Source organism: Psychrobacter sp. Ps7 (genome assembly GCF_022129225.1).
GTDB lineage: Bacteria > Pseudomonadota > Gammaproteobacteria > Pseudomonadales > Moraxellaceae > Psychrobacter > Psychrobacter immobilis_A.
Map to the genome: position 1 here is coordinate 1 of NZ_JADQAH010000009.1, position 57,671 is coordinate 57,671.

Sequence of the window (57,671 nt, forward strand, 5' to 3'; positions counted from 1 at the left end):
ATTCAAAGCCTGCCCTAGTCTCTTATAGTGCGGAAGTAAATGAGGCTGGCAATATCACCGCTAACAATCGCGAAGACTATCTGTTATTTGGTTCGATGGATGGCGCGCTACATATGGTTGACGCGGCAACAGGTGAGGAGAAGTGGGCACTAATCACGCAAGAGATGTTCCGGACACAGCCAGAAGCATTGGTCAAAGGTGCGGTGGGGGAGCTAAGCTTTGGTGTCGATGCGCCATGGCTGGTTAGTGCAAAGTATCGTTATCAAGCCACCGGTACAGGCGCTACCAAGACGCGTAAAGTCTCTCTATATCGTCCCGATAGTGATAATGTAAATGATGTCACCAATACCAGCAACTTCTTACCAATTGCTGCTTATGGTGGTTTCCGTATGGGTGCGGAAGGATTATATGGACTAGATTTGGAAGATAAGAATACACCTAAAGTACTGTTCAGTATTACCCCTGATACCAACAATGCTACGCCAGTACTGCATCAGAATAATAATGGTGCATTAAATACCTCCACTAATACTGACGATTACAAAAATGTAGGGCAAATTTGGAACACAGTGACGACCGCTCGTATAGGCGCTGGGTCTAGTACTGGCAAAGCCAAAGATGTCATTATCTTCGGTGGTGGTTATGACATAGAGTATGAAAATCCACAGTTCGTGCCGACGACTGCGGCTAGAGGTAGCTCGCTCTATATTACAGATGCGAAAACTGGTGCAAAACTATGGTCATGGGATAATCCACAAAAACATAGTATCGTTGCAGGTGTGACAGCCCTTGATCGTAATAATGACGGATTATTTGATCATCTTTACTTTGCAGATCTAGGTGGTAATGTATTCCGTACTGACTTTGTCAATAGTAAGACTGATTCATTCAGAAATGTGCGGGTAGTGCGTGTATTGAATGCTTCTAATGCACCAGCGAATACAGGTATCCTGCCTTATCGTTTTTATAACAGCCCAGTAGTGAGCTTTTATAAAGACCGTCAAAGCAAGATATTTGCCCTTGTTAATATCGCTTCAGGAGATCGCAGTTCGCCATTGTCAAAGCGCCGTGACACTAAGGCTAAAGCAAACCGTGTTTACGGTATTATTGATACAGATATCTCTCTGCCTGACCTTTTAGAAGTAGCTACGTCAACGCTTACCATCAAAGACTTGACTAGTACTAATCTCGTTGAGCTAGGCGGTGATAAGCTAACCGTCAATGCAAGCACCAATCTTGAAACAGCTAAAAATAACTTAACTCAGCAGATGATCAATCAAACCAAGCAAGGTTGGTTTTATCCGCTATCGAGATTTGCAGGATACGATAACGTTTCACACCTAAAATCAGTAGGCGATTATCGTGTCATAAATAACTTTTTATATATGTCAGTATATGATCCAAACTTCTCGTATGGAGGGGGTAATGTTTGCGAGGCCCAAACCCTCGGTGCTTCAGAGTCTCAGCTATATTGTTTACCTTATGGAGTCTGTGCAGAAGCAACCTCCCTTACAGGTACGGGTGGTTTTATACCGGCTGGGAAAGGTATCCAAGAGCTAACACTTGGTGCAGTAAATTCTCAGAATTTGGACACGACAGTATTGTTAGGCATTCGTACCCTGAGTGAACGTGCCGACGATCCTCTTTTGAGCTATGGTAATGATCCCAATAAAACGCCGCTTGAATATATTGGTGATTCCAATCCTTATACCGCTGCGACCAAAAACTATGGTGATGGGACGATGGCCAATCTTTTGTTCAAGCCTCGCTTCCAGTTAACACCAACTCAATGGTATGAGGGTAACTGATGCACAACACTGATATCAGTCGCCCTAGGTGTTATGTTAAGATCGAGTGTAAGGGTAACAGTCATGGTTTTACACTCATCGAGCTAATGGTGGTAATAGTGATTATTGCAATACTTGCCGCGATTGCTGTACCTAGCTATCGCCAGTATGCTATCAAAAATGCCGAAAATGATGTGCAAGCAAAGATGCTACAGCTAGAGCTACAGCTAGAGCGTTGGCGGGCGTCTGCATTGACCTATAAAGGTTTTCAACCGAAGATTGTCGGTAGTAATAATAGTGTGAGTCATGGTTACGATGTCAATAATAAGACTATTTATGTGCCGCAAGGTAGCGATGCGACCAATTATCGCTATCAAATCACCCTCGTGGATGGCACGACACCTAGCAAGTCGCTAATAAGCACAGGATTAGACAACAGTACGGGTCGAACGTGGAGGATGCTGGCTGTTCCCAATACCTCAGGTGTTGCTAAAAATGCGCGCAATATGCTATTGACTAGCTCAGGTATGCGCTGTCAAAACATCAATACGATCGCTATTGCTTCTGTCAATTGTGGTGCAGGTCAGGAGAATTGGTAATGATAGCCACATCGAATAATGAATCAAATAATATAGCGGGAGCGCAGCGAGGCTTTACGCTGATAGAGCTGATGATCGTCGTCGCTATTATCGGCATACTTGCTGCTATTGCTTTACCAAGCTATCAGCAATACGTTATCAAATCTAAACGTACGGATATGATGAGTGAGATGCACAATATCGCCTCCGAGATTCAAAGTCGCAAATTGGCGCAAGGTGCTTATAGCAATGCCCTTGTGACCGGACTGGGTGGCGACTATCCAAAACAAGGCAATGCAGTATATACTATTACTTTTACACCCAATCCACTATCTGCCAATTGGACAATCACCGCCACACCAAAGTCTGGACAGATGAACACTGATGGAATGCTGAGCCTTAACTACCAAAATTTAAAGTGCAGGAGCATTGGTACAGATAAAAAATGTGGCTCAGATAATAGTTGGAACGAGTAAAGAGAGCTTATAAGTTAGATCTAGCTGACAAAAATTGTCATCATTAGTTACGTATTACTGTCACAGAGTATGTGAATTGACAATTTTCAGTAGGCTAAGCGTAACATTTAGCGTCAGCTATTATAGGAATAGTAAGCTACTATGTAGAAATAATGCATCTACTGAGCTAATTAAAATGGAAATATACCATAAATACTGATTTTGGCACGCTATATGCAACAAATATAATAAGAGAAATATATTATTTTATTAAAGATGAAATGGGCTAGTTGCCAATATGTCTTTACATACTCCAAAAGGAATCCTTATGAACGCTACTATCCAGAAAGGTTTTACCCTAATCGAGCTAATGATCGTGATCGCGATTATCGGTATTCTAGCTGCTGTTGCTCTACCTGCGTATCAAGACTATACTGTTCGTGCAAAAGTTACTGAACCATTACTAGCTGCTTCTACTTGTCGTACGGCAGTAACTGAAGCATATCAGTCTGCAAGTACGTTCCCATTAGCAAATCAGTTTGGTTGTGAAGTTGGTAACGTAGCAAGTGGTACTGCTGGTGAAGCAGGTGCTGTTGCCGCATCTCCATCGACTAAATATACGGCTTTAGTACAAACTGATGAGAATGGTGTTATCACAGTAACTACTACTGCTGCTGCTGACTTAGGTAAAGCTGCTTCAAAAACTTTCCAATTAATACCAACTAACGCTGCTGGTACTGCGATGACGAAAGCTAACCTGAACACTACAGTAAGTACGTGGAAATGTGGTCCTGGTACAGGCGCTGATAAAATTGATGCAAAATACCTACCATCTTCTTGCCGCGGTTAATAGCTAACAGTAGATAAGATTAATATCTTAATATTTGAAACAAAGATAAAAAAGCCAAACACTATGTTTGGCTTTTTTATGGATAGAAAGACAGTCGTAATAATATTGTGTCTGTTATCATCGATATAAACGCATGAAGAAATACTAGAGTGAGATTGCTATGTATTCTAAATTAGACGTCTTTAATGATAAGCTAAAAGCATTTTTTGTACACCTTGCTATTAGCATAGCGCTAGTATCAGCTACGTACCTGTGTATACGCTTATTATTGTATCCCGCACCTTTAATTAAAGCGACGGATGTTAGCAAAATATTCATCATGATACTGCTAGTGGATTTGGTACTAGGTCCTCTATTAACGTTTATCGCTTATAAAAAGAATAAAAAAACGTTACGTATGGATTTGACGATTATCGTATTGATTCAGTTGAGCGCATTAGGCTATGGGTTATATTCAGTCTATCAGGCACGCCCAGTATTTATGGCGTATGTCGCTGATAGGTTTGAATTAGTAAGAGTCAACGATATTATCGAAGATGATGAGTATGAAGATGGCTTACCAAAATTTGGTCCCCAATATGTCTATGTTGACTTAGAGCGACAGGATGCTTCTGAGAAGTTAGACTCAATACTTAAAGAGACCGAGTATAATATCAGCCCTGCTCAAAGGCCTAAATTTTATAATAACTTTGATTTAGCTAAGCCTTTGATAGTAAAAAACAGTCAAGATGTTGCTTTGTTAAACAATTACAATGAGTCGATAGAGGTAACAACTATATTAAAGAAGTATCCATTGGCAGATAGTTTCTTACCTTTAAAAGCGAACGCAGTTGATATGACAGTACTTATAGATAGAGAGAATCAAGGACAAATTATAAAAATTGTCGATTTACGCCCTTGGTAGTGACACTATTTGTTCAATAATGATTTAATTTTCGTCATAAAATTAAATGCAATGTCTAATTGACGCTAGACTTGAGTAAAACGTAAGTCAAAAAATAGCCTTTTATCAAAATATATAAATTATAAGTTTGGCATATACTGTGCAACGCTAAGATATCATTCGTTAAGGGGTTTGTTGTTATAATGCTATCATCTAAATCCAATCGACATTTTGAAATTCAGTCGGGATTCACTCTAATAGAGTTGATGATAGTGATTGCTATTATTGGAATTCTTGCTGCAATCGCATTCCCTGCTTATCAAGATTATACAGTCAAAGCCAAATCATCAGAAATAATATTAGCAGCTTCTGCTTGTCGTACGTCAGTGGTAGCTGCAGTACAATCCTCCTCAGCAGCTGATGTGTCTAGCATTTTACCCAATGCTTGTGATGAATTCACTGCGACTCAGTACGTAAAAAGCGTCACAGTAAGTAGCAATGGGATTATTACTGTCTTGGCTGACGAGGCAAACTTGACTACAATAACTGGCACAACGAATGCTTTGACGCTTGCACCCATCCAAACTGGTAGCAATGCTTTAGTAGGTATCACGGATGGTGGCAAAACTATTGCAGGTTGGCGCTGCGGTTCAGTAGCAGATGGCACGACCATTCCTGCCAAGTATTTACCTGGCTCATGTCGAGGTGGCTACTAATTATTTTAAAATTAAAATATAGATAAAGTTAAGCGAGTTTTCAATTGCCCTATATGACTAGATAACGAAAAAGGCTGAGGTATCACTTCAGCCTTTTTCGTTAATCATAATTTATTGTAATTTAAATCTACTTCTCTAAATACTGTATCTTACCTTCCACGCCATCCCACTTTTCAGCTTCTGGTAACTGACCTTTCATCTCTGTGATGTTTGGCCATTTTTGCGCCAGCTCTTCGTTTAGCTGAGTGAACATCTCTTGCCCTTTTGGTACTTCATCTTCTGAGAAGATCGCATTGGCAGGGCATTCAGGCTCGCATAGCGCGCAGTCGATGCACTCGTCAGGGTCGATGACGAGGAAGTTCGGTCCTTCATAAAAGCAGTCCACAGGACAGACTTCCACACAGTCGGTGTATTTGCAAAGAATGCAGTTATCTGTAACGACAAAGGTCATAGTGAGGTCTACCTGTTATTGGATTGGCTGATATGGTTCATCCCTTTTAAAAGAGTTACTGTGCTCACCGTGCGAGAAGTATTATTGGTACATCTGCACTTGGTTGCCATGATTTTCTTTTAAATTGAATCAACGATAAGGGCTACATAGAATAGTTGGAAAATAAGGCACATTTTAACGTCTTTACGACTAATTGACAATTCCCTTTAATGACTAATGATTTTCTTCAAATGATACAGTAAATCATGCGCTTGCTTTGGCGTTAAGGTATCAGGATCAATCGCGCTTAGCTCATCCTGTAAGCTAAACAGCTGATTTTGTTGTGGAATGTTATTTATTATTTGAGATTGATTGGTACGGCTTACATCCGCTTTCTCTATTTCATGACCATTCATGTGATCGCATTTATCATTTACTGACTTAGCTAATTCATTTTTGTCATCAACGGTTCTTACGCTTTCTGCCTCAATAGGGTCTAATTTTAAGTTATCTGCTAAGTAGCGCTTGGCATCATCCAGTACTTGGGTAGGAATCCCTGCCATTTTTGCCACATGCAGACCAAAACTAGAGCTTGCTGCACCATCTTTGATTTGATGCAGTAGTAGCAGTTGACCATCGATTTCACTGGCAGCGACATGGACGTTGCGAATGCTTGCATGACGATTGTCATTGTTTTCTATATTGTTTTCCGCCAATTTTGTCAGCTCAAAGTAGTGGGTGGCAAATAACGTCAGGCAGCCAATCTCGACCAATCGATTAACGCAAGCATGAGCAATTGCCAAACCGTCAGTGGTTGCTGTGCCGCGTCCGACTTCATCCATCAGCACCAACGATTTATTGGTTGCTTGATTGAGAATATTAGCCGTCTCAATCATTTCAACCATAAAGGTCGATTTACCGCCCGCCAAATCATCAGCTGAGCCAATACGGGTAAAGATACGGTCGATATCGCCGATATGAGCACTCGCTGTTGGCACAAAGCTACCGCAATGAGCAAGTAGGACGATCAATGCCGTTTGGCGCATATAGGTTGATTTACCACCCATATTAGGACCAGTAATCATCAACAGTCTTTCAGGGTTTTCATCACTGCCTAGTGCACAATCATTAGCGACAAAATGGCTGCTATGCTTGGCAGGAGTATTGCTTTGAGTATGAATAGGGTTTAGTGCGGCTTCGACGACGACATGACGACCTGCTTTGATATCGATACTGGTTTGATTGCCAGTATTGGAGCTATCTGTATTCTCTGAATTATTATTCATGACTGGGCGCTGCCAGTTATAAATAGTTGCAAGCTGTGCCCAATTACTGAGCACATCTATTTGAGCAACCGCAGCGCTTAGTTGTTGCAGTTCGGCTAAATGGCTACTAAGTTCAGTTAAGAGTTCGTGATACAGCTGCTTTTCACGAGTCAATGCTAAGCTTTGCGCGCTTAGATATTCTGTCTCAACTTCTTTTAGCTCATCAGTGATAAATCGCTCGCTGCTTTTGAGCGTTTGCCGACGAATAAAATGCGTCGGTGCATTTTTTGCCTGCATTTTAGGCAGTTCAAAATAAAAGCCGCTCACCTTGTTAAAGCCTACTTTTAGACTGGGTAATTGGCTCTCTTGACGCGCGCGTTCTACCATCTCATCCAAAGTCACTTGAATATTGTCATGCAGATGAGTCAGTCGATCAAACTCAGCATCATAGCCCGCTGCTAGCATGCCACCATCACGAATATGGGCAGGTGGTTCTGCGATAATGGCTCGCTCAATCAGCTCAGCTACAGACTGTATGGCAGGTAACTGCGCAGGCAATTGCTGCATTAGCATTGGCAACAGTCCTGCCTGCTCATGGCGAATATCTGCATTCGTCAGTAGCGTCGTAAGCTGGGCGCTACTAGCAATACCCTCAGCAAGTTTACGCAGGTCACGCGGTTTAGCACTCATTAGCCCAATACGGCTACTAATACGTTCCATATCACCGATGGCGTTTAAGGTTTCGCGCAAGCTGGTAACTAATGAGATATTTCCCGAGCTTTGCTCAGACTGTTTATCAGTATTTAACAAACTGGTTATCGCATCTAAGCGCAAATTGATACGCGCATGCTGACGCAGTGGGCGTTTCATTTGCTGCACGAGTAAGCGTCTACCCATCGGTGTTTGACAATGATTAAGTACAGATATCAATGAGGTTCCATTACTGCTAACGGGGGTAAATAGCTCAAGATTTTGCTGACTATTGGCATCGATAATTAAATAGTCGTCACTGTACTCAACGATCAGCTGATTAAGTTGTGGCACATGACACTGCTGGGTTTGCCGCGCATAATGTATGAGCGCTGCACAGCTAGATTGGGCAAGAAGTGCGTCATTGATTCCTAGTCCATCAAGGCGCTGCACGTCAAACTGTTGGCAAAGGGTTGCGCTGGCATGCTCACGGTGGAAGTCATTTGCCGCCACTTCGATAATCGGACAGTCGAGATTTTGACGTAGCCACAGCATCCAATCTTCGTCAATACGGTCGTTAAGTGCTTCGCTAATGATACATTCACTGGGCGCAAAGCGTGCCAGCACCGTCAGCATTTGCGTTTGCAAATTTTTGACATCATCAGGGCTGTTATTATAGCTGGTACTAAGCGTTTGCGTCGTTAGTGTTCCAGCAGCTAAATCCATTTGGCTAATTGCAGCTTGCACAGATTGTTTGCTGTTCGATTTAGGTATCTCGATATCAATAGCGACCACAGTTGGCGTATGATTGGGCGCAATTAAAGCATCATCAGTAATCGTCCCTGCGGTCAACGTTTTAACCACTTCACGGCGCATAATACTGCCAGCAGCAGATTTGCTTTTATCTTTTTTATGCTTATCGCCCATCGTCGGAGCATTGGACGGGTTATTTGCATTGTCAGGGCCAGATTCGTCAATTTGCTCACACACAACGACGGTTTGCCCAGCAGCTATCAACCTTGCCATGTAGCTATCGGCCGCATGAAAAGGCACACCTGCCATGGCAATGGTATTGCCCGCTTTATCCGTACCACGGCGAGTCAAGGTGATGTCTAATATTTGTGCCGCGCGCTTGGCATCATCAAAAAATAACTCATAAAAATCACCCATGCGGTACAGCAGTAACGCTTGTGGATAGTTGGCTTTCATGGTTAGATATTGCACCATCATCGGCGTATGATCTGCCAAATGATAAACGGTATCGCCTACCATCAACTGATCGGAGGTCAAAGGTGTTGCGGTCTGTTGTTTTGATATTGCGTACTTCGACGGAGTAGGTTTTTCGGCGTTAAGGTTTTGAGCGGATGGCTTAGCGGTCATGCAGAGTCTCTTATAATGCTTCAATGGGTTTTTAGTCAGATGGCGTTAAATGTGCGATGGTATATACAGATCAGTGTAAAAAAATAGATGAGAAAAACACTCGCTTATGAGTGGTTAATTTGCAAGATTCTGGTTGATTTTTACCAAAATAGCTTTATTAAAGGGGCATCATAGCGCGCAAATTTAGCAGTCGAAAAACTAAGAAGTGTGAAAGTGTAATTACTATTTTAGCACGTCCTGCCGCGCTTTTACGTCGGCAAATATCTACTCGCTGCCCTTGTATCCATCGGCGTCATAACCATATATAATGACGTCACACTTAATTGGGCGATACTTCATTAGGCGACACTTCATTAGGCAGTACCTTATTAATCAGTGCTTTGTTAAGAGGTGCTTTGTTAAGAGGTGCTTTGTTAACAAAAGGTATTTAGTCAGGTGATGACTGTAATGACAAGGCGGCAGCGGGCGAAGCTTTGGCTAATGCGCACTAATTATCGAATATTTCCATAGGTCAAAAAATTATGTTATCAAAGATTATAGGCAGTGTGGTTGGCACTAAAAATGACCGCGAATTAAAGCGCATGCGCAAAGTGGTCAGCAAAATCAACGCACAAGAGGCTGCGGTACAAGCCCTGTCTGATGAGCAATTACAACAAAAAACTGAAGAGTTTAAAGCACGACACCAACAAGGTGAAAGCTTAGATGCATTACTACCAGAAGCGTTTGCCGTCTGCCGTGAAGCGTCATTACGCGTCAATGGTATGCGTCATTATGATGTGCAGCTGATCGGTGGTATCACCTTGCACGAAGGCAAAATCGCTGAGATGAAAACCGGTGAAGGTAAAACCCTAATGGGTACTTTGGCGATGTACCTCAATGCCATCAGTGGTAAAGGTGTCCATCTGGTTACGGTCAACGATTATTTGGCGGCACGTGATGCTGAATTGAACCGTCCATTATTTGGCTTTTTGGGCATGACCGTCGGTGTCATTTATTCGCAGCAGCCGCCGCAAGAAAAAATCGACGCCTATCAAGCGGATATCACTTACGGTACCAATAACGAATACGGCTTTGATTATCTGCGCGATAACATGGTCTTTAGTTTAAAAGAGAAAAAGCAGCGTCCATTAAACTTCTGTATTATCGATGAAATTGACTCTATTTTAATCGATGAGGCTCGTACGCCGCTGATTATCTCAGGTCAAGCCGAAGATTCATCACGTATGTACGCGCTGATTAATACCATTATCCCTGTGCTGATTCGCTCAAAAGATGAAGAAGCCAATAAGAATAATGAAGAAGAAGATTTTTGGATTGATGAAAAAAATCGTCAAATCGAAATCAGTGAAAAAGGCTATGAAAAAATTGAGCGCTTCTTAATCGAAGTCGGTGAGTTGGGTGAAAACGAAAGTTTATATAGCCCAAGCCGTTTGCCATTATTGGCTCACGTACAAGCTGCCATTCGCGCCCATCATGTATTTGTTAAAAACGTTCATTACATCGTCGATGACGGCGAAGTGGTCATCGTTGATGAAAACACGGGTCGTACCATGCCGGGCCGCCGTTGGTCAGAAGGTCTGCATCAAGCGGTAGAAGCCAAAGAAAACGTCGAAATTCAAGCAGAAAACCAAACGCTTGCGACCACGACGTTCCAGAACTACTTCCGTTTGTATGAAAAATTATCAGGCATGACAGGTACCGCTGATACCGAAGCAGCAGAATTTAAATCAACTTATGACTTAGATGTCATCGTGATTCCAACGCACGAGCCGATTGCTCGTATCGATATGGATGACCAGATTTTCTTAACCAAATTAGGAAAATACAAAGGTATCATTCGCGAAATCAAAGAGATTCAAGCCAAAGGTGCCCCAGTCTTGGTTGGTACGGCGACGATTGAAGCCAGTGAAGAGTTGTCTTACTTGCTCGATCAAGAAGGCGTCAAGCATAACGTCCTAAACGCCAAACAACACGAACGTGAAGCCGAAATCATCGCGCAGGCGGGTAGTCCAAAGGCTGTGACGATCGCGACCAACATGGCTGGTCGTGGTACCGATATTATCCTTGGTGGTAACTGGCAATCGTTTATTGAAGATATCGATTCGGTCAGTCCTGAAGAAATGGCACGCCTAAAAGCAGAATGGCAAGTCAAACATGACCAAGTGGTTGCGGCTGGCGGTTTGCATATCATTGGTTCTGAGCGCCATGAATCACGTCGTATCGATAACCAGTTACGTGGTCGTGCCGGTCGTCAAGGCGATCCTGGGATGTCGCGTTTCTTTTTATCGCTCGAAGATGACTTGATGCGTATCTTTGCTGGTGATCGCGTCGTAAATATGATGCGTGCCATGGGTCTTAAAGAAGATGAAGCCATTGAGCATAAGATGGTCTCAAAATCGATTGAAAATGCCCAAGGTAAAGTAGAAAGCCGTGATTTTGATGCGCGTAAAAATCTGTTGAAATATGATGACGTCGCCAATGAGCAGCGTAAAGTGATCTATGGTCAGCGTGATGACTTGCTAGCAGAGATGGACTTGCTTGAAGCCATTGAGATTATGCACGAAGAAGTTTATAACGCCATGATTAACCAGTTTATTCCACCAGGTTCTATCGATGACCAATGGAATATTGATGGCTTAGAAGACGAGCTTGAAAATGAATTTAAGATTGCGATGCCGATCAATGATTGGCTCGATGAAGATCGCCGCTTAGATGAAGAAGGGTTGCGTGCCAAAATCATCCAAACGGCTATCGATCGCTATCATAGCCGCCGTGAGCAGATGGGCGAAAAAGATGCTGCTCAGCTTGAGCGTCACTTTATGCTACAGAGCTTAGACAAGCATTGGAAAGAGCATTTGACCCAAATGGATCAGCTACGTAAAGGGATTCATCTGCGTGGTTATGCACAGAAAAACCCTGAGCAAGAATATAAGCGTGAATCATTTGAGCTGTTCCAAATGATGCTTGGCGCAATTAAATCTGAGACCGTTCAAGATTTATCACGTGTCCATATTCCGACCAAAGAAGAGCTAGAAGCGCTGGAAATACAGCAGCGTGAGAATGCTGCTCATATGCAAATGCAGTTCGAGCATAGTGATATTGATAATATGGATAGCGGGGCTGAAAAAGCCGCCGCGCAAAATCGCAATCTTGCTGGTAGTGCGGTCGCAGGTGCTATTGTGGGCAGTGGTAGTAATGCCAATGAGGCAGACCCATACGCTGGTATGAATATCAGTCGTAACGCCCCATGCCCTTGTGGTTCAGGTCTTAAGTATAAGCAATGTCATGGTAAAATATAGCATTCATAAGCGAATATTGATAATAAACAGCTAAGCATTGCTGCTTATATATCTTTAATATTCGTTAGTCTCAAAAGCCCTTATCTACTTTAGATAAGGGCTTTTCTGTATTTGCTCATATTCTTTGTCTCTACATTATCTTGAATCGGCTATATTATTTGTAGATAGTACAGCTGACTCTTCACAAACGTGTTGGCTATATTTTGTATTGATTACTTACAAATTCAACATAGGCGTGAATTTATGGACACGTTATAGTGTTTAACATATTCATTGGGGAAAGTGTTATGACTATAGAATTATTAAAAAAATTGCGTACTTCTGTGGCGCTGACTGGCCTACTTGCCGGCGTCCTGACGCTTGGTGCTTGTCAGCAACAGTCAGACACAGAAGCGGGTATAGATGATGGTGCTCATAGCGAAGAAACGGTGCCGATGTCCGCTGAACCTGCTGAGCCTAATGAGGTGGTCGTCGAGACAGCGGATGCATCGCTCAGTGAAGTACAGGATGATACCGTAGCTTCAGTAAATAGTGGCGTCAGTCAAATAGCCTATCTGTGCTCACCTGAGCTGAAAGTTAATGCAACTTATAAAGAAGATGCCAAACAAGTAGTCATCGCGACTGATACGGGTACAGTGATATTAAATAAAACCAATGATGCCAGTAATCCAGAAGTGTTTGAAGTAGCAACCGCTATTGATGGCAGTCAGGGCTTTACCCAGTGGCGTGTAGCACATGAAGCGCGTGAGACGGGTGTGATGCGTACAGCAGGTGCAGATGCGGCTAATGTCAGCACTTATGAATGTAAAAAAACCTCATAATAAGTAAGCAATCAAGAAAAAAGCAACGATAACGTTGCTTTTTTGATGTGTAGTTTTAATGAGTCAGCAAAATTATTTATGAGGAGTGGCACTAGACTCATGTGCCAAAAACCCTTCTTCCTTCACATCTAATTCTTCATGCTTAAGCACTACTTGGATACTATCTGTATGGGTATGAGTGGTTTTATTGATATCGATTTCTTGGATAGCATAAGTGTCTTTAGTAATGGTAGCCACTTGACGTGATAGGACAATTTCAATCGGTTCATCACCAATTTCGATCTGTTTGCCATTCACGGTAACGACCGCCTTGCTATCTAACGATGGCTCGATATGGCGCAATATATCCTTTTCATCATAATTGCCTGACAATAAGTCCTGACTTTTCGCATCGTGGTATTCAGTGCGAATAGTAATATATTCTTCTACCAACTCAATAGGCACGTCAATGGTCTTAGTACGAGCGTGCTTGGTCACCGTCACTTTACCGACATCTAAACGCTCTTTGTTGATGACAGGACGCTCTTCTAATAGCTCCAAGTGTCCAACATTATGATTGCTCTTATCTATGTCATTACTGCTTATATCATTACTTTCTATGTCATTAGCTACTGTGCCATTATGAGTATCAATTGGGGCAGTTATAGCGTTTGGTGTCACTTGCTTGTTATGTAAACCCTTTTGTAGAAAGCTATCGTTCTGGATGCTGTCTTCGTAATTGGTAGTCATCATAATGTCCTTATCTTTATGAAATAATCGTTATAAAATATTTTAGAGCCATTTTTGCAGATTTTGCAAGGTTAGCCTTATCAGATATCATTAAGTATTTTTAATTCCTAAGTATTTTTGAGTATAGTAAGCAAAAAAAGACCAGAGGCATGCTCTGGTCTTAATTCACTAAGTAAAAATACTTAGCTGCTTATTACGGTCATGTATTGCTCAGCGATCTTATTTCTTAATGACAGCCAAACAGTATGACGGTTTAGCGTATTACATACCACGAGCGCGGCGTACGTCTTCTGCAGTAATACCATCACGGTCGATTATGTTGCCTTCACGGTCTACTACGTTGCCATCGCGATCGATATCCAATTCTTCACGTTGGATAGTCTCAACGATAGTTTCAGTATGACGTTCAGTGGTTTTACCGACGTTCACTTCTTCAGATACATAAGTGTCTTTACCAACGCGGGCACGTTCAGCCTCTAGTTCAACCTCAATGGTTTGATTACCATCAATGTCACCGATACGGCGATCTGTTGGACGATCTACGTTAGTACGCTGGATATTAGCATGCTCTTCTTCTAGCTCAACATCGACATTACGCTCTTCGGTCACTATATGCTTACCAACTTTAACCAAACCTGCCACGATACGATTTTTATTGACGGTCAAGCGCTCTTCTAGTAGCTCTAGTGTGTTTGGTGCGTCATAGGCATGGTCTGCAATCTCCATACGCTCTGCAACTGGAACAGTATCAGCGACAAATGCTTGACGATCCTTTTGATACTGGTCTTTATAGCTATACTGATAATCATGGTCATATACTTCCATGGCATCAACTTGAGACTTGGTCAAGCTGTCAAAGAATACGTCATCACCAACAATACGTGCTAAACCTGCTGGGACTAATACTTCTTTTGAGCTGAACCAACCGCCTGCATCAACGATCAAATAACGAATGCGACCAGTGGTATCTTCTACTAATGCACCTTCAATTTTACCGATTTTTTCTTCATTGACGCCGTAAGCAGTTTTACCTGTCGGGTCATAATAATCATCACCGATTAAATCTTTATGAGTAGCTTGGATATCTTTTAAACGAATTAGTTGGCTCATTGTTGTCTTCCTTTTTTATGAGTTAATCATTATTAATTATTTTAAAAACAATCGTTGTTTTGGAAAAGTTAAATTTCTAGTAAAAATATTTTTATAATAAAAGGTGTAGCAAGCCATGTGAGTAGCCTCTACATCGACTTGTAAGAATCTTAACATCATGATTTTCGATGAGATATATGAGCAAGGTAGCAAAGTGTGCGCTTGAAGTAATTGCGTGTAATAGGCTGTAAGTGGCATAACATAGCTGGGGTCAAAGATTAACGTGTCTTTACACAGAGCAATATTTCTAGCTTATTTAAGAGTCATAGACACAAAAAAACCGCATAGCAAATAACGATGCGGTTCCTGATATGTTGAAAATTTTGTAATAAACGATAATGATAGAAGCTAATTTAACATAGCAATCGATTAATTAATCTACTTGAGTATCAAGCAAGTTCAATAGCAACAGCCACGGCTTCACCGCCACCAATACAAAGTGTTGCAACGCCTTTTTTGCCGCCAGTACGCTTGAGAGAGTTGATAAGCGTGATCAAGATACGAGCACCTGAACAGCCTACTGGATGACCGAGTGCACAAGCGCCGCCTTCAACGTTTACTTTGGCATGGTCGATTTTTAGCTCGTCCATCGCCGCCATGGTTACCATTGCAAACGCTTCGTTGATTTCCCATAGGTCAACATCAGCGACTGACCAACCAGCACTAGCCAATACTTTTTCAATTGCACCAATCGGAGCAATGGTAAATTCGCTTGGGTGACGAGAGTTTGATGCGGTTGCAACAATACGCGCTTGATAATCAAGGCCTTCAGCTTTTGCTTGCGATTCTTTCATGACCACAACCGCTGCCGCACCGTCTGAAATTGAGCTGGCGTTTGCTGCCGTGATGGTGCCGTCTTTAGCGAAGGCTGGACGTAGAGTAGGGATACGCTCAGCATTAGCAAGCGCAGGTTGCTCATCGGTATCGACGGTTTGCTCGCCTTTACGGGTTTTAAAAGTCACTGGCGTGATTTCATCTTTGAAGTGGTCGTCTTTGATAGCAGTGAGCGCACGATTTAGCGATTCGATAGCAAACGCATCCATTTGCTCACGGGTATAGCCCTTTTCATCGGCCATTTCCTGTGCGAACATACCCATCAGTTTGCCAGTTTCAGCATCTTCTAAACCATCTAAGAACATGTGATCTTTGACTTCTTTATGTCCCATACGGTAGCCACCACGTGACCCTGGCATAATGTATGGCGCATTAGTCATTGATTCCATGCCGCCAGCGACTGCCACATTGAAACTACCAGCTTTGATGCCGTCATGTGCTTGCATGACTGCTTTTAGCCCTGAACCACAAAGCTTGTTAATAGTGACAGCGCCAGTTGCATCAGATAAACCTGCATTACGCATCGCTTGACGCGCAGGGCCTTGACCCAAGCCTGCAGTCAAGATACAGCCCATAATGACTTCATCAATACTATCGACTGCCACACCTGAGCGTTCGACAGCGGCTTTAATGGCAGCACCACCAAGTTCCGTTGCGCTCATATCTTTTAGTGCGCCTTGGAAGCCGCCCATAGGAGTACGTGCGCCGTTTAAAATTACAATTGCATCATTTGACATCGTTATTATTCCTTTTTACGTATTTTAAATGAGTTTGTTTTAATTAAAACCAAACGCGGACTAGATAGCATCTTTTAGGCTCAATAACTGCAGGCTTTATGCTAGCTCATCTAAGCGAATGCGTACTACTTTATCAGTAATGGTCTCTAATTTTTCAATTTTTTCGATGGCTAGATTCATCTGACTTTCGACCACTGGCAGCGTCAAGATAATAACCGGAACTTGACCAACTTTGTGCGCAGGTTTTTGTAAAATCGCATCGATATTGATACCAGCATCACTTAGAATGCGAGTGATATCTGCCAACACCCCAGGGCTGTCATAAGCATGGACACGCAAATAATAACCGGTAATCATCTGCTCAGCGCGCAATATGGGCGTGTCTGATAGCTGCTCAGGGATAAATGCTAAATGCGGCACGTGGTGACCGTGGTTGTTTTGATTACCGTTGCTTTCATCGCTACGGTCTTTGCTACCTAGAACACGCACCAAGTCCATCACATCGGCCATCACCGCAGAAGCGGTTGCGCCAGCACCAGCACCATCACCGCAATATAACGTCTGTCCAAGCGGATGAGAGTTGACCAACACCGCATTTTTTACGCCATTGACGTTGGCGAGTAACGCATCCTGCGGAATTAGCGTTGGGTGCACGCGCAGCTCGATACCAGAAGCCTCATCATTACCTTGACCATCACGGCGTACGGCAAAGCCCAAATGCTTGATACGGTAGCCAAGCTCTTCCGCATAGTTGACGTCTTGTAAGGTGATACCAGTGATGCCTTCACAGTAGACCTTGTCAAATTGCAGCGGAATACCAAAGGCGATAGAGGCGAGTAATGCCAGTTTATGAGCCGCATCAATACCTTCGACATCAAAAGTCGGATCTGCTTCCGCATAACCCAATTCTTGCGCTTCGCTCAACACGTCGGCAAACGGGCGACCTTTGTCACGCATTTCGGTCATGATAAAGTTGCCAGTACCGTTGATGATACCTGCTAGCCAATCGATTTTATTGGCAGCGAGCGCTTCACGCATGACTTTGATAATGGGGATACCGCCTGCGACTGCTGCTTCATAAGCGACATGGACGTTATGCTCTTCAGCAAAGGCAAAGATTTCGTTGCCATGTTCTGCCAATAGCGCCTTATTTGCAGTCACCACATGCTTGCCGTTTTTAATGGCGTGCATAATTACGTCTTTGGCAAGGGTCGTACCGCCAATCACCTCGACGACGATATCGACATTGTCGCTTGCAGCAGTTGCCATCAAGTCACTGTTTTGCATAATATTGGGATCAATATCATCACGATGACGGCGCGTACCAACTTCGGTAATGATAATGTCGCGTCCGCTACGGCGTTTTAGCTCATTTAAGTTGTCATTGATTAGATTGATCACGCCCGTTCCGACGGTGCCCAGACCAAGTATCGCTAGTTTGATGGAATTACTCACAGTATCCTCAAGAGGTTAAATATAATGAACCAATGATAACGCTGTCACAGCGTCAAATGCGCATGCGCTACTAGCTGTAGTATTTGCGTGCATTTTGACAGTCGCAGCTTTATCGATTTTTCATTACAGTTGAATAAAAAATACTCAAATAAAAAGTATGCTGCTGATTTTTCATAGCGCTTTATCGTATCATACCGACAAGCAGTTGTGACGTCTACACAATGTCGCCATCGTCATAGGTATCACAAATACCTGAAACAATAACAGATTTTAGCTAGCACCGACAGCTTGAGCCAACTCCGCCGCAGGTAGATAGCCACCTACTTGCTGACCAGATTCTGTAAAGATAGCGGGAGTACCACGCACACCAAGTTTTGCACCCAGTGCCATGTGTTCTTGTACAGGGCTGGCACAGCTAGGCGCTTGTACATCAGCGCCCATTTTTCCTTGATTCATGGCCGCCTTACGATCTTGACTACACCAAATAGCTTCCATTTTTGGCACCGATTCCTGACTGCGCGGCCATGCCAAATAACGTACTTCGATACCACGTGCATTGATATCATCCATCTCTTCATGCAATTTACGACAATAACCACAGTCTGCATCGGTAAAGGCATAGACCACTGACTTCGTTTCGCCTATTGCTGGATAAATCACCATGTCTTTTTTATCGACGGCTTTTAGGGCTTCTTGTGCGGTACTAGCAACCAATGCCGCACTGATATCGACAGGCAGAGCCTCGCCAACAGAAATAATCTGACCTTGGATAATGTGTTTGCCAGACTTATCAGTAAAGAAAGAAGGCAGTCCTTCCGCTGTAACCCAATAAATACCATCCATATCTGTTGGTACGGCTGAAATGATATTTTCTTCAATACCGGACGTATTTAAATTCGCCTGCAACGCCTTTACCACGGTAGCATCGCTATCAGCAGATGCTTTACTTGTACTGGTTTTAGCATCGGTATTATTGACGATACTGGTGTTGCTGGTCGCATCTGCTGCATTGTTTGAGCAGCCCGCAGCAACCACAACAAGCAGTGCACTCATCATAAAGCGAGATAAATTATTTCGAGAAAAGCGGTTTTGAGCAAAGGTGTTTTTTGCAATCGGGGATGACATATATAGGTGTCCTGTAGGCATCGTGCCTAATCATGAAGTCGTTTTAAGAAAAATGATACTAAATTTCTATATAAAGCAATACGTATCGATATTGTCTTAAAGGTTTAAAATTAAAAGGTTTTTTTACAATTTAATAATTATAAAAGGTAAGTAATCATGTCGCCTATATTAACATATTTATGGTAAATAACAGCCACAGGCTATGAGGTGATATAGGGAGGTGAGGGTAGCAATAATAGTAGTAGGCATAAACGTCAATTCAAAAAAATAAGATACATTTGTACTATTTAATATCGACGCTTGCCCTTGTAGTCTACGGCTAATAACAGTGTTTTTATAAAAATTCATATAAAACTATTGGTATCAGTTATTTTTAACCCTTTATTTCAATAAATTTTTGCTAAGGAGCACACATGGCAGGTGCCAGTTTATTAACCCTACTTGATGATATCAGTGTGATATTGGATGATGTTTCCGTCATGACCAAAGTCGCTGCTAAAAAAACCGCTGGTGTATTGGGCGATGATTTGGCGCTCAACGCAGAACAGGTCACGGGTGTCAAAGCCAATCGTGAGCTACCAGTGGTCTGGGCGGTCGCCAAAGGCTCATTTATTAATAAACTTATTCTAGTACCAGCGGCACTCTTGATTAGTGCTGTTTATCCACCGCTGGTCACTTTTTTACTAATGTGTGGTGGTTTGTTTTTGGTTTATGAAGGCGCTGAAAAAGTCATTCATCGATTTTGGCCACATGCTTTGCCGCATGATGAGGAGCAAAATGCTCGTCGGCAAGCCAATGCTGATGAGACTATAGATTTGGTCGCTTTTGAAAAGGAAAAGATCAAAGGTGCAGTACGTACGGATTTTATTCTGTCAGCTGAGATTATCGTAATTGCCTTGGGATCAACGGCAAGCGCCACTTTGTTAGAACGAAGCTTGGTGCTGTCTATTTTAGCCATCGGTATTACGATTGGTATTTATGGCTTGGTTGCTGGTATCGTGAAGATAGACGATGCAGGTCTGCATTTAATGGAACAAGAAGGGGCGTTCAAGCAAAAATTGGGCAAGTTAATGTTTGCAGCGGCACCCAAACTGATGAAGTTTCTATCTATCGCTGGCACGTTGGCGATGTTTTTAGTAGGCGGTGGTATCTTAGTACACGGTATCGGCTTCTTACATCATGGAGTAGAGGATATCGCTGATTTAACGGGTATCTTTGAAAGCTTAACGACAACGATATTAAATGGCGTCATTGGTTTTGTTATTGGTGCTGCGGTTGTGGCTATCTTCACAGTTATTAGTAAAATTCGTGGAAAGGACGACACAGCGTCATCTACACACTAAGTCAGTTACCTGTGCTTTAGATTTATATTGATTGTAATTTGATTTCGTAAAAAAGCCCCAAAGTTGCTGACAACTTTGGGGCTTTTGCGTTGGACGTTATACGATTAGCTTTCGCTATCTGAGTCATCAGCCTCTAGCTTTTCAGCTTGCGTGGGCTTTTTATGCTCCGTTTTAGGCTTACGGCTACGTGCCTTTGGTACTTTTGGCGTGGTTAAATTAAACATGCCAGTTTGTGGCAGCAGTTGTTCAGCCACATTCTCAATCATGTTTTTATAACTGGCAATCGTCGTTTTAGATTTAGCTGCCTGACTGTCATCTTTGCCCGCTTCTTTGGTATTGATAGGTTGCTCTACCTTAGGCTCATCTGCTGGCTTAGTTTTTTCAACGTCAGCTTCTTGAGTATTAGCCTCTTCAATATCAGCAGCTTCGCTATCGTCATGTGCCCCATCAGTCTTTTCAGCTGCTACGCGCTCAGCAATAACAGTGCCTTCATTCGACGGCTCGTCAGTTGCTTCTGCTAGGGCTTGATCTGCTTCTAGGAGCTGTTCGCTATGAGCGCTGATATTATCAGCCTGAGCTTGATTGGCTAGAGCATTTGCCTCAACATCATGAGCATCCACATTGTTATCATCATGTTCAATAACCGCTTGCTCAGTATCAGCCGCTTGTTCGGTCGGTAGACTCAACACTGCGGGCTCCTGATAACTAGGATGTTGACCACGTGGATCGTTGCCAGCACGCTTACCAATGGCGCGTGGTTCGACGTCTGTTTTACCTTGCGTTGCCGCAAACTGACTGACCGCTTGTGTCATCGTTTCAAAGCGCGTCAGGTAATCTGCCGCCAATGGCTGATAGCCATAGTTGCTAAAGTCGAAATTGCTGTCCTCAACGTTAGTATCAGCAGTCGGTGTGACGCTCGTTCCAATGTTGGCTGATTTGTTAGCTGATTTTGCTTGCTGCGTATGTGCATCGATAGCAGCAATAAAGCAACTAATGACACCGTCATTTTTCAAACGACTTTCTGCATCTGTTAATGCTTTACGAACAAAATCACCAACGGTGCCACGAATAGTCGATGGGCTTACCACTACAGGCTCAGCTACTGATGGTTGTTGAGTTACTTGCGCTTGCTGACTACGAACCACACGTGGATCATTACTAGCCTGACCAAACTTCTCAGCAGTCACGTAGCGCTTGGCAAATAATGCTTCGTGCGTTAGTGCCAGTGCTGAGTTGTTCTTATCATTTGCGCTATGACCACTTGCGCTATGACTGTCATTGGCATTGCTAACATCGGCGTCACTGTCGGTAGCGTCAACAGTGTCACTATTCGCTTTTTCTGTCGATTCTGATTCGGGCTGTTTTGGCGTTATTGCTACGCTGTCCACGTTAGTATCCACAGATTTTGAATGGTCAGTTTGGTCTTTGGTAACGCTGTTAGATGTTGGTTGCTCATCTACAGCAGGTTTTTTGTCAGTAGTGTTACTGTCTGTTTTCGGGGCATTATTTTGTCCCTTGTCCTCAGTGGTGCTAACGTTAACATCATCAACATTAACATCATGTGTTGCTACAGTGCCTTCGTCGTTACCCTTCACAGCAGCTGTTTCAGGAGCAATTTTTTTGTCATTGCTCTGCTGATTATCACTTTGCTGTGTATTAGCTTCTTTTTTACTGCTTTCTTTATTAACATCATTCGCTGATTTTTGCTTTTCAGTAGATTGAGGTTTTGTCTGTGTAGACTTACTGTCATCTAGAGACAAGTGTACGACTTCTGGCGATTTCAGCTCAACAGGTGCTTCATTGACCTGTAGCACGACTTCATTAGGATCTTGATTTCGACGCGTGTTAGAGTGATTTTTTCGGCCGTTTGCACCTGTCGTCGCTTGCTGATTGGGTTGCTTAATATTTTCAGCTGTTAGTGTCTCGCCGCGCTCTAACTTGCCACGTGAGCCGCGTTGACTATGCGATTTACGCTTCGCACGAGTTTGCTCATCTGCCGTATTACTGTCTTTATCAGCATCATCATTGCGCTCGTTTGCATGGTGGCTACTGTCTTGACGACTGCTGTTTTGCTGATTATTGTCTTGACGATTGTTGCGGTTGCGCTCATTCGTGCGTCTGGTATCCTGTTGACGTTTGTTTTGATTGTCAGCCTGCTTGTCATCAGCGTTATTTGCCGCATTATTTGAGGTGTTGTTCTCGGTATCGCCGCTTACTTCATTGCTCGACTCTTCTGCCTGATCTTTTCTTTGACGAGGTTTAGAAGATCTAGATTTACGTGGCTTACGTCTTCTTCTATCTTCATTACTGCTATCATCATCGGTGTCGCTGTCTGAGCTACGACGCGCTTGTTGACGATTGGCATTGTTGTCGGATGGTTGTTCGTTATTTTTCTGACTGTTCTGCTGATTTGCTGGTACATTGCTCGATGCACCCGTTGATGTATTACTCAGGGCACTGCTATCAACTTGTCCAAATGAGCCTAAGCTTTGTGCGCCATTATTTACTAGTGCTTCAATGGCTTCCGCTGCATCACGACTACTGACGCTAGGCGTCGTTGAGGCTTGTGGTGCTTGCGCAAATAGGTTTGATAACCACGCCACTGCTTGTGGCTGAGCTGCTGTCTCAACATGTGCAGGAGCTGTAGTTGCTGCTACTGGAGCAACAGGGGCAGGGGCTGCCACACTCTGGTTGTTGTTTGCTTGTGGCGCGCGCGCCGATGAAACGTTGGTCGTATTTTTATTGTTGCGATGGTCGTTGCTGTGTTTACTATGCTCAGCTGTACTGGTCGGTTTGTTTGATTGGCTAGCAGTATCATTGCTCGCTATTTGACGTGGCTGGCGCGTTGGCTGTTGCTCTGGACGCTCTTTTTCAGCCGTTTGCCAGTCAACTTCATAACCCAAATCGCTATGTTCTTGGGCTGTATCCGTAATACGCTCATAACTTGAAGGCGCAAAGCCATCACGGTTAAAGTGTAGTTTAAAGTTAGGCGACTCTAAATGCGCGTGTGGCAAAATCGTGATACGCGTGCCACTGTCTTGCTCAAGATAAACTAAGGCATCACGTTTTTCGTTTAATAAGAAGGCGGCGATATCTGTTGGAACTTCTGCTTGTACTTCACCTTGACGTTCTTTGAGAGCGATTTGCTCAATTTGACGCATAATTGATAGTGACAATGAGCGCAAATCGCGAATCATGCCGTTACCATGGCAGCGTGGGCAGATATATCCTGTTGACTCTTCTAATGATGGACGCAAGCGTTGACGGCTCATTTCCATCAAACCAAATTTAGAGATATCACCAAACTGTACGCGCGCACGGTCATATTTAGTGGCATCAATCAGACGTTTTTCGACTTCCTTTTGATGCTTATTGTCATTCATGTCAATAAAATCAATAACAATCAAACCACCCATATCACGCAGACGCAATTGACGAGCGATTTCATCAGCTGCTTCTAAGTTAGTATGATAGGCGGTCTCAGCGACATCTGAACCTTTGGTCGATTTGGCTGAGTTGATATCGATAGAGACCAATGCTTCCGTTTGGTCGATGACGATTGAGCCACCTGAAGGCAAACGTACTTCACGCTGATAGGCGGTTTCGATTTGCTTTTCGATATTAAAGCGCGAAAACATGGGCTCATAGTCGGTATATTTGCGTAGCTTTTCTGCTTGTTTTGGCATAACCGCATCGATGAAGCCAGCGGCTTCAATATAAGCGTTTTCATTATCAATCCAAATCTCAGCGATATCATCACGTAGATAATCACGGACAGCACGGGTTACGACGCCTGCTTCTTGATGTACCAAGCGCGGTGAAGGGTATTTTTGATTTTGTTCTTGAATGGCTTGCCAGATATTCAGCAAGTGGTTTAAATCGTGCTGTAAGTCTTCTTGAGTTTTACCAATACCCGCGGTACGAATGATGACACTCATACCTTTTGGTAAATCAAGATTGCTTAGCATACGCTTCATGTCTTCACGAAGTTTGCCTGAAATTTGACGTGAGATACCGCCACCACGAGGGTTATTTGGCATCAATACCAAATAGCGACCTGCTAAAGAGACATAAGTCGATAGGGCAGCGCCTTTATTGCCGCGCTCCTCTTTTTCGACTTGGACGATTAATTCATCGCCTTCTTTGATCAGCTTTTTGATGTTTTCGTCACGTGGATTACCGCTTAAGTATTCAGCAGAGATTTCACGAATGGGTAAAAAACCTTGGCGCTGTGAGCCATATTCGACAAACACCGCTTCAAGCGATGGCTCGACACGGGTCACATGACCTTTATATATATTTGATTTTTTTTGTTCACGAGTACGGTTTTCAAGATCGAAATCGTAAAGATGATTGCCTTTACATAAGGCGACACGAATTTCTTCGTTTTGAGTAGCGTTGATCAAAATGCGTTTCATATTTGTATCCTATGAGTACGCATAACAACGACGAGACGGGCTTTAGAGCGCAATGGCAAGTATGGCTAATATTTAAATTAGCATGGGCAGATGTTAATCAACGATAGAACGTAAATCATGGGTTAATAAAGCACTTGGGCTTTGTCAATGGCTTGTTTTTTACCTAAAGTGTGTTAGCAAAACTAACGTAAATATAAAATTTATAGGGTGTAAGGCTATCTATTTATATCCTATTATTGATAGGTTTGGTACAAATATTAATGCGTCAGCATGCGATTCAGTTTTACTATCAGCAAGCTTTATTGGTAGTCATGCCAGCTTACTTTGTAAGAGCAGGCGACGGGCAGTGACGAGATTCAATATACTGATATTCAAAAGGCGTTGTGCTGCTGCAATCCATCCATCAAAGTCTAGCAATAATATCGCTGTTATAAATACCATTATATGAAATGGTGATATTCAGCAATTATTTGTTTAGGTAAAGCAATTGGTCACTCTTTATTTATCGTTCTTTCTGATATAACGTCAATAATATCTTGGGTGTTTTACGGTTAGGTGTCGCGGCTCCGGTGATCAGCGGGGCGTACTTGGCAAACAGAATAAATGACCAAACTATCGGTGTGGTGCTGTATTCATATCTTTTTTATCGTTATCTGTTTGACCACCAATACGTAGGCAGCTATCGATATACTTCTCGATCCTAATGCTAAACAACCCATACTTGCTCAACTACACTTGCGTAAAGGACCGCCAGATAACCAGTCATTAAATCATGAATAATTATCAAATAAAGTCGTTGTCATGCAGGTTGTGAGTCAATGTAGTGTCATTATCGGTCAATAAACAGGCGCTTAGCCAAACTTATCAACGCTGAATTTATGAACACAAAGGTATTTAGTGTCACTATTTATTCTATGGTACTGAGTAAAGTCAGTACGATACTTTCATTTTACAATTTATGGGGACATATCTATAAATATCTACAAGTGATATTTCTAAACAGATACTGCGCCCTAAAATCCGATTAAACATACAATGTTGGCAGGGTATACCGCTAATACCTTTTCACTAAAAGTTCGTAAAAATGGTAATGCGCTATTTAGGACAACAACAATGATTATTGCTGCAGTCTCTGCTTAATTGTCGCTCAACATGCTAAACTATAGCAAATCTTTCTGTAAATACCTAACTAAAAATGACGAAGCCAAAAATGACTGACGACGCACCTACCCATGAAGCCCCTGCTATTTTTAATAGTAAAACACGCCCGCAAAGCGCTGATGATGAAATCAGCAACTTTGGTAAGGTAAACTATCTTGAAGTAACCCGCCATCAACACGATCAGCGCTTGGATAATTTCTTACTGAACCGTTTAAAAGGTCTGCCAAAACCGCATATCTATAAAATGATTCGCTCAGATGAGATTCGGGTCAATAATAAACGCTGCAAAGCGCACGACAGAGTACAGCGTGAAGACGTGGTACGTATCGCGCCAGTGGTACTTGCTACCCGCGAAAAACCAATTATCAGTGCCGAGTTTGCTAAAAGCTTGTTAGCGCGCGTAGTATATGAAGACGAAGGAATGTTAGTACTGAATAAGCCTTCTGGCATCGCCGTTCACGGTGGGAGTGGTTTGGACTTTGGTGTTATCGAAGCCATGCGTGAAGTGACAGGTAAAAAATACCTAGAGCTGATACATCGCATTGATAAAGACACCTCAGGTCTATTGATGATTTCTAAAAAACGCTCAGCGTTAAAAGCGTTGCAACAGCATCTCGTCGATAAAACCATCCAAAAGCATTACTTATGTATCGCTAAAGGTCAGCCAGCATTAAATGAGCAACGCATTGATGCATCATTGCTACGCTATACAGTTGCTAGTGGTGAACGCCGCGTCAAAGTAGATGCGCAAGACCCACAATCTAAAGAAAGCCATACGGATATCGTCGTTCATGGTCGTTTTATGATTGCTGATCAGCCAGTTAGTTTAATTGAAGCCAAACCACTGACCGGTCGCACTCATCAAATCCGTGTGCATTTGGCTCATATTGGTCACGCTATCTTGGGTGATGATAAATATAATGTGCATGATAAATCAGGCGTCCATCGCCTGTGTCTGCATGCGTGGCGTTTAGACATTCCAGGCTATGAAACTATTACTGCACCGCTACCAGATGACATGGCAGATTGGTTGCCAGAGCAAATTAAATTGCCTGAATAAGTCGCCAAATAAAATTTTTAAGCATTAACTTTAAACGTCACGAACGCTTATTTTTCTTAATAAGTCGCCGTGACGTTTTCGTATCTACCATTTATTATTGATATTCGTTAAGGTCTATTTATGAGCAATCAATCTGTCGCTAGTATCTCTAGCGCTTCCAAAGGAACTCAGTTATCAGCCAGCCATCGTTTAGCGGATAAGACGCTGATTATTTTTGATTGGGATGGGACGCTGATGGATTCCATTGGATTAATCGTTGAGTCAATGCATGTGGCAGGAGAGGCGCATGGGTTCCAGACCACCGATAAAGCTGTACAAGACATCATTGGGCTGAGCTTAATGAATGGCATTGAGATTTTGTATCCGCAAGCCAATGACACGCAAAAGCTTGCGATTCAGCAAAACTATGCAGACCACTATATTGCCAACAGCCACAGTACACCGCTTTTTGCGCCGATAGAAGGGATGTTGCAGACCCTACAAGCCCAAGGTAAAAGTCTCGCGGTTGCAACTGGTAAAAAGCGAAAGGGCTTAGACCGCGTATTAGATGCTTCAGAGAGCCACCATTATTTTGTGATGACCCGCTGTGCCGATGAGGCAGGCTCAAAACCTGACCCGCAGATGTTGACCGATATTTTGGATTATACGCAGCAGCAAATCGCCAATGCTGTTTTCATCGGTGACAGTATCTACGATATCCAAATGGCAACGAGACTGGGCATGACCAGTATTGCGGTGAATTATGGTACAGCATCACCTACAGAGCTCGCCGCACAGCAACCCTCTTATCAGGTTGACACGCCACAAGCGTTGGCTGAGCTTCTATGTGCTTAACTAAAAGCACTTAAATAAAGGTGCTTCAATAAAAAAATTTTTGAATGCTAAAAAATGATAATAAAAAAAGGGCTTATCGATAATAATGATAAACCCTTTTTACTTGGAGACGATGATATTTATTTGTTTTATTTTTGAGCACTATCCTTATTGAGCACTATCCTTATTGAGTGCTATCCTTCTGAGTACTTTCCTTTTCAATAGCGTCTTTTTCGATGTTATCTTTTTCGATCGCTTCTTCCAACTCAGCGCCTTCTAGTAACGCAAAAGAGGATTCAATGATTTTGTCTGCATCGAGCTGATACTCATACCAGTTGCCCATGACACCAGCCAGCTCATCAAGACCTTCTTTTCTTAGTGCTGAAAATAGCTGAATGCTACAGTTCAATCCCAGTTCTTTTAGTCTTTTACGAGTATTAAGTAACGCATTTTTAGATGCGCCATACTTTAGCTTATCTGCTTTGGTTAATAAGATATGCACCGGCAGTTCACCATCATTTGCCCAACGTAGCATTTGCTCGTCAAAGAACTTCAATGGATGACGAATATCAGTCATGAGCACCAAACCTGCAAGGCTTGAGCGCGCCACCAAGTATTCTTCTAGTTCAACCTGCCATTCTTTTTTCATCTCAAGCGGTACGGCTGCGTAGCCATAACCTGGCAAATCCACCAAACGCCTATCAGCATCACCAATACTAAAAAAGTTAATCATCTGCGTGCGACCAGGCGTTTTAGATGAGCGTGCGAGTTGGCGTTGGTTGGTTAAGGCATTAATAGCAGAGGATTTACCTGCGTTTGAGCGTCCTGCAAAGGCAACTTCTAAGCCCATATCGGGTGGGCAGAGACGAAAAGTAGGCGCTGACATCATAAACTCAGTTTGCTGAATTTTTTGACGAGATTTAGTGTTGAACAATGCATGTTCGGCGGCGACATCAGTAAACGGGGTACTCATAAATGGCTCATTAATCTTTAAGAAATTGGATACGGTTATAAAATTTTAATCAACTGGTTGTCGAGAAGACAGTGCATTAGACAAAAAATCGTTACGAAGTTATTCATCATAACTTTCAATGTTTATTGGTCATAAACACAGTCATTTCAAGTTACCGACTATTCTATACTATTACTTATCTTACTTATTGAAATAACTATGATTAGCATCACATAAATGACAGAATACCATTAAAATAAGCGCTCATTAGAGCAAGTTGCCGCTTTTGTTCATACGTTACCAAAGCCAAACTATATTTATCTATATTTATACGACATACATTGTTACAATGTTTAATAAGATATACTGAACGAACGACGTTTAATAGCAAGATTGATTAAACGAGAGAAGCATCAAAAGGAGGTGTTCTATGGTTTCAATCAATGCATTTTTTAGCCAGACCTATCGAGTTTTAGTAGGTAGCGGAGCGGTATTACTGCTCAGTAGTGCTATCATGACTAGCGCTAATGCTGCTGATATTGCAGCCACCTATGATAACTCATGTGCTGCCTGTCACGATAGTGGGGCGCTGAACGCCATCAAAAAAGGTGATAGTGCCAAATGGCAACAGCTTATCAAACAAAAAAGCATGCCGACACTTATCAATTCCGTCAAAAGTGGTATGACGCAGATGCCTGCTGGTGGTCTTTGTAACAGCTGTAGCGACGATGATTATCGTAAGTTGATTGAGTACATGAGTAAGTGAGACGCTGACCGATAAAGCAACACAATACGACACACTATAAAACAACTTAAAAAAGCGCTGGGTTTTTTAGCCTGTAAGCGCTTTTTGTTTTTTGTTGGCATACTTGTCTATGTGTTAGAAAAACTGATGGATGTGACGATTAAGTAGGCAAATGCTACAAAGTCTTGCTATAATAATCGAAAATAAACCCTGATGTTAGTAAGTACTTTCAGACTGCTTGTGGCCAAGACCTTAAAACATATACCTACCTAACCAATAGTAGGGTGGTTTATATGAGGGATCTTATCAGTGCAATCACTCTAAATAATGCTTACGCCGAGCTAGTAGGATTTGTATCAATGAAAAAGTTAATCGCTGCTGCCAGCTTATGCGTTGCAAGTTTCAGCGTACAAGCTGCTATTATTGTTCCTGAGTACGACGTCAATGCCGGTAAGCAAATTGCAGAAACGGTTTGTGCTGCTTGTCATGGTGTTGATGGTGTCAGTGTTGTCCCTGCGCAGCCTAACTTGGGTGGCCAAAACGTAAAGTATCTTTACAAACAGTTGGTCAACTTTAAAGCAGGTTATCGCAAGAACGGTATTATGCAATCACAAGTTGCAAATTTATCGCAGCAAGATTTAGCCAACGTGGCTGGTTATTATGCTAGCCAAGCACCTTGGGGTGTTGGATTTGGTAATCCTGCGACCAACCAAGAAGCCACTAAGCTATTCTTAGGTGGTGATAAGTCACGCGGGGTCATCGGTTGTGCAGGCTGTCATGGTCCAGATGCTGCTGGTAATACTTGGGCGGCATTTCCACGCTTAGGTGGTCAGCATGCACAGTACATCGCAACTCAGCTAAAACTCTTCCGTGCGGCTGGCCGTGTTGATGATGTTGATAGTGATGAGCAAAAACGTGTCAATGATGCTGCGAAAGAAGGCGATATGGGTATGATGCAGACAGTCGCATCGAAACTATCGGATCGTGATATTCGTATCTTGTCAGACTATATCAGTGCTGTTCACTAATTCATTGGTATCAGCTACGAGTGCCTAATACACCTTGCATCACTGAAATTAATAAGCACTTGACCATATATCCGCCATTGTTTCATTATTAAACCCCGATTTCGGGGTTTTTTTATAACTGTTCATCCCTTATATTATAGAGACCTTATAGTCATTCCATTATAAAAGAGTCTGCCGCATTAACCTCGCTTGAAGTATTGAATATACATTTGCTTCTGGTTACCTTGTGCTTCTTTTAAATGGAATCGACTATATAAAATAAAACTGCTTACAGAGGCCTATCGTTGCTCTGTATCATGATAAATTATCGTTATTCACTTTATACCAAACCCACAGACTATGATTTGCGCTGTCAAACTTGTTTCGTCTACAATGCGTAGTACGGACACTCGTTTTCCTAGCTATTCTCATTTTTGTGAAAGGTATTAGATCGTTTGGATTTAGATTATGATGATCCGTTATGCTTCTTATTTTATCGCGGCACTGCTACCGCTACTGCTGTTTCGTTGGTTTGCACCAGCATCCATTGGTGAGATTGACTTTTGGTTACTCTGGCTATTGGCGATGGTATTGGTATCCTTGCCCGTTGTTTATGCGGAAATTGCCTTAGCCTATCGTAGTGTCGATGCACCATTAGCAGGGATGCAAAAGCTTACTCGCGAAGCAGATGCCAGCCCAATATGGCGTAGTTTTGGGTGGCTCGCCGCGCTGGTCTCTATTCTGATTGCGGCGTTAGTGATCTCAGGCGCGAGCACAGGTATTTTGGAGGCATTGACGGAGCTTAATAGCGCTCCTGCTATACCAGATTTTGCGATCGCTGCTGGCCTTATGGTCATTGCTGTGTTACTCAGTTTATTGGGCGTTGCACCGTTACCGATTGGCCTGGGATTAATGGTGATAGGCTTATTGCTCGGCGTGGCAAATGGCCTACCCAATATTGACTTTGCGATGACTGATATCAGCTTAAATGAATGGGCACGTGCAGTCGCGTTAGCGTTGGTTAGTGTGGGTGCAGGCACAGGCTTATACTGGTTTGGTCAAAACTTGGTAACGAACCAAGTGGCAACAGCGGTAGACACGGACAATATCAATGCACAAAAACCTGCTCGCAGCCGTGCGCCGAGTGAGTATCGGGCAACCAAATTGGTACTCCCGATTTGGATATTGCAATTGATCGTTGGGGTTGTGGCGTTATCTATTAGTGGCATGGCATTGCCACCGATTGGACAGCTATCGTATTGGATAGGGGTGTTATTTGTCGCCAGCTATTTGCTGCATTATAGTACCCAGCAATTAGCGCACAAGTTTGGACTACTGGTCAGTTTGGTATTAACCTTTGTCTTGGCGCTTTTATTAGTCGTTATCATACCAACTGTTTGGCTGGTCGGACTTTTAGTGATTATTAGCAGCATAGCGGTATTATTGCTGTCTATCTTTGCGGGTTGGCAGATGAAAATTAGTCATCTGCGTAAGTCATTAAATTTTGGCAATGAAGCGTTTTATAACTTATGGCGAATAGCGATTCGTTTGATTGTGCCACTAGCACTGCTATTGGCATTGATAGGTTGGGTGATGCAGTGGTTGAGTTAACCGCTAATGGCATTCAATCTGATAATAATTGTGCGCCGTCATCTGAGCAGACCATGCTAATGACTGTTTATTTGGCATATGCTGAAGATGCAAAATGTCAGCATTATTTAACCTTACAGGTTAATAATGAAACAAGTTTGTATGAGGCATTGAGGCAGGCAGGATGGTTGGTGAAATTTCCAGCGTTAGCACGTTGGTGTGAGCAAGTGGCAGATATTACCACGCCAACGGCGAAGCGTTGGCATGTGGGTATCTATGCACAAAAACAGCCGCTCAGCTATCGCTTGCAGCCTTTTGATCGTATCGAAGTATATCGCAGCTTAAGCGCTGATCCCATGTCTCAGCGCAAAAATAAATCTCGAGTTTAAGCGATGTTGCGCCATCTATCATTAAAGCCAGTTGCCGTTCTTGATTATGAGGCAGGTAGGTTTTCGATACCTTCAATACGATTGACCAAACCATTATTATCAAAGTAGATAATTAAGTGCTGACTGGCATTTTTGACATCAGCAATACCCTTGCGGCTACCTTCTGTCCCTGCTTTGTAATCGTAAATATAATCCCAACGCTTAGGTTCTAAGGTGTCTCTAATAGCTGGGCTACCAAGGATATAAAGGACTTGGTTTTGATTCATACCCACTTGCAGTTTTTGCGCTTGTGCTTGAGTGATGGCAGTGCCTTGTGGCAAATCAATCTTATAAACACTCAATAATGAGCAGCCAGACATAGCGACAGTAGCGCTAAGCATACTGGTTATGACAATCTTGCGTAATACGCTTGCAGGGCTTAACGGACGAAAAGTTAATGTCTTTATCATGGTAAGATGACTCATAAGAAATGAATTAGGCGCAGCCAGAGGTTGTTAATGCGAGTCTGGCCGACAATCTTGGACAAATGATACGTCATTTACTTGCAATTTCCTACCACTTACGACATTATTTACCAAATGCTACCTGAGTCATTTTATTATTTATATTTTAAATTCATAGACTTGCGTTAGGATTATTATAGAAAATAACAGGCTTGGAAATCAGGTCAAATCAGCCAGTCTGCTGTTATTAAAATGTTTCATATACTATAAAAAATAATCGTTAACGATTATTTATCTCATATTTTTGGTTCTTTATTTGCTAAGACTGTCACAGTCAGAAGGGATATTATGGCTTCTTTTACCAATCAAGATTTACGTAAAGCGGGATTAAAAGTCACTTTACCTCGCATCAAGATTTTAGAGCTACTAGAGAGTGCAGAGTTGCATCATATGAGTGCTGAGGAGGTTTATAAGGCACTGATAGAGCAAGGTGAGGATGTGGGTTTAGCGACTGTCTACCGAGTGCTGACGCAATTTGAACAGGCTGGTATCGTCGAGCGTCATAACTTCGAAAATAATTTATCGGTGTTTGAAATTACCCAAGAAGGCCATCATGACCATTTGGTTTGTGACGTTTGTGGCAAGATTATAGAGTTTCATAACGAAGTCATAGAAGAAGAGCAACTTAAAGTCGCAGAAAAGCACGGATTTAAGTTATCAGGTCATTCATTGGTGCTATACGGTATTTGTAATGACCAAGAGTGTCGGGATAGCATCAAGTAATTTTTTTAATTGGTGAGCATGCTCTATATTTGATATTATTTTTAGTGCGTTATCGCCACATATAAAATAGGAAAAGCCCTCATAATAATATGAGGGCTTTCTTATAAGTTTTTATGGCAAAAACGAATAACAACGCTCAAAAGCCACGCTTAACTGATATCTAATGATAAGTTATCCGCACCTTCATCCAGATTGGCTGTGCCGTTCTTACTGCTAAGTTTGATTTTTAGGCGTAAATCATTAGGAGAGTCAGCATGAAGAATGGCTTCTTTATAGGTGATTTCTCCTTGCTCATATAAGTCAAAAAGAGCCTGATCAAAGGTTTGCATACCGCTATCCCGCGATCGTGTCATGACATCTTTGATTTCATGAACCTCGCCTTTACGGATATAGTCACTAATCAGCTGTGAGTTCAATAAAATCTCAATAGCCGCACGGCGTCCTTTACCATCAGGAGTGGGAATGAGCTGCTGTGCAATAATGGCTTGCAAGTTGAGCGACAAATCCATGAATAACTGATTGTGGCGACTGGTTTCAAAAAAGTGAATGATACGGTCAATCGCTTGGTTGGCATTGTTGGCGTGCAACGTTGCAAACACTAGATGGCCTGTTTCTGCGTACTGGATCGCGTAGCTCATGACCTCACGGTTACGAATCTCACCAATCAAGATAACATCAGGTGCTTGGCGTAACGTGTTTTTTAGGCCTGCTTCAAATGAGTGGGTATCGATACCAACTTCACGCTGGGTAATAATACAACCACGATGTTTATGGACAAACTCGATAGGATCTTCGATGGTAATGATGTGACCATGCGAGTTTTGATTACGGTGTCCGATCATAGAAGCAAGGGTCGTTGATTTACCTGTACCCGTTGCACCCACTAGCAGAATGATACCGCGTTTTTTCATTGCCAACTCTTTTAACGCGGGCGGCAAACGCAGCTCTTCGACAGTCGGAATTTTATTTTCAATTTTCCGTAAAATCATCCCTGCCATATCACGCTGTATAAAGGCGCTGACCCGAAAACGTGCTTGCTGTGCTTCATCAGCAATGGCAAATTGGCACTCGTTGGTCTCTTCAAACTCTTTTTGCTGGTTTGGTGTCATGACGCCTTTGACCAATCGCATGGTTTGCTCAGCGGTTAAAGGCGTTTTACCAACAGGCAAAATTTTGCCATTCACTTTCATGGAAGGCGCTACATCAGCGGTAATAAAAAGGTCCGAGCCATTTTTATTGATCATTAACTGCAATAGTTTATCAATGTCCATATCGTACCTGCATTCGATGTAAATCGATTAAAAAAGTATTTAAAATCATGTTTTAAAAATCGCCAGTAGCAATAAAAGTAAGGCATATCATGGCTCATGAATGCTTGTATTATGGACTCACACATCAATCGTCAATTATTATAAGCCAGTGACGCACGATTAATAATATTACAAGAATGCCTCAGGCTGTTTGGCATAAGGACGGGCTACGTCTTTACTAATGGTGCCTTTTGCTACTAGGTTTTTGAGCGTTTGATCCAGCGTAATCATACCTTCACCTGCACCTGTTTGGATAGCAGAGTACATTTGAGCGATTTTATTCTCACGTATCAAGTTACGGATAGCGGGTGTGCCGAGCATGATTTCATGTGCTGCTACACGTCCGCCTGCTTGACGACGCAAAAGCGTTTGTGAAATAACGGCTTGGAGTGACTCTGATAGCATCGCCCGAATCATGTCTTTTTCTGCGGCGGGGAATACATCAATGACACGGTCAATGGTTTTAGCGGCTGAACTGGTGTGTAGGGTACCAAACACTAAGTGACCAGTCTCTGCTGCTGTCAATGCCAAGCGAATGGTCTCAAGGTCACGTAGCTCACCGACCAAAATCACATCGGGATCCTCACGTAGCGCAGAGCGCAATGCAGGCTCGAAACCTAAGGTATCGCGGTGCACCTCACGCTGGTTAATCAAGCTCTTTTTGGAGTCGTGAACAAATTCGATCGGATCTTCAATAGTTAAAATATGCTCTTTACGGCTCTCGTTGATATAGTCAATCATGGCAGCCAGCGTTGTGGACTTACCAGAACCTGTCGGACCCGTGACCAATACCACGCCACGTTTAAAGTCTGACACGCGCTTAAACACATCTCCCATCCCTAAGTCTTCCATCGTTAGGACTTTAGATGGAATGGTACGAAAGACAGCGCCCGCCCCACGGTTTTGATTAAAGGCGTTTACCCGAAAACGTGCTAGATTGGGAATCTCAAAAGAGAAATCCGTCTCATAAAATTCTTCAAAGTCAGCGCGCTGCTTATCGTTCATGATGTCATAAATAAGCTGATGCACAACCTGATGAGTCATCTCTGGCATATTAATACGGGTCATTTCACCATCAACACGTATCATTGCTGGCATACCGGCTGAAATATGTAAATCTGATGCTTTATGCTTAACCGTAAAGCGCAGCAAGTCTTCGATGCTTAAATTGTTTTTTTCAGCCATAATCGGATATTCCTATCAATCAATAAGGGTAGGACAAAAGAGCAAAAAAGGGGAGTGATTATCAATCGATAAACGATCTGATTAAAGTCGGTCACGTTAATAAAGGAGTAGCGATGGTCTTTACCATTACTATTATATTCAGTAGCATATGTTAAACCATGTAACAATATAATAACAAGACTACCGACAATTAACCATCTACTACACCGATAAAATGTAAAATTAGTCATTATGAGTGTCGATTTATAGATTGATACTTGTTGATTTTTTATATTGAAAGACATTTATAAAAAGTTTAACCCTAATTAATAAAAGTTCATTATAGAATTGAGTAAAAATAGAAGTCATTAAAAGTGACTGATTAAAAAATGGATTAAATTATTCTTGTGAGTAATATATGAAAGAAATAAAAAATAATATTGATAGCCAAAATCTTATTGCGAGCTGGCAGCAAGTGAGCAAGCAAATGACTCAAGCGTGTGAGCATGCGGCACGACAAGCAGATAGTGTGACGTTGCTGGCAGTTTCTAAGACCAAACCAGCTGATATGATTGCTACTTTGGCTCAGCAAGGACAGCAGCACTTTGGTGAAAATTATTTGCAAGAAGCCATCGAAAAAATCGATACGCTAAAACGACAGCCAGAAACTAAAGGCATTGTTTGGCATTATATTGGTAGTATCCAGCGCAATAAGACCCGCGATATTGCTGAGCATTTCGATTGGGTACAAACGGTTGAGCGTGACATTATTGCTCAACGCCTAAACGACCAGCGCCCAGCTGAGCTACCCCCACTGAATGTATTGATTCAGTTGAATATCGATAACGAAGAAAGCAAATCAGGCTGCCTGCCAGCACAGCTACCTGATTTGATAACTGCTATCAAGGGGTATGACAGGTTACAGCTGCGTGGTTTGATGATTATTCCTGCTAAGGGAGGTACGGATGCTTTTACCCGTACCAAGCAGTTATTTGATGAGATTAAAGAGACTCATGCAGAGCTAGATGCTTGGGATACACTGAGCATGGGCATGAGCGGTGATATGACAGAGGCGATAGCCAGTGGTTCGACGATGGTGCGCGTTGGTAGCGCCATATTTGGCGCACGAGCTTAAACTTTTATTTATCAGACAGTCTCATCCATTCTGGTCACCAGCATCTGAGTGATTTTGAGATTGTCCGTTGCGATAATTTCAAATCGATAATTGGCATATTCGATAGTATCGGTTTTCTTTGGAATCTTGCGTAGCATGTACATCATAAAGCCACTGATGGTTTCATAGTTCTGACTGCGTGGCAGATCAACGATATCTAAAGCGCGTACGACGTCTTCGATAGGAGTCATACCATCGATTAGCCACGAGTTGTCAGTACGTTGAACAATGGGCTGCTCCTCCAAGGTGACAAGCTCCCCCATGACGATACTCATCACATCCTTGAGCGTGATGACACCCACTACCAATCCATACTCATTCACGATGACGGCAAAGTCAGCGCCTGTAGATTTAAACATCTCTAATACTTCAAACAAGGACAAGGTATCAGGAACGAAGAGTGCAGGTTTGAGTAGGGCTTTGTCAGTTAAGCTGACCTCTTGCTGGTTAAGAACCAATGCCAAAAAGCTGCGCGACTCTACATAACCAATAATGTGCTCTAGGTCATCTTCCTGACAGACCAAAAACTTGTTATGTGGTTGTTCAATCATCACTTCAACGACTTTTTCAGTGCTCGTTTTGGTATCAAAATAAACAATATTTTCACGTGGATTCATCACCGACGTTACGGTGCGCTCTTGCATGTCAAAGATATTTTCTATCAGATGATGTTCTTGTTTTTTGAGCACACCAGCTTCAGCACCAGCATCCATGACAGCATAAATATCTTCTGGCGTCATATCGTCTTGCCGTATGGTTGAAATACCCAGTAATTCAAAGATGACATTTGCTGCACCATCAAATATCCAAATCACGGGTTTGAATATAAAAATCAATAGCATCATTGGTCGTACGAGACGTACAGCGATAGCTTCAGTGTTTGACATCGCCAATCGTCTGGGCATCAAATCAGCGAGCAGAGAAAACAAACTGGTGATCAGCACAAATGATATGACGGATGACACTGCTTCATTCTTCACCAAAAGCTCTAGATAAGGGCTAATAGCTGACTCACCTACCGCACCAGCCGAGATAGCGACGGCATTCAAAACCACTTGTACGACAGTAATAAAACTGCCAGGGTGCTCTTGCATTTTAAGGACGTCAAATGCGCGGACATCCCCTTCTTTTGCCATGATTTGTAGCTTAATTTTGCGACCAGCAGCGATGGCAATTTCGGCAGCCGATACAAAGGCACTGAGGGCAAGCAATAAAAGAAGAAAGATACTAGCGGTTAGCAAACTCATGACATACTCGGTAAAAAAATATAGGGATTAAAATAATTGAAGTTAAAGAATGAATGGGTTAGAAGTACAAAAAGAAAGTGTTGTTTATAACAGCTTGGCATTAAAAATCGGTTTATAGAAACTAAAAAAGCTGGGTAAGCACCCAGCTAATTATAATAAACTTGATTTTTTATAAAAGTATTAAATTAACCATGTTGCTCGCGTTCTACATAATAAAAGTAGGGCAAGCAACAATGGTTAATCTAATTTAGCCTTTTACTGACCATTTATTCACTAATGGATAACGGCGTTCACGTCCAAAGGCTTTATGGCTAATTTTGGTACCGATTGGCGCTTGTAAACGCTTATATTCGCTATTGTCTACCATCTGGATGACTTTTGCGACCAGTTCAGCGTCAAACCCTTTATTGATAATGTCTTGATAGCCCATGTCTTCATCGATGTATGACATTAAGATGCCATCTAATACATCATAGTCAGGCAAGCTGTCTTGGTCTTTTTGGTCTGGGCGTAACTCAGCAGATGGCGGGCGAGTGATGACGCGCTCAGGGATGACAGGGGTGTCTTCCAAGCGGTTGCGATAACTGGCCAATTTATAAACCTGCGACTTATAAACGTCTTTTAACACATCAAAGCCGCCTGCCATATCACCATATAATGTCGAATAGCCGACTGCTAACTCAGACTTATTACCAGTGGTGATGACCAAGTGCCCAAACTTATTGGACAGCGCCATCAGTATCACACCGCGCGCACGCGCTTGGATATTTTCTTCAGTGGTGTCTGCTGGCGATTTGTTAAATAGTGGGGCTAAGGTATGACGGATGCCTTCAACTGCATCGAAAATAGGACAAACCGTATAAGAAACATTTAAGCGGCGAGCCTGTGCTTGAGCATCTTCTAGACTAATCTGAGAAGTATATTCATAAGGCATCATTACCGCATATACCTTGTCAGCACCCAAAGCATCAACAGCGATACATAGCGTTAAGGCAGAATCAATACCACCTGATAGGCCGAGGATAATACCAGTGAATCCTGAATGGTTGACATAATCACGCAGGCCAACGACCAGTGCTTGATACATCTCTGACTCACGGCTCAGTGTTAATGGCGCTTTAGTTTGACTATTAAACTTAGCAGTTTTGACGTCTAAAGTGGCAAGAAGTAACTGATTCATAAAACGTGGTGCTTCGTGGGCAACGCTACCATCAGCTTGCACCGCCATAGAACCACCGTCAAATACCAAGTCGTCTTGACCGCCAACGGCGTTGACATACACGATAGGCAAATTATTTTCACGGCTACGCTTGGCCAGCATCGTTTTACGATTGTCTTGTTTTTCGATCTCAAAAGGTGAGGCGTTCAAGCTAATAATCAGATCAGCACCTTGCTTTTTGAGCTCGGCAATAGGGCCTTTTTCCCACAAGTCTTCACAGATGAGCAGACCGATTGTGATGCCTTTATAGTCAAATAAAACTTGGTTACGACCTTTATCAAAATAACGACGCTCATCAAATACGCCATAATTTGGCAAAATTTGCTTATGATAAAAGCCTTTTTGATGACCATTATGCAAGATAGCAGCAGAGTTGAAAGTACCATGATGGTCGACATGTGGATAACCGACAATCATCACGATGTCATCGATATCACTTAAAGTAGACAAGGCGCTTTTGATGCGACCAGATAAGCTTGGGCGTAGTAATAAATCTTGCGGTGGGTAACCTAATAAAGCAAGTTCTGGGAAAATAATGACATCCGCACCTTGCTCGCGAGCTTGCAATGCGAGTGCACGCATTTTTTCAGCATTGGCAGTGATATCACCAACCAAAAAATGCGACTGAGCCAACGCAAAAGTAACGGTTTCTTGGGTTTTATTGGTCTTACTGGCCTCAGTTGAGGGAGTTATATTGGGATTATCATTGTCTTTTGACATTGTTATTGTTCCTATCGATATATGGTTTAAAATTTGTTGGGTCGTTGTTGATTTAAAATAAAATCAAAGTAAGTCCGAAATTCACTCAAAATAGCACTCTGTCATATCGAATTCTAATAGTGAACCGAGGTGATGAGCTTGCTTACGCACAGTATCCAACGTTGTAACGCCCCTCTACAGGTTTGATCTTATGATAGTCTATAGAAGGATGATAAAAGAGGGCTGTAGCGCATCGTCTGAAAAATGTTATATATGTAGAATGATCCAAATAAATAAGAACAAACGAATTTAATGCTATTAAAAAGCTTAAAATAATTGCTTTAGTATAGCATCAATTATCGTTGCAAATAGAACGCGCCAGTGAATTACCTTTCAATAGGTCAGTTTACAGTATGAATGTAAAATATCCTTTTAGTGCCTTGTTTTTACATGTTAAATCTATGTGTCAACTTCTATCTATTAATGTCATCATCTAGTAAGCTTATACAGAGAAAGTTGTAAGTAAAGATTACAACATATCGTTATATCATTGTCGTATTTTACGGCATAATAAGCCGTGATAATCGCTTAATATTTATCTTGCGTTAGTCAAAGCTATCGTCCGTAAGTATGTTACGGTATGCTACGATTTGATGCTCTCAAAGCAGGTTTACTGGCACTGATTGTTTACACCCCTCGCTAATGAATACCGCTAATGGACAGGGTCTTTTTATAGGCACCGTCTGTGAGTTGATATTCATCACACATTTATAAACTTGCCAGCAAGGTCGCGATAGATCTTTGCTGTCTGCTCTTGGTTTATACGCTATGATTGAAAATTGGACAAAAGAATTTATTATTCAGCGCTTATTGGCTATTACTCTGTTGGTGGTGCTGTTCGTACTGTGTTTTCAAGTGGTACAGTTTTTTATTGTACCCGCATTATGGGCGGCGATTTTAGCGTATGTTACCTTTCCTATTTATAACTTTTTTTATGAAAAAGTAAAGCTGAGTCCTAATTTTAGCGCTGCTATTATGACGGTGAGTATCTCCTTAATGATAGGTGTGCCACTGGTTATCGGTGTTTTTATTCTACAGCAAGAAGCCTTGAGCCTAATCAGTAACTTGATTTATCGTATAAAAGTGGGCTATTTAGATGTGCCTGATTCTATCAAAGATATGCCTATCATCGGTCAGCAAGTGAAAGATGTGCTGTGGAGAATCAATAAAAACCCAGAAGGGACGTTAGAGGCGTTTCGTATTTGGGTACAGTCACATTTATATTATGGCAAAGTAGCATTTGATGTGGTGTTTAGCGGTCTTGCCAAGTTAGGTATGGCCCTGATGACGTTGTTTTTCTTTTATCGTGATGGTACCAGTTTGGTGCGTCAAATTCGCCAAGCACTGCGTAATATCATTGGCAATCGCATTGATGGCTATATTGATTCTGTGGGTACGACCACGCGTGCGGTGGTTTATGGCATTGGTTTGACGGCATTGGCACAAGCACTGCTCGCAGGTGTGGGTTACTACTTCGCTGGTGCACCAAGTCCTATCTTACTCACTATCGTAACCTTTATTATCGCCCTGATTCCGTTTGGCACGCCATTTGTCTGGGGCGGTGTATCCATTTGGTTGTTAAGCCAAGGTCATACTGTAGAAGGGATTGGCTTGGCACTATGGGGCACTTTGGTTATCAGCTGGGTTGACAATCTCATCCGTCCTATTGTGATTAGTGGCGCGACCAAAATCCCTTTTATTATTATTTTTATTGGTGTATTAGGTGGTCTAACAGCTTTTGGCTTTGTTGGTTTGTTTATCGGTCCTGTGGTGCTAGCCATCGGATTGGCGGTATGGCGAGAATGGATATCGCAGCATAAAAATGAGATATTTGCTCCGCAGGATTTGGTGTTGTCTGACAACCAAACGTTGCCACCAGTCAATGAATCAGAGTAGAGGCACGTAGAGGCACATAGTCATGTTAAATAAGGATACTGCAAACGCTATGCAAAATAGAGCGAACTCTATTGACAGCATTACTATCGTGGCCGATAGCAATATCGCGAGCTTGGATGCGTTTTTTAATGCTTCGATGCTTGGACAGGTATCTGAGCAGACGGTCAATATAATCACCGTCGCTGGACGCGATATCAATGCGCAGTTGCTCGCAGAATTACAACCTGATGTGCTGTTGATACGCTCGGTGACGCCAGTAGACGAGGCATTGCTAGCCAATAATAACAGCATAAAATTTGTTGGTTCAGCGACTATCGGTACCGATCATGTCGATCAAGACTATTTGGCGGCGCGAAATATCACTTTCGCCAATGCGGCTGGATGTAGCAAGCATTCTGTTGCGCAGTATGTCTTGACGGCGATTTTGACGTTGCGTCCGCACTATTGGCAGCAATCCACGAAGCCATTAACATTGGGCATCATCGGACTTGGTAATATTGGTAGTACGCTCGCTCAGTATGCCAATGATTTAGGCTGGCAAGTACTAGGCTATGATCCACTACTGCCTGCATCGAATACGAATAATGCCAGCCTTGAGCAAGTGCTTAGCCAAAGCAATGTGGTTAGTTTGCATGTACCTCTGACAGACGAGAAGGGTGATGTGCACCCTAGAGGCGGCAATTATCCAACACGGCATCTCATTGATGCAGATACATTGGCCATGATGCCTGCGCATACTTTGCTGATTAACAGTGCGCGCGGACCAGTCATTAATGCGCGTGATTTAGAAGCAGATATTGAACGCACAGATCGCCAAGTAGTGCTCGATGTGTTTGAGTTTGAACCAGAGATTTCTGAGCACTTATTGTCCAAACTGGCTATCGCTACTCCGCATATCGCAGGCTATACGGTCGAAGGTAAGCTGCGTGGTACGCAAATTATCTATGATGCGCTCTGTGAAAAGTTAGCAGTCTTGCCTGTATTGTCGATGCATCAGTTGCTACCGCTCAATACTTATCTCTGGTCTGAGTTAAAAGCACATCCAGACAGATTACAGAAATTTTATGACATCATGCACGATGATGCTGCACTAAGAAGCAAGCTGGCTGACGGTCAAGTAAAGGGTGTTGACTTTGATCAGTTGCGCCGAGATTATCACTTACGCCGTGAGTGGCAGTGGTAAAAGTTAGGTAGCCTTCAACCCTAAAGTAGCATCTGAGAACTTATTCTTATCCTTTAATTGCAGTAAATAATAATGACCCAAGCAAGTAACTCTTCTTCAAAACCCAGCTATGCGCCGACCATGACATTGGCAATGGCTCAGCAGCGTGCGCACTTGATGAGCACCGTTCGTCAGTTTTTTGCCACGCATCAAGTGCTTGAAGTGCAAACACCGCTACTATCGCAGGCTGGCAATACTGATACTTTCTTACAATCAGTCGCTGCGCAAGTGACGTATCAAGATAACCCCTATACTTATTATCTGCATACTTCACCTGAGTTTGCTATGAAGCGTTTACTTGCCAGCTGGCAAGTGCCTATATATCAAATTTGCTCCGTATTTCGAGATAACGAAATAGGCGTACGCCATAATATCGAATTTACCATGCTTGAGTGGTATCAGCCGAATTATAGTCTGGATGATATGGCGGCTGAATTAGGTGAATTATTAGCGGCGCTTTATGGACATTCAGTGGTAATGAGTCATTACCGCTATGTTGATGCGTTTATGGATTTTGTCGGCATACATCCGCTAACAGCTAGCCTTGATGCCTTGCAAGCAGTAGCAGAAGATAAGGGTTTGACAGGTTTTGATTTTAATAGCGACTTGGCTAACACAGAAGATGGCGAAGCAGATATTCGTCAAAGCTGGCTGGATTTGCTGTTTAGTCATGCGGTCGAGCCAAACTTAGGTCACGACTTACCGACCTTGATTATAGAATATCCACCTGCCACGGCTGCACTGGCAAAAACAGCGGTTGATAAAGAGGGCAATACAGTCGCTAAACGTTTCGAGCTGTATATCAATGGCATTGAGATTGCCAACGCTTATGATGAGCTAGCAGATGGACAAGCGTTAAGAGAACGGTTTGAGCAAGACAATCAACTGCGTAAGCGTCATAACCTGCCACAAATGCCAATCGATGAGCATTTATTAGCAGCGTCTGATGCTTTAATTCCCTGTAGCGGTATCGCCGTTGGTATTGATAGATTACTCATGGTAATCACAGGCGCGAATAGCTTAGAAGATGTGATTTCTTTTCCAAGCGGTTTGGCTTAGTCGATTATTGATAGACTTAATATAGTTGCCACTTATTTATTTGACGAGCCTATTAGAAAAAAGCGAGTAACTCATTAGGCTTACTCGCTTTTTTCGTTTTAATCGCTGTAAAGTTGATTCTTATAATTTTGCAATCGCTTCATCAATCGCAGTCTCACCGTTATGCATACTAAACACTTTCTTGACGGTATTATTGGCATTTAGGACGGCTGCCAGAGTAGTCGCCACATCGGCAATTGAATTTTCTCCAGCATTATCATCGTTAACAGTGACTTTACCAGTTGCTTCGCGCTCTTTTAGCGCCCCTGCTTGAACGATGGTGTAGTCAAGGCTACTATTATTAATCAACCACTGATCCGCATAGTGTTTGCAGATATAGTATTCTTTTAGGTCAGCAATACCAGCATTGTCCCATTTGCTGGTGTCTAACGAAAAGACGGTGCTAAGCATAATATAGCGCTTAATGCCTTTGTCCTCTGCGGCTTGCATGGTCTTGACCGCCCCATGTAAATCTACTTCTAAGACGTCCTTACCGCCAGACCCTGCAACGAAATAGACAGCGTCAATGTCTTGAGCAATTTGTTTTTGTATAGCCTCTTTTTCGGCAGTAATATCTAAATCTAGTTGGCTATAATTGTCATTGGTAAACAATTTTTCTTTTTGGCGTGTCGTGCCAATAACTTGATGGTTATCCGCTAATAGCTGCTTGACCAAATCCGTTCCCACTCTACCACTTGCCCCAATTACTAAAATTTTCATTGTCATTCCTATTCTTATATACGTTATCGTTGTTGTAAAAACTGACTATAGCGTATCAAGAAAAAACGGCATACTTCGTTATGAAGCGTGCCGATTGCATAGTGTTTGGTTATGTCGTGTATACAGTTTGCAAAGTGGATAAGATCAAAAAATCAAAGACAAAGCGTGTGAAAACTAGCGTACCAACTTGTTTAATCCATCAGCAAAGGCTTTTTTATCACGATCGCCATAAGGTTTTTGACCACTCATTTCTTGTAGCTCGAGCACGCCAGTACCGCGCATGGTATCCATGAAATCACGCATATTGAGCTTTTGCTTGATATTATTTTTGTCATAGACCATGCCGCGAGAGGTCAAGACCATACCACCTTTGTCCAAAATGTCATTAGCCAAAGGAATGTCGCTGGTAATAGCCAGATCGCCTGGCTGTATTTGCTCAACGATATAATCATCGGCTTTATCAAAGCCTGATGGCACCACTGTCATTACAAGTAGTGGTGACTTACGCAGTTTGATCGGCTGATTGGCGACGAATATTGCCATGGTTTGTGTGCGTTCAGCGGTTTTGATAATCAAATCTTTGGCAATCAATGGCACCGAATCGGCATCTACCCAAATCTGCATTATTTCTTAACCTTTTCTGTTTTTGCCTTAGCGTCGATAGCCTTAGTTGTTTGGCTGTCATCGATATGGACTTCTATACTCTCTAAAATATTGTCATTGTCAGTAGTGGTTAGACTATCTGACGCTTTTGGCTGGCTATCAATCGCAGATGGTTTTTTCTCAAGTCCCATTTTATTGGGTAGCGTAGCGACGAGCTTGGCCAAAGCAGGCTCTAAGTCGGCAACGTCGTTTGGCATCAAGGTAATATGCGCAATTTTGCGGTCATCGCGTTCTGCTTTGTGGTAGCTATGATAGTGCGCACCATCGATATTTAGTACGTCGCTGATATCTGGATATTGCCCCAAGATATTGAGCATAATCGCTGGATGCACGTTGTCGGTATCACCTAATGGCAGATTGACGACGGCACGAATGTGGTTTTCAAATTGGCTGGTGACAGCGCCTTCAATACTCCAATGTCCTGAATTATGCACGCGCGGCGCAATTTCATTAGCGAGTAGCGTGTCATGACCACGCGCATCTTTGGTCACAAAGAGCTCAAGTGCCATTACACCAACATAGTCTAAGTGGTTCATGATCTTGGTGATGGCATCGGTTGCTTGTTTGAATAAATGACTGGTACCAACGGCAGGCGCTTGGGTCTTGGCTAAAATACCATTATGATGATGGTTTTCGACCAAATCGTAGCAACGAACCTGACCATTTTGTGCGCGTGCGGCGATAATAGAAAGCTCGCGGCTAAAGTTAATGAAACCTTCTGCAATCAAAGGGGCGGGCGTTGGCGTTAGTGAGCCTTTACCAGTGACCGCATCTTTAAGATTTTGCCATGCCGCCTTGATATCACTGTCTTGTCTAATCACGAACTGACCTTTGCCATCATAACCGCCACGGCTGGTTTTTAGGACGATAGGCAGTCCTAATTCATGACAGGCTTGCTGCAAATCCGCTTCAGAGTTGACAGCCATAAAGGGTACAGTGGCGATCTCAAGTGAATTGAACATTTGCTTTTCTTTTAAGCGGTCTTGAGCGATATCAAGCGCAATCAATGGCGGAAACATACCTTGTTTACTACCTGATTTTGACAGATCGGTCAGCTGTTCCACTGTCGCAGTCGGTGTGTTTTCAAACTCTAAGGTGAAAACGTCTGCTGCTGCGATGAAGTCTTCCAATTGATCGCTATGAAAGACGCGACCGTATAGGCTAGCAGGGCAGTCAGCGCTGTCTTCTAAAAACACACATTGGTAGCCAAGTGGCATCGCTGCTTCGGCAAGCATCATACCAAGCTGACCACCGCCTAAAATACCGATGGTACGAATGGTTTGGGTAACAGGGTAAGCGTTCGCTGTAGTCATGGCAGGCTCTTTGAGTTAAAAATGAATAATATTTTGGGTGTAATAAAAGGTAAAAAGTCATCTATTAAAATAGGAAAAGGTGCATTACATGCACCTTGTATTAAGTAAAACCCATCTAAAAATAAATATCAAGTAAATAGCACCTATGTCTCAATAATGGGATTCAAGAACCGTTATCAAAAACAGGTAATTAGGTATTGATAATGCCTGGCGTTGGGCTAGCAAGGATAGTATCAGTTTGCGTTTGGCGCAGATTGTCCAGCTTAGCCGCAATGGTCTCATCATTCAATGCTAACACTTGAATCGCAAGCAGAGCAGCATTGTAAGCGCCTGCTGAGCCAATCGCTAATGTGCCAACTGCGACGCCTTTAGGCATCTGTACGATAGACAGGAGACTATCCCAACCGCTGAGCATAGAAGACTTTACAGGGACGCCAAAGACAGGGAGCGGCGTTTGGCTGGCACACATGCCAGGCAGATGCGCCGCGCCGCCAGCGCCAGCGATGATAACTTGTAGACCGTTATCTTTTGCACTTTTTGCATAGTCAAACAATCTATCAGGGGTGCGGTGTGCTGAAACCACTTCACAATCAAAAGCGATATCAAAGTCTGCGAGCAATTGCGCTGCCGCACTCATGGTTGCCCAATCAGATTGTGATCCCATAATAATGCCAACTTTCGGTTGACCAGCAGGGGAGGCGATAGGGCTGTTTTGATCCATCGTGTTAACAGTAGCTGTTGTGGTGCTCATGCTTTGATATCCTCAAAAAGACCATCATACAAAAGTTTTGTTGCCTTCGTAAAGCCAAGTTTGATTTTTAATAAGAAAGCAGGGGCAATAGTACCAATTTTATGGATTGGGGTTTACCGATTTATCATGGCGATATTGGACAAAGTTACTGGCTTTTAGTGGCAATGGTTGCTCAGTATCGAGCTGATAACAAGTCAGATATCCGCTGTCTACCGCCGCTGAATAATCAGTACAGGCTACTTGTGAACTCAGTGGCTCAGGCGTGCCAGTTAGCCAATAATGACCGACAAATACCGCTTTATCCGTTTTCAGAGCGAAATCAATATTTTCAGCCAACACCTCTTTTGGAATCTGAGCCAATGCTGATGCAGGCGCACGCGCCACCTCATAAAGACGGCGTTTATTCAGCCCGTCAAGCCACCAGCATACTCGCACGCGCTTGCGCTCAGTGCCTTCTTTATCGACCATGACTATGCCGTCGGGTAATGCTGTTTCTACACCTTTTAACACCCGCTCTAGCGCGTCAAATGGCGCCGTGTTTTCTTTGGCAGTGGCGACTAGCCCGTGCGGCGTTAAACAGTTATCGTCAGTCAATAGTGGCTGCAATACCGCCATACTATCGACATCCCAGCAGGCATGAACAAAACAAGCGTCGTCTGTTTCAATCCATAAAGGCAGCTCGTATAACCGATTAAGCCAATATTGATGACGCTCTGAGCCAAAAGCTATTTCGGCTAAAAATGCCGCATGTTGGCGCGTATGTATGTCATTGTGCGAGCGCAGATATTGGCTGGAGTTATCAGGGTCAAGTGTGGCAAAGGCGAGGGCATTATATTCATGATTACCCATTATCCCATCTGCCACGTTAGCATCTAACATGGCAAAAACAATTTCTAAGGTAGCCAATTGCTGTGGTCCTCGGTCAATCAAGTCACCGATGAATAACGCCCGATGCCCTGCTGGCGGTACAAAGTACGTGCCATTATGAACGTAACCTAGCTGCTCTAATAAGCCAATTAACTTGTATGCGTAGCCGTGAATATCACCGATAACATCTATTATCATAATAATTATCAAATTCTTAAATAGTTTGTTGAGTATAAGTTTGTGCAAAACATAACGCGATGTTAATCATCGCTTGGTTACTTAAACTGCCATCATAACTCAAGTGCTCATTTCACTTTTCACCACTGAGCTTCATTAATAAACTTCATTACTAAATTTAAAGCCCAGGTGATAATAGCGCATTGATAAAATGCGGTAGGACTTGCGGTTCTAAAATAATCGTGGCAATAACCCCAAACGCGCCGCCCCACATATGCGCCATATGATTGATATTAGAGCCGCCCCGTTTGTCTGCATAGATACTATAAGCGATATAAGCGACGGCGAATAATATCGCAGGTATAGGAACAATCGCGAATAGGTAGATTTTCTCCCACGGTGCCAGCAAAATAAAAGCAAACAATACGGCTGATACACCGCCTGACGCGCCAAGGCTTAGATAGCTCGCATTATTTTTATTCTTGAGGTAGCTTGGAATCATCGCAATGGTAATGGCCAATACGTAAAAGACCACAAAACCATAGCCAAATAAGAACGGCTGATATAGCCCTTCAATAGCACGACCGAAAAAGTATAAAGTAAACATATTAAAGAGCAGGTGCATGCTATCGGCATGAATAAAGCCATGCGTGACAAAACGGTCCCACTGCCCATTATTTACCGCTGGCGGATAAAAAATAAGTCGATTAAATACTGTTTTGTTTTGCCATGCCACTAAGCTGACAATAACCGTGATAATAATAATAAGGGTCGTATGATTGAACAAAGGAAAATCCTTAGGCTGCGCCTGATATGTGACAAGGTGATGAATAACAATGTTCAAAGCCTACGCATTATGGCTGAGTGCAAACTAAATAGGACTGACAAGCAATTATTAAGCATGAGCTATTTATAATAAAGTAATACTAACAGTAGTTATGATAATGCAAAAACTTATTATGTGACAAAATAGTGCATTTATATGCTTTTATAGTGAATAATATAGCAGCCTGTCAGGCAAATTGAGTAATGCTTCGTATCTTGACGGTAATGGTGGGTTAAATGAGAGCGGTATCCAAGAATACAGACGCTAACGACAAGTAAAGTAAACGTTTCATGCGTTGGTGAATTTAAAATAAGCGCCGAAAGAGGCAGTAATCTATGAGTATTATCGACCAATTAGAAAAGACCGTAACGCCAGCTGTCATAGGTGAGCGCAATAGTCATGATAGTGTGGCTTACATCAGCTTATTGGAGCAGTTTTATGCCATCTTGGCATCACGTCTCGCCTTGCCGCAAGTCTACTCACAATTTATCCGCGCCGAGCAAGGGATGGTTGATAGAGTCACAGAAAGCCCACTGTTCGAACAACTGTGGCAAGATAAAAGTGTACAACAGCTTATGATCCGAGAGCTGTCTACCATGCATCATATTGATGAGTCTGCTACGTTACAGCTGCTCATCAATGCCGCGCCACTGGCCTATCGTGAGCTGACAGTATTGGCAAACGGACAGTTTTTGCCAGCGTTTTTGCAGGGAGAGCAGGCAGCATTGCGTCAGTATTTACCAATGTGGTCAGCACCTATTATTACTGCTCCTCAAAACGTCAATAGCGCATCAGAAACACACCCATACATCGCCGCAGATATTGATAGCGTACCAGTGCGTGACACTTCTTTGGATGGACGGCAAAATTCTCATATAGATACCAGTACGATCGCCGCAGCGCCAGTCGCTTATAGACAAAATGCTGATACAGCAGATAAAAAAGATATTGGAAATACTGATGTAGAAAGTATGAGGATAGGTAATACCGATGGTCATTTTAGTGCTCATACTGGCGCCATTCATGCCAATCCATCCGCGCATCATTTGGCAGAAAATAGCAGTATGAAGCAAGAAAAAGTGCGTACTCGCAATCAACGTAATGATTTACTGGTACGGGTGGGTTTATTAATAGTAGCCATTGCCGCGATAGGGCTTGCTGCTTGGGCAATATTAATCAGACCGAACAACGCGCCGCCTATAGAAGCCGCTGCGACAGTGCCTGTTGTGGTAGCACCAACGCCTGCACCAGTAGCGCCAACGATGACTCCCATTGAGCTAATCGTTGGCGTAGATAACAGCGGTAGTCTGTATACCTGTAGTGCTACCATTGGCGATGCAGCGCTACAAAGCACCTTGCAACAAGCGCTCAATACCAGCTTTGGTGAGCAAGCGAGTATTTGCGAATTAACAGTACAGGCTGGAGTTGCCAGTAGTATTGCCAATTTACCAGAGGAAGTACTGCCCAATGTCTTGACGATGATTAGGTCTACGCCATTTGCACGCCTACACTTGCAGAATGATCGCCTTATGTTAGAAGCGCCAGACAGTATGCTCTTGCAACGACTGGTTACGGATATGCGTACTTTGATACCTGCCATGGTCATCGATAGTACTGCACCATTACCATTGCCTGAAAATAACGATGCTGATGCCAATGCAATGAATAATACGAATAACCAGTTTGAGAATGAGGGACCTGCCAACAATCAGTATGCTAATGACTATAACAACAGTGGGTCTGGAGAGTTCCAAGCAGCAGATGACGATGCAGGTGATCGTATCGTACCTACTCCTGCACCCAACAATTATAGTAACAATGCCAACAATATTCCCAGTAACATTCCTAACAATACCCCTAACAATACACCGATGAATAACAGACCGTCAGGTTCTATTTCAGAATCGGAGGTAGATGATATGGCAAGCACACTCATCATCGCTGAACCTGCGCAAGTAAGGAATAAATGATTGGATAATAGAGGTGTTTAACGATTGTTTGATCAATTTATCCATTGAAACAAGTTATCAAGTAAAGATGGCGGTATAAGTTGCTTATACCGCCATTTTTTCTGTTGATACCCAGTCAGAATTATGTAAAAGACCACAAAGTATCTGAAAAAAGGATGTATTTTCTCCATTTATACATAAGTTTTACTGATTCTTTTATGGGTTCTCACTGAGCTAATGATTGGTTATTTGCCATGTTTTTGGTTACGTGTGACACTTGAAATATTACCTAACGTATCATTTGTACAACAACCTGTTGATTGTTAACACTGACTTAATACTTTTATAATGATGAAAATTGAACAGGGTTAAGATGGTTTTAGCTGTCATGGTTCTTATTTCAAATCATTATTTTATCTGGCGTTTTTTGAATATTTTAATTATATAAATCGATACTAATATAGGCATTAATAGGAGAATTGTATTATGGATATTATCAGTCATTTGACGCGTACCGTTAGCCCAGCCGTGCTGGAAGATGATCATAGTCCCGCTAAAAAGGGGCTGCTTGAACAGTTCTACGCTATTTTTGCGGCTCGCTTAGCGGATAACGATACTTATAATCGTTTTGCAAATGAAAATATCACTCGTGACGACCAAGGGTTTTATGACCGTGTATGGAGCGATGATTCGCAACGTGATCAAATCGCTCGTGAGCTGGCAGGCAAGCATAATGTTGATGCGACGTCTTCGCGCGGACTGATAGCGATGGCAGCGCCACTGGCTTTTCACGAAATCAAAAGCTTGGCAGGTACCACACCAGTGCCGCAGTTCTTAAATGATAATCTCGACAGTTACCAGCGTTATATTCCTGCCTGGGCAAGCGCCGTTCTGCCAGTCGGTATGTTGGCAGCGACGCCTGCTGCTGGCGCGCGTATCTCTGATACGGTGAGCACCGCTCCATTGCAACGCGAAGAAGAGCAGCAAGGCAGCTTTATGAAAGCATTGCTCCCCATTATTGGTTTGATTATTTTAGGCGCATTGGCTTGGGCTTTACTTCGTGGTTGCCAAGAGAATCCTGAGCCTGTCGCTACACCGGTGGCTACTGCCCAACAAGCAGCGCAGGGAGAGGGTCAGTTGGCAGTGGCAGGTGATATCGAGCCTGCATCATTGCGCATTGCGACTGGTGAAAATAGTGAACTGTATGCTTGCCGTATGAATGTGGGCGACGAGACCTTGCAGACCAATGTAATGAATGCGTTAACCAGTGCATTTGGTGAAGAAGCCAATAAATGCCGTGCTGATGTCGATGATAATTTTGCAGTAGATATGCCAGCGGCGGCTCAGCTAGCTACTATCTTACCTATCGTCAAAAATGTACCAAATGCGAGCATGATCATCAAAGGCGATGTTATCACTGTCAATGCGCCTGATGCAGCGGCATTAGATAAGCTAGTGGCTGACTTAAAAGCGGCTGTTCCTGCGATGACCATCCAAGCCGAAGGACCGTTAGATTTGCAGGGTGAGATTGATAATAGTTTGGCAGCTGCGGATGTTGCTATGACCAATCTCGGTAAAAACCCAGATCCACGTGATGTGGCTCGTGCATTGAGTATTCAGGTTATCAACTTTGAAGTGGATGAAGCGGTCATTCCTGATGTCAATAAAGAGCTGCTTGACCGCGCTGCTAAGATTATCAACGAAGTACCGAATATGAAGCTGACGATTATCGGTCATACTGACAGTCAGGCATCAGATTCTTACAATGTAGAATTGTCTCGTGATCGCGCTGAGGCAGTGAAAGAGTATTTGGTATCTCAAGGTGTTGATGCCAGTAAACTGATGACGAAAGGCATGGGTGAATCAGAACCTATCGCTGATAACTCAACGGAGCAGGGTCGCTTCCGTAATCGCCGTATTGAATTTATAGTCAATGACGAGATGGCCAGTGCGAACGATGGTATGATTATTAGTAATGATGCGCTTGACCCAGACTTAAACCCTTTGGATAGCAATAACGATGACTTATTGCCTGATGGTGATGATGCCACTCAAGGTACGGCAGTAGATCCAGCCAATTAATGCACAAAAGATTGATTGAGAAGTTATTCATTCAAAAAAACCGCATCTTATAAAAGGTGCGGTTTTTCATTTTGTTAAGGCTGTTGTTTATAGGTGGCTAATGATAAGTATCTAATGATAAGCGATTATTTATAGGCGGTCGGATCTTTTGATTCAGTAGCGTTGCGAATCACTTGTGCCTCAGATTGAGTACTAAAAAAGGTTTGAGTCACGTTTTTCTTTGCCTGTTGCCAATAATCAAATTGTTGACAAGTTGATTCCAGATCACCTTGCCATTTTGGTATCTGTCCGCACATTGTTTTAATACGGTTTTGATTGGGATAAGGCAGCTCTTGTGCGGTCTCTGCGGCTTCATGGGCGGCGACGCGATCATTACAAACCAGCGCAATATCACAACCCGCTTCAATCGCGGCTTTCACACGTGCACTGACATCGCCTGCGGCTTGAGCACCTGCCATACATAGATCATCAGAGAATAAGACCCCATCAAACTTTAGCTGATCCCGTATGATGTCCTTGAGCCAAATTTTAGAAAAACCTGCTGGCTGGTCATCGACTTGCGAAAAAATAACATGGGCAGGCATTAAGGCATCAAGCCACGGTAGGGTTTGGGCAAAAGGCTGCATATCGCTATGCATAATCTCATCCAAGCTACGCGTATCGATGGCCTCAGCCACATGGGAATCAGGGGCAATCGCGCCATGACCGGGGAAATGCTTACCTGTGGTTGCCATGCCAGCGGCTTTCATACCGCGCATAAACTGAGTCGCCAGCGCAGTGATCGCTTGCGGCTCTTGATGGAAGCTACGATCCCCAATGACTTGGCTGATGCCATCTCTGTCAAGTACTGGGGCAAAACTGAGATCAATGCCCACTGCCAATACTTCTGTTGCCATTAGATAGCCACAATCGTAAGCACAGCTTAGCGCATGGCTAGGCTCTTGATTGAAGAGCTCCCCAAGCTTGCCCATGGCAGGTAGTGGCGTAAAGCCATTGCGCAGGCGTGCGACTCGTCCACCTTCTTGGTCGACGCCGATTAATATATCTGGGTTGTGATAACGTATGTCGTCACACAACGCCCGTACTTGTGCGGCATCTGCAACGTTTCGGGCAAATAGAATCACCCCGCCCACCTGTGCCTGTTTGATTAAGCTGACATCTTCTGCTGTCAGTGCGGTACTATCGATATCAATCATTAAGACGCCGTACATTGCGTAATCCTTATGGTGTTATATATTGTTATATGATCAGTTTAGCTTCAAATAAATAAATGATGATAATTGGCAGTGTGCCACTATTATCAAAACTGCTTTATTATGACAGTTATTAGCAAATGAGCATAATGTGGCAGATGAATGAACTCAAATCAATTCGCGAGTGGGCATTGAATCGTCAATAAATGACCCAAATAATGATGAACAATAAATGTCATAGAAAGTTTGGTATGTGCAGACGTAGCGTGTAAGATTGCTTATACAGTTTGAGACAGTTGGATATCTATGTGCATGATAATATTGAGTGATTTTTAACAATATATTAGCAAACAGCAATGGCATTTAGTGACCATAATTACTCAGAAAATAGCATTTTAGAAAATATCGTTTTAGCTTTTAGAAAGTATCATTGAATACATATTCGATTGATAATGGTAGATAAATATTTCGTGACTTAAAGATAAAGCATTTATAGGCGGCGCCTGATTCAGTCACTTTTGATTTTTATAAAACAAATAATATTATTAACGTAAAATAACTAGGTATATATGATGAAAAAACAACCAGCACAGTGGTTACTCAGTGCAGCATCAGTGGGCATCGCCGGTATTATTCTCACCCAGAGCTACGGGACGGCAATGGCCGACACCAATACTGAAGGCTTTGTACAAACCCCTGAACAAAAAGTCACCACTCGCCAAGTAGCCGCATTGCTGGATCGTAGCCACTATTTGAATCAGCCGCTAGATAGCAAAACGGGCAGCGAAATCTTGTCTATGTATATCGATAGCCTTGACCCAAACCATACGTTGTTTTTGCAGTCTGATGTGGATGAGTTTAAGAACAAATACGCCGATGAATTCGGTGCTCGCCTCAAGCGTGGCGACTTATCTGCAGGAGTAGAGGTCTTTGAACGCTATCGCAAACGCTCAAATGAGTATTTTGCGATGGCGAGCAAGATGCTAAAAACCGATATTGATTTGACGAGTGATGACACGATCGTGCTCGACCGTGAAAAACTCAATCATTTTAAAACCAAAAAAGAGCAGCGTGATTATTGGACGCGTCAGCTGAAGTTTCAGCTGATGAGTATTACCTTGGGTCAAGAAGATGAAAAAGCCAAAGAAAAAGTATTCCTGAGCAATCCAGATATTACTCGTGGACAAGATTTGGTGCGCAATGACCAACGTACACCAAGCGAGATTTTACAAAATCGTTTATCGCGACAGCAAGAGCAGTTTAAGCGTCTCACAAATGATGAAATCATGGAAACCATCTTAAATACGGCGATGCTGACTTACGATCCGCACAGTAATTATTACGCACCGATTCAAGCCAACGAATTGCAAATCCAATCTAGCCTGCAACTAGAAGGCATTGGCGTCTCTATTCGTCCTGACCGTAAAAACCCAGATTATACTCGCATCGTGACCTTGGTTGATGGTGGTCCAGCAGCCAAATCTGGTCAGATTAAACCCAACGATTTGATTATCGGTATTGCCAAAGATGGCGAGAACATGACAGACGTGGTTGGCTGGTCAACGCGTGAGATTGTGAGCTTGATTCGTGGTAAACGTGGCACATCAGTGACCATTAAAGTGCGTCAGCCAAATACCCCTGATGCCAGTGCCCGTAACGTGACGGTGGTTCGTGACATTATTCAACAAGAAGAGTCAGGGGTTACCCAGCGCGTGGTAGAAGTACAGCGCCCTAATATTGATAAAACGCCAAAACGCATCGGCGTCCTTGAGATACCAAGCTTTTATCTGAATTATCAGGCACGCCGTAACGGTGAGGATTATCGCAGCGTCAGTATCGATACCGAAAAAGCGTTGAAAGCGTTGAATAAAGAAAATATTGATGGCCTCGTGGTTGATTTGCGCAATAACCCAGGTGGTTCATTGGATGAAGTAGCAAAAATGCTTGGCTTCTTTATCAAGAGCGGACCGATGGTGCAAATCCGTGACAATCGCGGCAACATTCAGGTCTACCGTGACGATGATGGCGGTGAGCAACTTTATGATGGCAAAGTGGTCGTTATTACCAATCTAGCGTCTGCCTCAGCCAGTGAAATATTTGCCGCGGCTATCCAAGATTACGGTCGTGGGCTAGTGGTTGGTAGTACGACAACGG

The 57,671-nt window shown here is 42.9% G+C and carries 43 protein-coding genes and 1 pseudogene (1 of these 44 running past the window's edge); 23 read left to right on the forward strand and 21 right to left on the reverse strand.

The window, feature by feature from the left end; translation table 11 throughout:
• From I3257_RS04880 to I3257_RS04905, 6 genes and pseudogenes are all read left to right on the forward strand, one after another.
• Window positions 1-1,808 (forward strand): annotated as a pseudogene (locus tag I3257_RS04880) (pilus assembly protein PilY); the annotation flags it as partial.
• 41 nt (window positions 1,809-1,849) lie between these two features.
• The gene (locus tag I3257_RS04885; protein ID WP_346014810.1) at window positions 1,850-2,386 is read left to right on the forward strand and encodes a prepilin-type N-terminal cleavage/methylation domain-containing protein; all 537 of its coding nucleotides are present in this window, start codon (window positions 1,850-1,852) and stop codon (window positions 2,384-2,386) included.
• Window positions 2,386-2,841, forward strand: coding sequence for a type IV pilin protein (locus I3257_RS04890; protein ID WP_238049000.1), 456 nt, complete (start codon window positions 2,386-2,388; stop codon window positions 2,839-2,841). Before I3257_RS04885 ends, I3257_RS04890 begins: the two co-directional genes overlap by 1 nt.
• A 307-nt stretch (window positions 2,842-3,148) precedes the next feature.
• On the forward strand, window positions 3,149-3,670 hold the full coding sequence (locus I3257_RS04895; RefSeq protein WP_238049001.1) for a pilin: 522 nt from the start codon (window positions 3,149-3,151) through the stop codon (window positions 3,668-3,670).
• 160 nt (window positions 3,671-3,830) lie between these two features.
• Window positions 3,831-4,574 carry a TfpX/TfpZ family type IV pilin accessory protein gene (gene tfpZ / locus I3257_RS04900; protein WP_238049002.1) on the forward strand — a complete coding sequence of 248 codons (744 nt, stop codon included), beginning with the start codon at window positions 3,831-3,833 and terminating at the stop codon, window positions 4,572-4,574.
• A gap of 182 nt (window positions 4,575-4,756) precedes the next feature.
• On the forward strand, window positions 4,757-5,269 hold the full coding sequence (locus tag I3257_RS04905; protein ID WP_238049003.1) for a pilin: 513 nt from the start codon (window positions 4,757-4,759) through the stop codon (window positions 5,267-5,269).
• 127 nt (window positions 5,270-5,396) lie between these two features.
• Here I3257_RS04905 and fdxA read toward each other — a convergent pair whose 3' ends face one another.
• Both fdxA and mutS read right to left on the reverse strand, forming a co-directional pair.
• A complete protein-coding gene (fdxA, locus tag I3257_RS04910; RefSeq protein WP_055123496.1) occupies window positions 5,397-5,720 on the reverse strand; it encodes a ferredoxin FdxA in 324 nt (107 codons plus the stop codon).
• A 206-nt stretch (window positions 5,721-5,926) separates the two neighbouring features.
• Window positions 5,927-9,034, reverse strand: a complete 3,108-nt coding sequence (mutS, locus tag I3257_RS04915) for a DNA mismatch repair protein MutS (protein WP_238049004.1) — start codon at window positions 9,032-9,034, stop codon at window positions 5,927-5,929.
• Between the two features lie 521 nt (window positions 9,035-9,555).
• Here mutS and secA point away from each other — a divergent pair.
• Window positions 9,556-12,333, forward strand: a complete 2,778-nt coding sequence (secA, locus tag I3257_RS04920) for a preprotein translocase subunit SecA (protein ID WP_238049005.1) — start codon at window positions 9,556-9,558, stop codon at window positions 12,331-12,333.
• A 287-nt stretch (window positions 12,334-12,620) separates the two neighbouring features.
• Window positions 12,621-13,154, forward strand: a complete 534-nt coding sequence (locus I3257_RS04925; protein WP_238049006.1) for a hypothetical protein — start codon at window positions 12,621-12,623, stop codon at window positions 13,152-13,154.
• Window positions 13,155-13,226: 72 nt separating this feature from the next.
• Here I3257_RS04925 and I3257_RS04930 read toward each other — a convergent pair whose 3' ends face one another.
• From I3257_RS04930 to I3257_RS04950, 5 genes are all read right to left on the reverse strand, one after another.
• Window positions 13,227-13,883: a YsnF/AvaK domain-containing protein gene (locus I3257_RS04930; RefSeq protein ID WP_238049007.1), complete on the reverse strand. Its 657-nt coding sequence runs from the start codon at window positions 13,881-13,883 to the stop codon at window positions 13,227-13,229.
• A gap of 261 nt (window positions 13,884-14,144) precedes the next feature.
• Window positions 14,145-14,993: a PRC and DUF2382 domain-containing protein gene (locus I3257_RS04935; protein ID WP_238049008.1), complete on the reverse strand. Its 849-nt coding sequence runs from the start codon at window positions 14,991-14,993 to the stop codon at window positions 14,145-14,147.
• A 428-nt stretch (window positions 14,994-15,421) separates the two neighbouring features.
• The gene (locus tag I3257_RS04940) at window positions 15,422-16,603 is read right to left on the reverse strand and encodes a thiolase family protein (RefSeq protein ID WP_109592340.1); all 1,182 of its coding nucleotides are present in this window, start codon (window positions 16,601-16,603) and stop codon (window positions 15,422-15,424) included.
• Between the two features lie 96 nt (window positions 16,604-16,699).
• Window positions 16,700-18,058, reverse strand: coding sequence for a homoserine dehydrogenase (locus I3257_RS04945; protein ID WP_238049009.1), 1,359 nt, complete (start codon window positions 18,056-18,058; stop codon window positions 16,700-16,702).
• A 270-nt stretch (window positions 18,059-18,328) separates the two neighbouring features.
• On the reverse strand, window positions 18,329-19,183 hold the full coding sequence (locus I3257_RS04950; RefSeq protein WP_238049010.1) for a DsbC family protein: 855 nt from the start codon (window positions 19,181-19,183) through the stop codon (window positions 18,329-18,331).
• A 413-nt stretch (window positions 19,184-19,596) separates the two neighbouring features.
• On the opposite strand from I3257_RS04950, the gene I3257_RS04955 reads away from it, so the two are divergent.
• Window positions 19,597-20,526: a DUF808 domain-containing protein gene (locus I3257_RS04955; RefSeq protein WP_238049011.1), complete on the forward strand. Its 930-nt coding sequence runs from the start codon at window positions 19,597-19,599 to the stop codon at window positions 20,524-20,526.
• 104 nt (window positions 20,527-20,630) lie between these two features.
• On the opposite strand, the gene I3257_RS04960 is transcribed toward I3257_RS04955, so the two are convergent.
• Window positions 20,631-24,944 (reverse strand): Rne/Rng family ribonuclease, encoded by a 4,314-nt coding sequence (locus I3257_RS04960; protein ID WP_238049012.1) that lies wholly within the window; start codon window positions 24,942-24,944, stop codon window positions 20,631-20,633.
• 1,210 nt (window positions 24,945-26,154) lie between these two features.
• Here I3257_RS04960 and I3257_RS04965 point away from each other — a divergent pair.
• Together I3257_RS04965 and I3257_RS04970 are read left to right on the forward strand one after the other, a co-directional pair.
• On the forward strand, window positions 26,155-27,165 hold the full coding sequence (locus I3257_RS04965; RefSeq protein ID WP_201552671.1) for an RluA family pseudouridine synthase: 1,011 nt from the start codon (window positions 26,155-26,157) through the stop codon (window positions 27,163-27,165).
• A 120-nt stretch (window positions 27,166-27,285) separates the two neighbouring features.
• Window positions 27,286-27,999 (forward strand): HAD-IA family hydrolase, encoded by a 714-nt coding sequence (locus tag I3257_RS04970; RefSeq protein ID WP_238049013.1) that lies wholly within the window; start codon window positions 27,286-27,288, stop codon window positions 27,997-27,999.
• A 163-nt stretch (window positions 28,000-28,162) separates the two neighbouring features.
• Here the strand turns inward: I3257_RS04970 and yihA are convergent, their stop codons facing one another.
• The gene (yihA, locus tag I3257_RS04975) at window positions 28,163-28,951 is read right to left on the reverse strand and encodes a ribosome biogenesis GTP-binding protein YihA/YsxC (protein WP_201539847.1); all 789 of its coding nucleotides are present in this window, start codon (window positions 28,949-28,951) and stop codon (window positions 28,163-28,165) included.
• A 409-nt stretch (window positions 28,952-29,360) separates the two neighbouring features.
• Between yihA and I3257_RS04980 the strand changes: the two genes are divergently transcribed.
• The 4 genes from I3257_RS04980 (at window position 29,361) to I3257_RS04995 (ending at window position 32,661) form a co-directional block, all read left to right on the forward strand.
• On the forward strand, window positions 29,361-29,696 hold the full coding sequence (locus tag I3257_RS04980) for a c-type cytochrome (RefSeq protein WP_201552675.1): 336 nt from the start codon (window positions 29,361-29,363) through the stop codon (window positions 29,694-29,696).
• Between the two features lie 338 nt (window positions 29,697-30,034).
• On the forward strand, window positions 30,035-30,703 hold the full coding sequence (locus tag I3257_RS04985) for a c-type cytochrome (protein ID WP_045443487.1): 669 nt from the start codon (window positions 30,035-30,037) through the stop codon (window positions 30,701-30,703).
• 447 nt (window positions 30,704-31,150) lie between these two features.
• Window positions 31,151-32,293: a hypothetical protein gene (locus I3257_RS04990; RefSeq protein ID WP_238049014.1), complete on the forward strand. Its 1,143-nt coding sequence runs from the start codon at window positions 31,151-31,153 to the stop codon at window positions 32,291-32,293.
• Entirely contained in the window at window positions 32,281-32,661 is a 381-nt protein-coding gene (locus tag I3257_RS04995) for an RnfH family protein (protein ID WP_055123485.1), read from the forward strand. The genes I3257_RS04990 and I3257_RS04995 overlap by 13 nt, the downstream gene beginning before the upstream one ends.
• A gap of 44 nt (window positions 32,662-32,705) precedes the next feature.
• Here the strand turns inward: I3257_RS04995 and bamE are convergent, their stop codons facing one another.
• Window positions 32,706-33,125, reverse strand: coding sequence for an outer membrane protein assembly factor BamE (gene bamE / locus I3257_RS05000; RefSeq protein ID WP_238049015.1), 420 nt, complete (start codon window positions 33,123-33,125; stop codon window positions 32,706-32,708).
• A gap of 327 nt (window positions 33,126-33,452) precedes the next feature.
• On the opposite strand from bamE, the gene fur reads away from it, so the two are divergent.
• Window positions 33,453-33,887 (forward strand): ferric iron uptake transcriptional regulator, encoded by a 435-nt coding sequence (fur, locus tag I3257_RS05005; protein ID WP_045443492.1) that lies wholly within the window; start codon window positions 33,453-33,455, stop codon window positions 33,885-33,887.
• Window positions 33,888-34,036: 149 nt separating this feature from the next.
• Here the strand turns inward: fur and I3257_RS05010 are convergent, their stop codons facing one another.
• Window positions 34,037-35,158: a PilT/PilU family type 4a pilus ATPase gene (locus I3257_RS05010; RefSeq protein WP_055123483.1), complete on the reverse strand. Its 1,122-nt coding sequence runs from the start codon at window positions 35,156-35,158 to the stop codon at window positions 34,037-34,039.
• A 168-nt stretch (window positions 35,159-35,326) separates the two neighbouring features.
• Window positions 35,327-36,382, reverse strand: a complete 1,056-nt coding sequence (locus I3257_RS05015; RefSeq protein WP_045443495.1) for a type IV pilus twitching motility protein PilT — start codon at window positions 36,380-36,382, stop codon at window positions 35,327-35,329.
• 397 nt (window positions 36,383-36,779) lie between these two features.
• Between I3257_RS05015 and I3257_RS05020 the strand changes: the two genes are divergently transcribed.
• Window positions 36,780-37,496, forward strand: coding sequence for a YggS family pyridoxal phosphate-dependent enzyme (locus I3257_RS05020; RefSeq protein WP_269135325.1), 717 nt, complete (start codon window positions 36,780-36,782; stop codon window positions 37,494-37,496).
• A gap of 11 nt (window positions 37,497-37,507) precedes the next feature.
• On the opposite strand, the gene I3257_RS05025 is transcribed toward I3257_RS05020, so the two are convergent.
• Window positions 37,508-38,782, reverse strand: coding sequence for a hemolysin family protein (locus I3257_RS05025; RefSeq protein ID WP_055123481.1), 1,275 nt, complete (start codon window positions 38,780-38,782; stop codon window positions 37,508-37,510).
• A 247-nt stretch (window positions 38,783-39,029) separates the two neighbouring features.
• The gene (locus I3257_RS05030) at window positions 39,030-40,721 is read right to left on the reverse strand and encodes an NAD+ synthase (RefSeq protein WP_238049016.1); all 1,692 of its coding nucleotides are present in this window, start codon (window positions 40,719-40,721) and stop codon (window positions 39,030-39,032) included.
• An 807-nt stretch (window positions 40,722-41,528) separates the two neighbouring features.
• Here I3257_RS05030 and I3257_RS05035 point away from each other — a divergent pair.
• The 3 genes from I3257_RS05035 to epmA all read left to right on the forward strand — a co-directional run bounded on the left by I3257_RS05035 (window position 41,529) and on the right by epmA (window position 44,937).
• A complete protein-coding gene (locus I3257_RS05035; protein ID WP_045455346.1) occupies window positions 41,529-42,656 on the forward strand; it encodes an AI-2E family transporter in 1,128 nt (375 codons plus the stop codon).
• Window positions 42,657-42,726: 70 nt separating this feature from the next.
• Complete coding sequence (locus I3257_RS05040; protein ID WP_238049048.1) at window positions 42,727-43,839, forward strand: 4-phosphoerythronate dehydrogenase; 1,113 nt, start codon at window positions 42,727-42,729, stop codon at window positions 43,837-43,839.
• A gap of 72 nt (window positions 43,840-43,911) precedes the next feature.
• On the forward strand, window positions 43,912-44,937 hold the full coding sequence (gene epmA / locus I3257_RS05045) for an EF-P lysine aminoacylase EpmA (protein WP_238049017.1): 1,026 nt from the start codon (window positions 43,912-43,914) through the stop codon (window positions 44,935-44,937).
• Between the two features lie 120 nt (window positions 44,938-45,057).
• On the opposite strand, the gene I3257_RS05050 is transcribed toward epmA, so the two are convergent.
• From I3257_RS05050 to I3257_RS05075, 6 genes are all read right to left on the reverse strand, one after another.
• The gene (locus I3257_RS05050; RefSeq protein ID WP_238049018.1) at window positions 45,058-45,696 is read right to left on the reverse strand and encodes an NAD(P)H-binding protein; all 639 of its coding nucleotides are present in this window, start codon (window positions 45,694-45,696) and stop codon (window positions 45,058-45,060) included.
• Window positions 45,697-45,870: 174 nt separating this feature from the next.
• Window positions 45,871-46,320 (reverse strand): YaiI/YqxD family protein, encoded by a 450-nt coding sequence (locus I3257_RS05055; protein WP_087813938.1) that lies wholly within the window; start codon window positions 46,318-46,320, stop codon window positions 45,871-45,873.
• Complete coding sequence (locus I3257_RS05060) at window positions 46,320-47,672, reverse strand: 5-(carboxyamino)imidazole ribonucleotide synthase (protein ID WP_238049019.1); 1,353 nt, start codon at window positions 47,670-47,672, stop codon at window positions 46,320-46,322. The genes I3257_RS05055 and I3257_RS05060 overlap by 1 nt, the downstream gene beginning before the upstream one ends.
• 190 nt (window positions 47,673-47,862) lie before the next feature.
• A complete protein-coding gene (purE, locus tag I3257_RS05065; RefSeq protein WP_198329602.1) occupies window positions 47,863-48,423 on the reverse strand; it encodes a 5-(carboxyamino)imidazole ribonucleotide mutase in 561 nt (186 codons plus the stop codon).
• A 99-nt stretch (window positions 48,424-48,522) separates the two neighbouring features.
• Entirely contained in the window at window positions 48,523-49,488 is a 966-nt protein-coding gene (locus tag I3257_RS05070) for a metallophosphoesterase (protein WP_238049020.1), read from the reverse strand.
• 157 nt (window positions 49,489-49,645) lie between these two features.
• Window positions 49,646-50,254: a rhomboid family intramembrane serine protease gene (locus I3257_RS05075; protein ID WP_238049021.1), complete on the reverse strand. Its 609-nt coding sequence runs from the start codon at window positions 50,252-50,254 to the stop codon at window positions 49,646-49,648.
• A gap of 374 nt (window positions 50,255-50,628) precedes the next feature.
• Between I3257_RS05075 and I3257_RS05080 the strand changes: the two genes are divergently transcribed.
• On the forward strand, window positions 50,629-52,263 hold the full coding sequence (locus tag I3257_RS05080; protein ID WP_238049022.1) for a hypothetical protein: 1,635 nt from the start codon (window positions 50,629-50,631) through the stop codon (window positions 52,261-52,263).
• A gap of 465 nt (window positions 52,264-52,728) precedes the next feature.
• Entirely contained in the window at window positions 52,729-54,324 is a 1,596-nt protein-coding gene (locus I3257_RS05085; protein WP_238049023.1) for an OmpA family protein, read from the forward strand.
• A gap of 125 nt (window positions 54,325-54,449) precedes the next feature.
• Here I3257_RS05085 and nagZ read toward each other — a convergent pair whose 3' ends face one another.
• The gene (gene nagZ / locus I3257_RS05090) at window positions 54,450-55,535 is read right to left on the reverse strand and encodes a beta-N-acetylhexosaminidase (protein WP_238049024.1); all 1,086 of its coding nucleotides are present in this window, start codon (window positions 55,533-55,535) and stop codon (window positions 54,450-54,452) included.
• Between the two features lie 554 nt (window positions 55,536-56,089).
• Between nagZ and I3257_RS05095 the strand changes: the two genes are divergently transcribed.
• Window positions 56,090-57,671: the 5' portion of a carboxy terminal-processing peptidase gene (locus I3257_RS05095; RefSeq protein ID WP_238049025.1), read on the forward strand. It continues 629 nt past the right edge of the window; only the first 1,582 of its 2,211 coding nucleotides appear in the window; its start codon is at window positions 56,090-56,092; the stop codon falls past the right edge of the window.

Bases quoted from the DNA above. Each gene is read 5' to 3' on its own strand.
- I3257_RS04895 (WP_238049001.1), top strand. From the start codon at position 3,149: ATGAACGCTACTATCCAGAAAGGTTTTACCCTAATCGAGCTAATGATC.
- I3257_RS05085 (WP_238049023.1), top strand. From the start codon at position 52,729: ATGGATATTATCAGTCATTTGACGCGTACCGTTAGCCCAGCCGTGCTG.
- I3257_RS05070 (WP_238049020.1), bottom strand. From the start codon at position 49,488: ATGATAATAGATGTTATCGGTGATATTCACGGCTACGCATACAAGTTA.
- I3257_RS04955 (WP_238049011.1), top strand. From the start codon at position 19,597: ATGGCAGGTGCCAGTTTATTAACCCTACTTGATGATATCAGTGTGATA.
- nagZ (WP_238049024.1), bottom strand. From the start codon at position 55,535: ATGTACGGCGTCTTAATGATTGATATCGATAGTACCGCACTGACAGCA.
- purE (WP_198329602.1), bottom strand. From the start codon at position 48,423: ATGAGCACCACAACAGCTACTGTTAACACGATGGATCAAAACAGCCCT.
- fur (WP_045443492.1), top strand. From the start codon at position 33,453: ATGGCTTCTTTTACCAATCAAGATTTACGTAAAGCGGGATTAAAAGTC.
- mutS (WP_238049004.1), bottom strand. From the start codon at position 9,034: ATGACCGCTAAGCCATCCGCTCAAAACCTTAACGCCGAAAAACCTACT.
- I3257_RS04930 (WP_238049007.1), bottom strand. From the start codon at position 13,883: ATGACTACCAATTACGAAGACAGCATCCAGAACGATAGCTTTCTACAA.
- I3257_RS05080 (WP_238049022.1), top strand. From the start codon at position 50,629: ATGAGTATTATCGACCAATTAGAAAAGACCGTAACGCCAGCTGTCATA.
- I3257_RS04925 (WP_238049006.1), top strand. From the start codon at position 12,621: ATGACTATAGAATTATTAAAAAAATTGCGTACTTCTGTGGCGCTGACT.
- I3257_RS04935 (WP_238049008.1), bottom strand. From the start codon at position 14,993: ATGAGCCAACTAATTCGTTTAAAAGATATCCAAGCTACTCATAAAGAT.
- I3257_RS04960 (WP_238049012.1), bottom strand. From the start codon at position 24,944: ATGAAACGCATTTTGATCAACGCTACTCAAAACGAAGAAATTCGTGTC.
- I3257_RS04950 (WP_238049010.1), bottom strand. From the start codon at position 19,183: ATGTCATCCCCGATTGCAAAAAACACCTTTGCTCAAAACCGCTTTTCT.
- I3257_RS04985 (WP_045443487.1), top strand. From the start codon at position 30,035: ATGAAAAAGTTAATCGCTGCTGCCAGCTTATGCGTTGCAAGTTTCAGC.
- I3257_RS04940 (WP_109592340.1), bottom strand. From the start codon at position 16,603: ATGTCAAATGATGCAATTGTAATTTTAAACGGCGCACGTACTCCTATG.
- I3257_RS04980 (WP_201552675.1), top strand. From the start codon at position 29,361: ATGGTTTCAATCAATGCATTTTTTAGCCAGACCTATCGAGTTTTAGTA.
- fdxA (WP_055123496.1), bottom strand. From the start codon at position 5,720: ATGACCTTTGTCGTTACAGATAACTGCATTCTTTGCAAATACACCGAC.
- I3257_RS05015 (WP_045443495.1), bottom strand. From the start codon at position 36,382: ATGGCTGAAAAAAACAATTTAAGCATCGAAGACTTGCTGCGCTTTACG.
- I3257_RS05030 (WP_238049016.1), bottom strand. From the start codon at position 40,721: ATGTCAAAAGACAATGATAATCCCAATATAACTCCCTCAACTGAGGCC.
- I3257_RS05010 (WP_055123483.1), bottom strand. From the start codon at position 35,158: ATGGACATTGATAAACTATTGCAGTTAATGATCAATAAAAATGGCTCG.
- bamE (WP_238049015.1), bottom strand. From the start codon at position 33,125: ATGAGTCATCTTACCATGATAAAGACATTAACTTTTCGTCCGTTAAGC.
- I3257_RS05050 (WP_238049018.1), bottom strand. From the start codon at position 45,696: ATGAAAATTTTAGTAATTGGGGCAAGTGGTAGAGTGGGAACGGATTTG.
- secA (WP_238049005.1), top strand. From the start codon at position 9,556: ATGTTATCAAAGATTATAGGCAGTGTGGTTGGCACTAAAAATGACCGC.
- I3257_RS05035 (WP_045455346.1), top strand. From the start codon at position 41,529: ATGATTGAAAATTGGACAAAAGAATTTATTATTCAGCGCTTATTGGCT.
- I3257_RS05025 (WP_055123481.1), bottom strand. From the start codon at position 38,782: ATGAGTTTGCTAACCGCTAGTATCTTTCTTCTTTTATTGCTTGCCCTC.
- I3257_RS04970 (WP_238049013.1), top strand. From the start codon at position 27,286: ATGAGCAATCAATCTGTCGCTAGTATCTCTAGCGCTTCCAAAGGAACT.
- tfpZ (WP_238049002.1), top strand. From the start codon at position 3,831: ATGTATTCTAAATTAGACGTCTTTAATGATAAGCTAAAAGCATTTTTT.
- I3257_RS05055 (WP_087813938.1), bottom strand. From the start codon at position 46,320: ATGCAGATTTGGGTAGATGCCGATTCGGTGCCATTGATTGCCAAAGAT.
- I3257_RS04990 (WP_238049014.1), top strand. From the start codon at position 31,151: ATGATGATCCGTTATGCTTCTTATTTTATCGCGGCACTGCTACCGCTA.
- I3257_RS04905 (WP_238049003.1), top strand. From the start codon at position 4,757: ATGCTATCATCTAAATCCAATCGACATTTTGAAATTCAGTCGGGATTC.
- yihA (WP_201539847.1), bottom strand. From the start codon at position 28,951: ATGAGTACCCCGTTTACTGATGTCGCCGCCGAACATGCATTGTTCAAC.
- I3257_RS05060 (WP_238049019.1), bottom strand. From the start codon at position 47,672: ATGACTACAGCGAACGCTTACCCTGTTACCCAAACCATTCGTACCATC.
- I3257_RS04965 (WP_201552671.1), top strand. From the start codon at position 26,155: ATGACTGACGACGCACCTACCCATGAAGCCCCTGCTATTTTTAATAGT.
- I3257_RS04890 (WP_238049000.1), top strand. From the start codon at position 2,386: ATGATAGCCACATCGAATAATGAATCAAATAATATAGCGGGAGCGCAG.
- I3257_RS05020 (WP_269135325.1), top strand. From the start codon at position 36,780: ATGAAAGAAATAAAAAATAATATTGATAGCCAAAATCTTATTGCGAGC.
- epmA (WP_238049017.1), top strand. From the start codon at position 43,912: ATGACCCAAGCAAGTAACTCTTCTTCAAAACCCAGCTATGCGCCGACC.